This is a genomic window from Exiguobacterium sp. s102, from assembly GCF_018618635.1.
GTDB lineage: Bacteria > Bacillota > Bacilli > Exiguobacteriales > Exiguobacteriaceae > Exiguobacterium_A > Exiguobacterium_A oxidotolerans.
This window is the reverse complement of record NZ_JACSML010000006.1, coordinates 57672-115342: the sequence shown is the minus strand read 5'-3', so window position 1 is coordinate 115342 and position 57671 is coordinate 57672. Positions and strand designations below refer to the sequence as shown.

Here is a 57671-nt window from a genome sequence, read left to right as displayed (position 1 = left end):
GCATCAAGGCGGGCGATATCCGTCCCGTCCTGCGTGAAGACCGCTCCGTCAGCCCGCTTGCCGCAGACGGCCCAGCGTGTCTCGAATGTATCGCCATCTGCTGACGGGAGCCAGGCTTCATACATGTGCTTGATGTCCTGGTTGGCAGTGAAGACCAGGCGGACGAATTTTTTCCAGGCGTCGATGCCATGTTGTTCCTGTCCACTCAAGACGAACGTGATGTCGTCCGAAAAGAGGGAAGAGAGGTCACTAAAAGCCTGTTCATCGGTCCGGGAAGCGTCAAATAACTCAAAGTAGCGGTCAAGTGTAGTCATGCGTAAGTCTCCTTTTAGTTGCGAATCATTTGTTGTTCAATCAAGGCTTGCAATGTCGTTAAGTGGTCAGGGGGACAGTTCCTGTCGATTTCCTGTCGGAGCGATCCAATCGTTTCACGTTTTAAGGTCGATTGCCAAGCATCTTCCGCTTCCGTCATCAAGTTAGATAAGAGGCGGACGTTCTGTTCTTTGATGCCCATCAAGTCTTCAAAGACACCACTTGAAGCATAAAGGGATTGTTTTCCTTCGATGGCTTCGTAGACGTCAAAGATACGAATCCGATCGGAAGGTTGATTCAGTCGGAAACCGCCTTTGACCCCCGGGACAGACAGAAGGAGGTCGGCACTGACGAGTTTACGCAATAGTTTTTGAAAGTACGTCGGTGAAGCGCCGAGCTGCTGACTGATGAACTCACCGGGTAAAAGTCCTTTCTCCGGCAAAAAGGTCAGTAACAGCATCGCGTAGACGGATTGTTCGACTCCGGTTTTCATTTGCATGGTAATTCGCCCTTTCTGTATAACGTAGATAACTATTGTCTATAATAGTGGACGTTAGCAATTTTGTCGAGTAAAACGCTTCTCACAAAACCGTCACACCTTTGGAGCGGCATTCTCATGGCAACTAAACGAAGGATTCGGTATACTGAATGTACGATATGTGAAAATATTCACTAAAAGTCGTTCACAATTTGTGAAGGGGCGTTTTTATATGAATCCACTTAAAGGAATCATCTCGATTCCACGTACGATCATGTTGCAATTGATGCTGGCGGCTGTCCTGATGGGGATTGCGGTCATCGGTCAATCGTACTTGATCGTCATCATCGTCGACCGCATTTTTCTCCAAGGGGACGCCTTTGCGGCAATTGTTCCGCTACTCGGTATCTTACTGCTCATGCTGATGTTACGGGTCGCTGTCACGTACTGGAACGGGCGGCTCGGGACGGTTCTCGCGGCACGTGTCAAACAAGACATTCGCCAGGCGCTCGTCGCGAAGTATACGATGAGTTCCGTCGAAGTGATGTCGCAAGGACAGTCGGGACAAAAGGTCAGTGTGTTGCTTGACGCGGTCGATGAGATGGACAGCTATTACAGCCAATACTTGCCGAAAGTCATCCAGACGTCGATCGTTCCCTTGATGGTGCTGATCGCAGCATTCAGTTATGACTGGATTACGGGACTCGTCATGATGATCACGGCACCATTCATTCCACTGTTCTACATCGTCATCGGAATCATGACGCAAAAACGTGCCGATACGCAGCTCGAGAAGATGACGGCGTTCTCCGGAACCTTCCTCGATACGCTGCAAGGCATCACGACGTTAAAGTTGTTTGGTCGCGCGAAAGCACAGCAGGACGTCATCGAACGGAGTAGTCTCGACTTCCGCGATGCGACGCTGACCGTGCTGAAGCTCGCCTTCTTGTCGTCGTTGATGCTTGAGTTCATCTCGATGCTCAGCATGGGGATGATTGCGCTTGAGGTCAGTCTCCGGTTGATTTTATTTCAAAGCATCACCTTTGTTCCAGCCTTCTTGATGCTCGTGCTTGCACCGGAGTATTATTTGGCCTTAAAAGAGATGGGGGCAGCGTTCCATACCGGACGGGGCAGTGTTGCGGCGGCGAAACAGATTGCGTCTGAACTGACGCAAGACGACCGGGGCGTAACGTTCGGAACGGAGGCGTTAAAGTCCGCGACACCACCGCGGATTGAACTGAAAGACGTGGACTTTACGTATCAGGACGAGCGGTTTGCACTGACCGACGTCACGCTGCGCATCGAACCGTACCAAAAAGTCGCCTTGATCGGACGAAGTGGTGCCGGGAAGTCGACCGTCCTGCAGTTACTCGCGGGACTGGCCGATCCAAAGAACGGCGAAGTGCTCCTGAATGGTCAGCCACGCGCACAAATCACGGAAACGAGCTGGTTCGGACAGCTCAGCTATATCTCGCAGCATCCTTACCTGTATGCGGGGACACTCGCCGACAACATCGCCATCGGTGAATTACGGGAGGCGACGCGGACAGACATCGAGCGTGCGGCAGCTGCCGCAGGACTCGGGGAACTGATTGCGAGTTTACCGGACGGGCTCGACACCGGAATCGGTGAAGGGGGGCGCGGTCTATCGGGTGGCGAAAAACAACGGGTCGCACTCGCCCGTGCCTTCTTGAAACGGCCGAACGTCATCCTGTTCGATGAACCGACGACGGGACTCGACGTTAAGACGGAACACCTGTTACAGCAGGCAATCCAGGAACTCGGACGGACGGCGACCGTCATCACGGTCGCACACCGTCTGCATACGATCGAACAGTCGGACAACATCGTCATTTTAGAGGCCGGCCGGATCGTCGACCAAGGCACACATGAGGCGTTACTCGCACGGGATTCGGAATACGCACGGATGCGTGCCGTCCAACGAGGGGAGGAAACACGATGAAAGAATTGATGGGTATTTTTCGATTGATGCTGCACCAGAAACGGGATATCGTCCTCTCGATTCTCTTTGGTGTTCTTGCCGGCGTCACGGCGGTGGGTCTGTTTGCAGCAAGCGGCTTCCTGATTTCGAAGGCGGCACTGTTGCCACCGATTCAAACACTCGCTGTACTGATTGCCTTGCAAAAAATATCAAGCCTGACGCGTGCCGTCAGTCGGTATGCGGAGCGTTATTACTCGCACCGGGCAACGTTTACGATTTTGAGTGATTTACGGACGACGTTTTACAAACGGCTCGAACCGCTTGCGCCGGGCATCTTCGCGAAGTACCGGAGCGGTGACTTGCTCGCGCGAATCGTCGGCGATGTCGAGAGTCTGCAGAACACGTTTTTACGTGTCGTCTATCCGCCGATCATTCTCGTCCTCGTCTTTCTGTGTACAATCTTTTTTGTCAGCTTCTTCTCACTCAGTGTCGCGCTCGTCCTCGTGTTCGGACTGCTCTTGACGGGATTTATCATCCCGGGCTGGTTCGCTTACCGGGAACAGCGTTTCGCGCGGACCGTTCGCGCGCGGCGCGGGGAACTGTCGACGGAAGTGACAGAGTTGTTCCAAGGCTACCGTGACTTAAAAATCTATCAGCAACTCGCGAACAAAGAGACGGAACTGAACGAAGTCGCAGCCCGCTATGTTGCAGAAGAACGGCGAAACGGACTGCATGCCGTCTCGAACCTGGCGCTCAATACACTGGTGACGTTAGTCATCTCGTGGCTCGTCCTCGGACTGGGCGCTTACCTCGTCGCGGATGGTCAACTCGATGGTGTCTTCCTTGCGTTGCTCGTCATGACATCACTGACGGTATTCGAAAATGCGGCACCGATGGCGATTTTACCCGGCTTCTTCGAAGATAGCCGCCATGCTGCACGGCGTCTCGATGACGTCGTAACGGACGAAGTCATGCCGACATATCCTCCGTTTGAACTGGACGCTGCCCCGACGCTTACGGCAACGGACGTCACGTTTTCATTTCCGGGTGAAGTCCGGCCCGTCCTCCGTAACGTCAGCGTGACATTCCCTCGTGGCTCGAAGACGGCGATCGTCGGCGCGAGTGGCTCCGGAAAATCGACCTTGCTCCAACTGTTGCTCCGGATGTATCCGGTAGACGGAATCACGATTGCTGGTGTCCATGGAGCGGAAATCGATCCGGAAGCCTTGTGGCGACAAACGAATGTCGTTTTGCAACAGAATCATTTCTTTTACGGAACGATTCGTGAAAACTTGCAGCTCGCACATGAGGAAGCGACGGATGAAGCGATGGAATTGGCGTTGCGGCAGGTTGATTTGACGTTTAGTCTGGCTGACAAGGTGCTCGAGAAAGGGGAAAATCTATCGGGAGGCGAAAAACAACGCCTCGCGATTGCCAGGATTTTCTTACGCGAAGCACCGCTCTACTTGCTGGATGAACCGACATCGTCCGTCGATGCCTTGACGGAACAGATGATTTTACGTCAACTGTTCGCACGTGCGACAGACGCAACCGTGTTACTCGTCAGCCATCGTCTCGCGGGTCTTGAACAGATGGATCAAATCGTCGTCATGGAACAGGGACAAGTCATCGAAGTCGGAACATATGATGAGTTGATGAACCGACAAGGTGCCTTCTACGCATTAAAACAAGTCGAACAATCCGTCTTTACGCCGGATCAAATCGCACGTTAAACAAACAGGATCCACTTGTGCCACGAACGGCGCCAGCGGATCCTGTTTTTTCGTGTGGTTTAACGGGGTACGTTGAGCCACCAGTGATGGAGGAGCAGGAACGAGCTACTAACGAGAAGGATGGCACAAGTAAAAATAAAAAAAGTCGTACTATTGAAAGTCTGATCATTCATATGGATGTCGAAGACGGATGTGATGGAGCGAATGTATTCTAAATCACGTGTCGTTCCTTCGCGATGCATCAAATGATCAATCAAGTCAGCCCGGTACGTCCGGTAGTGATGGATTTGATAGATTGAACCGAACAGCGCGGAACTCCCGCTGAGCAGCAGCAAAATCGTCAGTCCGGGTGGACGGACTTGAAGACGGTGCAGGAAACGGATGACGGAACGGACGCTGGTGACGAATAAGAAGATTAACAGCATTGCCAATAAAATGGCCGGATTGCCGTTACCGGAACTGACTTCAGGTGAAACGGACATCGCATGACCGAAACCAAAAAGACCGGCTTCGACGCACAGGAGACCGACAGCAATCAACCCATCATTTCGTTTTGAATCCATTCTGCACCTCCAGAGGATATGTGATGGATTCAGTGTACAAAAGAATCGTCAGTGCCAGGTGACCGTTTTCCTACAGAATGGAAATGGAATTTTAATGGACCTTATAATGTATCGATGGTAAAGTAAGGAAAATTAAAAAGGGGGAGTTCAATGGATATCCGTCACGAAACAATCGCAGTCGGGAAGCAACTGGTTTCATATACGCATTACTACTCCGAGTCGTCACAGGTCTGTTTTTTGTTGTCAGGCGCAAGTTATGTTTACGATCATCCTTACTTTTACTATAGTCGGATGATGTTGCTGAACCATGATGTCAATATCATTGAGATTCACTATATGTCGGACGACATCTATGAGTTGCCGGACGAGGAAGCGGACGACGAAATCCTTCGCCGGATCGAGGCCGTCATCGCGAAAGTCTTACAAGAAAAAACCTATCTGACGCACCAGTTCATCGCGAAATCCCTTGGAACGGGTCCGCTCGTTACGTTGATGCAACGACCGGTTTTTTCGGAAGCGACAGTCATTTTACTGACGCCGCTTTTGACCGTGCCTTTCATCGCGGAAGGGATTGTCGCAAGTCGGCAACGGGGATTACTCGTCATCGGCGATGCGGACCGCTTTCATGAAACGTCGGCACTCGAACGGTGCCGGGCCAGTCACTTAATGGTTGAGCTGATTCCTGGAGCGAATCATTCGTTAGATATCGGTTTTCAAGTCGATCAGTCGCTTGCGACGGTTGCGCATGTGACGAAACGGATTGAAGAAACACTCTTTCCCGTGACGGTAATTCGTTGAACGGTGTTGTCTATCGTTTCTAGAAGTGAGTGACTGACAAACGTGTCTTCCTTCTCGTGCTTTCCTCGGGCGAGGCGCAAGCCGTTGCTACCTGGTTCTAACGAACCAAGTAGCAGGGTCTTGCCTGCCTCTGACAGCGCAAAAATCGTGCACTTTTCCCCGTAGGAGTCACGAAAAGTGAAACGTTTGTCCGAAAGTTACTTCATTACAGTCAAAAAAGAACGTCCTCGAAAAAACGAGAACGTTCTTTTTTCTGTTCAATACGGACGTAATAACGCACGGACCGGACTGCCGTCACCATCGACGAGCGGGAGCGGGACCGCGTTCAGGTGATAGTCCCCAGGTGCGATTTTATCGAGGACAAGTCCTTCTAAAATATGCACACCATGTGTCGCAAGGGCATGATGGGCAGCCATCTCCTTACTGTCGATCGCATCGACGGACGGAAGATCGAGACCGATCAGTTCGACGCCGAGAGTACCGAGTCGCTCGGCGAGACTGGGTGTCAGGACGGGAATCGACTCAGGAAAAACCGATTTATCGACCCAGCCGTCCGTCTTGATGATGAGACGGCGGACATCCGTCAAATCGAATCTGTCAAGGTCACTTGCGACGAGTTCCGTCCGACCGGGTAAGTAGATGACCCGTGCATGACCGATGTAAAGATCGGGGTCGAGTTCGATGACTTTTTTGCCTGCATCGTCAAAGTGGAACGGCGCATCGATATGTGTGCCCGTGTGTAAGCTCATCGTGACCTTACCGACGTTGACGGACCCGGTGTCAGCCTTACTCCAACTGATCGTATAGTCGAACTTCGTATCTCCCGGCCATGTCGTCACGGACGAAGACAGTGGTTGTGAAACATCAATCCAGCGGTTCATCAGGAATTCCCCCTCATAATTTTGTACGGACGGACCAGAGTTCCGGGAAGAAGCGGTGGTCAAGGACACGCCGGAGATAACTGACGCCGGACGAGCCGCCCGTACCCGGTTTTTGTCCGATGATCCGTTCGACCGTACTCATGTGATTGAAGCGCCACATTTGTTGTTGGCTGCCGATATCGAGTAACTTCTCACCGAGTTCGTACAGGTCCCAGTATTGTGCGACGTCACGGTAAATTTCACCCCAGGCTGCTTCGACACTGGCATCAGCTTCCCAGTCCTGTGTGACATCGCGCTCAAGGATAGCAGAATCAATCGCGAGACCGCGTCGTGCCATCGCGCGGACGGTCTCATCGTAGATGCTGGGCGTTTTTAAATCATTGTTCAGCTGAGCGAATAATTCTGTTTCATGTTCATAAACACGCAACATCTGCGCGTTTTTAAAGCCGAGTGCAAATTCGATTTGCCGGTTTTGATAGGACTGGAAACCGGACGAGTGCCCGAGCGAATCCCGGAACTCGAGGTACTCTGCCGGTGTCAACGTCGAGAGGACGGACCAGGATTGAATCAATTGTTGCTGAATCTTTGAGACACGGGCGAGCATCTTGAATGAACGTTCAAGCTGATCGTCCGCAATTGCCTTTGTCGCAGCCGTCATCTCATGCAAAATCAACTTCATCCAAAGCTCGCTTGTCTGGTGGATGATGATGAACAGCATTTCATCATGATGATCCGATAAGCGGTGTTGGCTGCTGAGTAGTGGATCAAGCTGTAAATAATCCCCGTACGACATGTCTTTCTTGAAATCCGTTTGAATCGTCGACTCGATTCCATTGTGACCGGTCTGTTCCATTCCAATCGATCCCCTTTACGTTAAAGTGATTGTGAACGTTTCTGTTGATCTGCTTGCGGTGGATGATTTCGTTTCCAAAACGCGTAGGCAATCGTCAAGAAAATCAACCATGGGATTCCGAACTTCAGGACAATTTGGAAGTCCGTGAACCATGTCGTGATGACGAGCGCGACTAACAAGATCGCGCCGAGCGCCGTCAAATACGGATACCCCATCATCCGGACAGGTAGTTTCCGCCCTCCGTCCCGTTCCCAGGCTTTGCGGAAGTAGAGGTGGGAAATAAAAATCATGAACCAGGTGAAAATCGCACCGAACATCGAAATCCCCATCATGAACGGGTAGGAGACGCTCGATTGGCTGCTGATGACGGCAGCTAAGAAGATACCGAGTGTCGAGATTCCGAGTGCGAACAGCGGAACACCTTTTGCGTTCAGACGACTGAAGATCCGCGGGGCGTAGGTCGCTTTCGAGAGCGAGTACATCATCCGCGTCGAGGCATACAGTTGACTGTTCATCGCTGACAAGGCAGCTGTCAGGATGATGAAGTTCATGATGCCGCCTGCATACGGAATCGACAGAAGCTCCATCACTTTGACGAACGGACTTTGATCAATCCCACCGGCCTGTTGCCACGGGACGATCATCAACATGACGGCGATCGTCAGAACATAAAACGTCGAGAGACGGAAGACCGTCGCTTTTAATGCTTTCGGCACGGCAACGTCCGGGTCCTTTGCTTCACCCGCCGTGACCGCGATTAATTCTGTTCCGATAAAACTAAAGAGCGAGATAAAGACGGCGACCCACAGACCGGAAATTCCGAACGGCATGAATCCGCCATCATTCGTGAAGTTTTGCGGGCCGATTTCCGGTGCCGGACTACCGATGATCAAGTACGCACCAAGAACGATGAACATGAGAATGGCACTGATTTTGATGACGGAGAACCAGTATTCAAACGTCGCAAACGTATGGACCGTCGTAGCATTGATATAAATGAGTGCACCGGCAAACAATAAAATCCATAAGTAACCGGGAACGTCCGGGAACCAGTATTTCATGTAAATTGCAATCGCACTGACCTCGACCCCGATGGCGAGAACGTTCGCGACCCAGTACGAATAGCGGACGAGAAAGCCGGCGTAGGGACTGATATAGCGTTCGGCAATTGTTCCAAACGCACCGGAAGTCGGATGGGCGACCGTCATTTCGGCGAGGCAGCCCATCAGTAATAAGACGATGAAGGCGCCGATCGCATAACTGATCAGCACGCTTGGTCCGGCGAGACTGATCGCGAGACCGCTTCCGAGAAATAGTCCCGTCCCGATGGCAGACCCCATCGCTATCATCGTCAGTTGACGTGTTTTTAAGTCACGTCGTAGTTCAGTAGGGTGTTCTTTCATGATGACCTCCTTACGCGACGACTTCGCGTTCATTTGCGAATTGCGCGTATTCCTTCTCTTCCATAATGGTCTTCAGTGTCGCAACGACGTCGTAGACATCGCTAAACGTATTGTACAATGCGACCGGTGCGAGGCGAACGATGTTCGGTGCACGGAAGTCGGGAATGATGTGATGGGCTTTTAACGCTTTACAGATCCGCGCCGCTTCCGGATGTTCGAGGCTCAAGTGTGCACCACGCTGCTTATGATCGCGAGGACTTCCGATAAAGAAGCCGTAAGGCGCAAGTTCTTCATCGACCAGGCGCATCATATAATCCGTCAAGGCGAGCGATTTTTCCCGGACGGCACCGATTCCGACTTCTGCGAACAGTTCGAGGGCACCGATTTGCGGCGCAAGACTTAAGACATGTGGTGTTCCAATCTGGAAGGCACCCGCATCTTCTGCCGGCGTCAATGTGTGATCCATGTCGAATTGTTTGTCCTTGCGCGAACCGAACCACCCGGTTAAACCGGGGAGTGTCCCGAAGTGCCGCTCATGGACGAATAGACCACCGACGGTTCCCGGTCCACCATTTAAATGTTTATAGTTGCACCAGTACGCAAAGTCGACGCCCCAGTCGTGAAACGCATGGGGGACGGCACCGACGGAGTGACAGCCGTCAAAACCGATCAGGATTCCCCGGTCATGGGCGGCCTTCGTCAAGCGCTCCATGTCGAGGACTTGCCCGCTCCGGTATAAAACGGTCGGGAGGACGATCAAGGCGATGTCATCTGTCATTGCAGCAATTAAATCCTCTTCGTCAAGGAAACGTCCGTCACGACTCTCGACTTGGACAAGGTGCTCGGCTGGGTCGAGTCCACGTAAGCGAAGCTGGCTTTGCAGGGCATAAATGTCTGACGGGAACGTCAGACTGTCTGCTAAAATTTTTGTCCGTTGTCCGCTCGGCGCAAAGAACGTCGAGACGAGTTGATGCAGGTTGACGGTCGTCGAGCCTGTCACCATGACTTCGTTTGCCCGCCCGCCGACGAGTGGGGCGTTTAAGGCAGCGAGTTTTTCCGACAATTCGAACCAAGGATGGCGTCCTTGCATCCAGCCGTCAATTCCGAGTTCGCGCCAATCGGCCAGCGACTCAAGCAATGTCTGTTCGGCACGTTTGGATAAGAGACCAAGCGAGTTGCCATCCATATAAATCGACCCTTCACGGAGATAAAATTCATTACGGTACGGTGCAAGTTGGTCTTGCTGATCCATGCGGACTGCATCTTCACGGTTTGCGGTAAGTGTCATCTCGGTTCCTCCTCGAACTGAATCCTCAATCAATTTTGACAAAAGCGTAGCAAACAAATTGACACTGTGTCAATATTATCGAATAACGAATCAAAAGGAGTGGTGTGAGGATGAAGGAACCAGGACAGGCGAAAGTCGACAAACGTCATCTACGGACGGTGCGAACACGTGAAAAGCTGCTCGTTGCAGCACGTGACGTCTTTTTATCGCAAGACTTTCAAACGGCAACCATCTCACAAATCATCAAACAAGCAGGTGTCGGTTACGGAACGGCATACGTTCATTTTGAAGGGAAGGATGAATTGTTGATCGTCCTGATGGAAGACGTCATGGACCAGTTTTACAAAATTGCCGAGCAAGTGTTTGAGCCGCGTTCGCGTGCGGACGCAAAACAGCAGATTTTGGAACAGGCGACGGCCTTTCTTCGATTAGCGGATGAGGAGCGGGCGATGCTTCGGATCGTCGAGCAAGCGATTGGCGTATCGTACGTCGTCCGGACGAAGTGGAAACAAATTCGGGAACGGTTCATTGAACAAATCAGCCAAGACATTTTATATGCCCAGCAGCAAGGGCTTGCCCGGATGGATCTTGATCCGAAACTCGTCGCACGCGGGTGGTTTTTCGCAAATGAAATGTATTTGTTTGAAGTCGTCCGGTCAGAAACGACGGCGACGATTGATGAGATTGCGCGGACGCTGACGGAAGTGTATGCACATGGATTGTATCGAGAAGATTAAGTGAAGGCATGGCGGGGAATTGTCCTGTAATTAACTAAAGGGATGTGGGAACCGTGGCATTTGATTATGAGATCGATTTCGAGACGACGGACTTTCGGAAGGAACCGGAAAAATACCGCGTCGGACGGGGGGAGCAAGGTGTCCTGCTTGTCGAACCGTATAAAGGTGAAATCCTGCCGCACTGGCGGTTCAAGACACCGGAGATTGCAAAGGAGTCCTCTGAAAAAATCTATGAAATGTACTTAGCCTATAAAGCGGCGGGTGATTTCGTCGGGATGGATATGGCACGGAAGTTCATTCAGATGGGACACACGCGTGCCCGCCGTTATGCGAATTATCCGGGAGGGCGGAAATATAAGGATAAAGAAAAAGGTGAGTTGAACGAACGGGACATCGACCCGGAAAAAGCAAAATCCGCTGAAATCTTTCAAGAGAAGTGGGATTTGATCCGGGCCGATGAAGGTTACCTGAAGTTAAAAAAAGCCCATCAAAAGGCATATGGATAAAGGAAAAGAGCGACGAAGTATCGAGAAGCATCTCATTAAAAATTCAAGTAGGCTGTCAGTCTTTTTAGATATCGTACGACAAACAAAGAGTAGGACGGTCTCCGCTATATATCCGGAGTCGTCCTACTCTTTTTTAGTGGGTGAAACTTAAGACGTACGTTCGATTTTTTCAATCAACCGGGACTGGCGGCGTTGCCATACGACAGAGCCGACTAACGTCACGGCGAGGAAGACAAGTCCCAGCATGAACGGATATAAGATATTGACGTCATACAGCAGACCGGCGAGTGTTGGTCCGAGGACGTTTCCGATGCTCATATAGGCATTGTTCATCCCCATCGCAAAGCCTTGTTCGTTCCCGGCGAGTTTTGAAATCATCGTGTTCAAGACAGGTCGTAAAATCGACGTCGCGAGGAAGATGACCAGCGTGACGGCGAAGAAGCCGCCGTAACTCGAGGCGAAGAGTGAGACGAGAAACCCGAGTGTCGCAATCAATAAAAAGATATTCAATACTTTGCCTTCACCCAGACTCCGGGTGATTTTGTCGACGATAAAGATTTGAGCAATAACGCTGATGATACCCGTCGATGTCACCATGACGGCGATATCCTTTGGTGAAGCACCGAATTGGTTATCAATGAAGAGACCAAGGACGGATTCATACGCCATCAGACCAAAACTCATGACAAGTGTAATGACGAGTGGGACGAAGTACGGTTTTTGGAACGACGCACCGATTTTACTGAGCATCGATCCTTCGTCCGGTGCCATCGCTGTTGCGTCATGGACATCACTTTCTTTGAGCAACAAGATGCTGAACAAGACGGCGAGTCCCGAGACAAGAGCTGAGACGAGTAGCGGCAACTTTAAGTCATATTCGGCGAGGAACCCACCGATTCCCGGTCCGATGACGATTCCAAGCGACATCGCGGCCGAGACATAACTGTTTCCTTTCGCCCGTTGATCCATCGTCGTGATATCGGCGACGTAAGCAAAGATTGCCGGAATCAGTAAGGCAGCACCGATACCACCGATTGCACGGGACAGATAAAGAATTGCGACCGAGTTCGAGAAGTAAAAGACGAACATCGACAGTGTCAGACCAATCAGTCCATAGATGATCATCTTGCGACGGCCGTATTGATCGGCCCATTTTCCGGCAACGGGAGACATGACGAGCTGGGCGCCGGCAAAGATGGCAATCATCAGCCCGGCAGCCGTTCCACCTTGTCCGATGGAGGCGAGATAAGCAGGCAGAATCGGAATGATGATCCCGAAGCTCCCGACGGCGATGAACATGTTGATCATCAAGACCGTTAATTTTTTACGTTGATCCGCTTGCAAGGGGACCCCTTCTTTCTGCGCGCTTATGTAAGCGATTATTGTGTCATCCTTATCATCTTAGTTTCAAGAGAAAGATTGTGTCAATTTAGAGGGCTGAAAAGACCGGATTGATTTTGAAATGGATACGGAAAAAGGGATTGCCATCTGAAAATCGATGGACAATCCCTTTTTGGATGTTTTAGATGAAGTCACCTGCTTCTACACGTATCAGGTAAAGCATCAGCTTGTTTTCTTGAATAACCAATTCACATTCGGCGATAGCAACGGTCGCAAAATCCGGACGACCGGGCGACTCGACAGGACAAAGACAAGAACTGTCGCGAGCAAGAGCCCTAAGCCGATCAACAGGAACGGTGATTCTGCGATGGCCGGTGGTAAGGAATCCCGGAAGAGACGGACGATGAACGAATGGAGTAAATAAATCGCTAACGTCTGAATCCCGATTTCGTCAAACCGTTCACCGAAAGATCGTCTTGGGACAATCAGGAGGACGGAGAAAATCATGACCGTACTGACTGCATAAAGGAACAGTTGCGTCGCCGCTCCCTTAAGGAGAGAGACCTCAAATTCACCGTATGTATCCCGGTAAAAGAGCCATGCCGTATCAAAACCGTTTTTTGTCCAGATGCCCATAAAAATCGCAATCGTCAGTGAAACGACGAGACCGACGAGTCGTCCGGCAGGCCCCGTCAACCGATCGCGGAAGCCGTCATTCGCTAACCATCCGCGTTCTTTGACGAGATAGCCCATCAAGAAGAACGGATAAAAGCTAATCACCTTTTGGAGCGACAGGAAGTTTGTGATCGCACCCGGGTCTGCATTGATTAAAAGCGCAACAGCGACACTGACCAAGAGCGGGAAGCGTAAGATGAGGAATCCCGGTGTGACGATTTGCCAAATGATAATGCCGAGCAAGTACCACAATGTCCAGCTTGGGACGAGCGGATGAAGTAATCCGTCAATCAGTCCTTCGAGCGTCTTATCGTTCGCATAAGCCAGGTAGACTTCATGAATCGACTGCCAAATAAAATAGAGAACGACAAACGAAATGATTCGTTTTGGTCGGACTTGTTTGAAGAAGTATCCGCTCATGAAGATGAAGGCCGGCATGTGCAACAAGTAGATGACATTGTAAGCGATTTGGACCGAATCATTGCCGTCAAGATTGCGGAACGTCTCGATCAAGTGACCGAAGACGACCGTGAAAATCAACAAGACTTTGTAATTCCCGAGCCAGTGATCGTAAGCCGGCACGGGAATCGGCTTTGGAGCAACCGTCATTTGTTTTCTCCAAGAATGATTTGATCGACGAACCGGGCACTTGATTTCCCGTCCTGATGCTCGAAGAAGTACTCAGCGAACGCTTTGACGTTGTCCATTTCGAAGTCTTCATTTTTAATCCGTTCAATCAATTCATCCGAATTTTTGACGATTGGTCCGGGCACGAATTCTTCAAAGTCGTAATAGAAGTCACGTTTAGAGATGTAGTCGTCTAAGTCATAAGCAAAGAACAACATTGGTCGGTTCAAGAGTGAAAATTCGAAACACGTCGAAGAATAATCCGTAATCAAAATGTCTGAGACGAACAACAACTCATTGATTTCACGGTGATCCGTCAAATCGATGAAGAAATCAGCGTACAGTTCTGGAATTTCCATCCGACGACGAACGAATGGATGCATTTTTAAGACGAAGACATACTCTTCGTGGAACGCTTCGTACAAAGCATCTAAATCAAGTTGGTCGAAGTCGTAATAAGCACTTTTCGCACCATTACCGCGGAAGGTCGGCGCGAACATGATGACTTTTTTCGTTTTGAATGTTGGATAATCTTCATAAATCCGTTCTTTCGCAGCAGCGATGTAGTCCTGGTCGAAGAACATATCCGTCCGCGGAATGCCTGTTGCGATGACTTGATCTTCGCGGAGACCGAATCCTTCAGCGTAGTGGCGCGCGACATTATGTGAACTGACGATTGCTTTCGTATAGTTCCGGTGACTGAGCGAGTTGGCGCTTGGACCACCCGGTTTACCGAGGCGGCTGTAACCGAACGTCTTGAATGCTCCGACAGCATGCCATACCTGGACGAGGTCCGTTCCTTTACGGATTTTGAGTGGATAGATCATCGGATAGAAATCATCGACGAGAATTGTTTTGGCTGTCGCCAGGTGATATGGCAATGTGAATTTATCACGCCAGTCGCGTCGGGATTGAAGATTCGGTTTGAAGAATGTCTTGACGTCGAGGTTCAAATCGCGTCGCTCGATTTCGTCGAGAATGTAGGCGAAGTTTCCGCTGACATCACTCCGTGAGTCGGAAGCGAACAAGACTTTGTCTTCCGCAATCGGCTGCGTCCATTTCGTGACGTTGTAGATGGCTTTAAACGTAAACCGACGGAATTTAAAGGCGCGTTTGCGGAAATCCTTTTTATATTTGTTGTACCGGTCAATCATCCGGATGAAACGTTTTGACTCCCCGCGTTTTAGGGAATGGAAGCTTAAGGTGTTGCTATACTCAGAATGTTGGACGACCAGTTCATATTCGAGTTTCAATAACAGATTGCTATGTTTCGTATCGACACGGTAAATGACCGGAATCAGTGCACGTGTGTCGCCGAATGGGGCTTCGTGTAAAATCGAGTTGCCCTGGACGATTGCGAAGAAGGCATCAAAATAGCCCATTGGTAAAGGACGTCCCGTCGGTGTGATGTGATTGAGGTTCAATGAGCCGGTAAAGGTCTCTTCTGTCCAGTCCCCTTCAAATGGGAAGCGGAGGATGAACGTCCGTTTATTCCGTTTATTGCGGAAGACGATGGCACGTTCAAGCGGAATGGGTGCTTCTGGTGCTTCCGATTGAATGTAGTCATCTTCTCGTTCTGTTTCCTGTCCTTCTTGTGCTGTCGGGTTTTCGAAAAGTAATTGTTCTGCTTGCAAGAATTCAGTTAATCCAAACAAGCGTGCCTCAAAGCGGAATGTCGTACCGGCAAGCTCTAAATAGTCGACTTTCGCTTGTAAAGTCGGCATCAGTGTTTCTTCTGTCAAAACAATCTCTCCTCACGTAAATGATTACAATGTATTTACACAAAAGTAATAGGTTTTTAAAATCACCAGGAACATAGTATAGTTGTATTAGAAATCACCAATCATTATATCGTGACAAAGCAAAAAAAATAGTGCTTTGTATATTTTTTTTGTTTTTTTCGTCAAGTGTGATCCGATTATCCGACTCTATTCGAAGATATACCCACATCGCTGGTAGGTGGAAACCAAAAAAGATTTTTGATAAGGGAGGGAAGCAGGTTGTTTCATGACAGCGCCGTCACGCGACGGATGAGACATCTGCGATACAAGATGATTTATGCAGCAATTTTAGCTGGGGGAAAAGGAACACGCATGGGGAACGTCGATCGTCCAAAACAATTTCTTTCAATTGGGGAACGTCCGATTCTCGTCCATACGGTCGAAAAATTCTTACTGAACGATGATTTTGACCGTGTCATCATCGTCACACCAACAGCGTGGATTAACTATACACGCGATATCTTAGAAAAATACATCGGACAAGATGAGCGCATCGTCATCACGGCTGGTGGAAATGACCGGAACGAATCCATCATGGCGGCGATCAACTGGATCGACGAAAAGAATGGCATCACAGATGAAGATATTATCGTAACGCACGATGCGGTCCGTCCATTCCTGACACACCGGATCATTAAAGAAAATATCTCGACAGCACTTGAGTATGGTGCATGTGATACTGTCATTTCAGCCATCGATACAATCGTTGCATCGACAGACGGAAAAACAATCACAGACATTCCGGTCCGTGACCAGATGTATCAAGGGCAAACACCACAAAGCTTCCAAATCACGAAGCTGAAATCACATTATGAAGCCTTGTCTGCTGAAGAGCGTGCCATCTTAACGGATGCGTGTAAGATTCTATTGCTCAAAGGTGAAGATGTCGCACTCGTCACAGGAGAACTCTTCAACATCAAAGTCACGACACCTTATGATTTACGTATTGCTAACGCAATCCTGAAGGAGCGGATTAACCAATGATTAACCAAGTCTATCAACTCGTTGCACCTCGTCAAATCGAGGTGACGTATGATGAGCGGTCGTTAAAATCTGATCGCGTCGTCGTCCGGCCGACTTACTTGTCAATCTGTCACGCGGATCAACGTTACTTCACAGGAAGCCGTAGTGCAGAAGTACTCGCGAAAAAATTACCGATGGCGATGATTCACGAAGGAATCGGAAAAGTCGTTCATGACCCGTCGGGAACATTCGCAAAAGGGACGCTCGTTGCGATGGTACCGAATACGCCGTCTGAGACGGATGACATCATCGGCGAAAACTACTTGCGGACAAGTCGTTTCCGTTCAAGCGGTTATGATGGCTACATGCAAGATTATGTTTTCATTCAAGCCGATCGTCTCGTCGAAGTACCGGCAGATCTTAACCCGGAAGTCGCAGCCTTTACAGAACTCGTCAGTGTCGCTGTACACGCCGTGACACGTTTCGACCAAATCGCACATGCGCGTCGGGAAACGTTCGGAATTTGGGGTGACGGAAACCTTGGTTTCATCACAGCACTGTTGTTACGTAAACTGTATCCGGAAGCGAAATTACTCGTCTTCGGAAAAACACAATCGAAGCTCGATTACTTCTCGTTCGCGGATGAGACGTATCATATCGACCAAATTCCAGAAGGTGTTGCCTTCAATCACGGGTTTGAGTGTGTAGGCGGCATCGGCAGTCAATATGCAATCAATCAAATGATTGACTATATCATTCCAGAAGGGACGATGGCATTGCTCGGTGTATCTGAGGAGCCTGTTTCTGTCAATACACGGATGATTCTCGAAAAAGGATTACGTGTCTATGGGTCGAGTCGCAGTACACCAACGGACTTCGCTCGGACGATGGAACTGTATCAAACGTACCCGGATATTCCAGAATACTTGTCGAACTTAGTCGCAGGTGTATTCCAAATTCGTCAAATCGAGGACATCCATCAAGCGTTCGAAAGCGATTTAACGAACCGTTTCGGAAAAACCGTCATGGAATGGTGCATGTAAAAATTAGTAGGTGCAACAGAAGGGATCACTCATGAAACAAAAAATACGTTTAATTCAGCGGCGGACGGTTCATTATTTACTGGTCATGACGTATTGGCTTGCGAGACGCTTGCCGATTGACAAGCAAAAAGTCGTGTTTGCGACATATCGTTCAGACAAGCTCGTTGATAACTTCCGTGCCGTTTATGACGAACTTGAGAGCCGCGATCTTGGATTCAGCTATGTGTTCCTGTTAAAGCGGTTCCCACAAGGTCTTTTCGGTCAGATTAAATACGTCTTCCACATGATGCGGGCGACGTATGAACTCGCGACTGCCCGCTATTTCATCATCGATGACTACTATTATCCGGTCTATGTCTCGTCACTGCGTCAAGGGACTGAGGTCATTCAACTGTGGCATGCATGTGGCGCCTTTAAAAAGTTCGGTTACAGTGTGCTCGATAAATCCTATTCACCGGACGATGATTACTTGAAGATGGTTCAAATTCACCGAAACTACTCGAAAGTCTATGTCTCGGGAACAGCCTGTATCGAACCGTATGCTGAAGCATTCGGGATGGACGCGGCCCGTGTTCATCCACTCGGTGTCCCACGAACGGATCAACTCTTGAATCCGGCGCGCCAAGCACATGTCGAACAAAAACTGTATGCTGACCATCCGGAGTGGCGTTCGAAGAAAATCATTCTTCTTGCTCCGACTTTCCGGGGCAACGGTCAGACGACGGCACATTATGATGAGGAACTCGATTTCGAACAGTTCCGCCAAGAGCTCGGGAGCGAGTATATTTTATTGTTACGGATGCATCCGTTCGTGCTTAATCGTCCTGTCGTCCCGGCTGAATTTTCGGACCAAATCATCGATATGACGGATTATCCGGATATCAATGATTTGATGCAGATTTCAGACATTTTGGTCACGGATTATTCGTCCGTCATCTTTGAGTTCGCTTTACTCAAAAAACCAATCATCTTCCTCGTGAATGATTTGACATCCTATAAGGAAGAACGTGATTTTTACTTCCCGTATGAATCGTTTGTCCCGGGGCCGATTGTTTCCTCGTTCAACGAAGTCATCGCTTGGGTGAAACAAGGGCAGTTCGAATCAGAGAAGATTGAGGAATTCGCCCGTCAATTCTTCACGTATCAAGATGGGCAAGCGACAAAACGCATCGTGGATCATCTGTTAGATCATGTGCAGTCGCCTGCAGTGTCACCTGAAAAAACGACAATCGTGTAAATACGATCATCTTGAAGGACATCACACAGTATATAGAGAAACCCGGACGATTCTGCTTTTAAAAAAAAGTGAGAATCATCCGGGTTTTTTTAATCGGTTTTCTGACAGGAATGAGGGAAGCGTGCAGAAGAAAAAGCGATTATTTGATCAACTTCGTTTGGGGAGGAAGTTGCAAAATAATCGCTTATGACTCTATAAATGGGGCTTGATTGGTGCGAGCAGGGGTAGCTCGCAGGATGCGCACTCCTTAAAAGTGCGTTAACTTTTCGCGGGCAGGTGTCCGTTTTTTTAGTGGTGGAATCATCGCAGGCCAACCGAGTTGGATGACACCGGCGACACGTTCTTCATCATGGGCACCGACGAGTGTCGCATATTCGTCTGTAAACCAATGTTTCCCGCTTTTCCAGCAGCTTCCTAAACCAAGTTCCGATGCAAGCAGTTGGATGTTTTGAATCATCGCAGCAGTCGCAAGTAAATCTTCTGTCTGTTGATCGTCTGTTCCTTGAACGTGATAAAGGACCGTCAAGAACACCGGGACTTCACTTATTTTTTCTTTAAATGATAGGCGTTGCTCATCCGTTTTTTGATCGAATTGACCACGTGCTTCAAGGAGCTCCATCAATTGTTCGACATACCGGACTTGTCCTTCACCAATCGCGAGAACAAAACGCCATGGTTCGCGTAACTTATGATTCGGTGCATAAATTGCTGCTTCTAAGATTTCTTCAATCATTTCGGATGGAACAGGTTGATCGGTGTAGGAACGAACCGAACGTCGTTCTAAAATGAGTTGTCGTGCATTCATCACTATCATCTCCTGACCTAAGTACTCTTAAAATATAAATGATAACGATTATCATTGTCAATGGTAATCCGAAAAATAAAACGAACGGTGACTAGAATTCAATGGAAGTCATCGTTCGTTTCATGTGGTTATTGTTTTTTGCTTGCTGTCGTAGCGAGTTTCTTTTTGACTTGGCGTAATCGCAGTAATGCCATTAAATAATGTGCAAAATAAATTGTGAAACCAAAGAAAATCGGGATCGCAAGTCCGAGTTCGACACCCGGAACAGCCGTCAAGTTAATGTAAAGCAAGACCGTCATGGACAACGTATAAAAAGTTGCTTCAAGCAACTGCGGCATGATGCGTTTACGCTTCAAGAAAAACGAGCGGATAAGCGGTAAGATGACGAGGCTGACGAGCCGATCAATTAGACCAATCACGAGCACGCTGATGACGATTGCGAGACCACCTTCGAACTGTAAGAGGTTCGGAAAGACATAGTACGAGACAAGCACTAACGGACCGACGAGTAAGAAAATCGAGACCGAAGCACGGAAAAAGACGAAGAGACTGTTGATACTCGTTAAAAACGCACGCGAGATTTTTTGCGACCAGGAAAGAGATGGTCGTCCGACCTGCCACGCGAAGCAACAGGCGAAAATGAACGCGTAAAATTGAAGGAAGGCAACCATAAAGCATCTCCTTTTGATATGAACTCAATGAACCTAGTGTATCGATATTAGAGAAGAAGTGCAAAGGTGAACGATTAAAAAGCCAGCTGACGATGTGCCGTCAACTGGCTGGATAAGACACGTTAATCTAAATTCGGTTCTTTTTTTCCATGAAGGAAGAATGACAATACGAGTGCAAGAGCAGACAAGACAGTCGCCACCCAAAAGGCATCTGTAATTCCACTGATCGTCGCTTGTTTCGTCAATTGCGCCAACCAGCTAACGGATGCGGCTTGTGGACTACCAAGCTGTTGTCCGAGCTCACCAAGGTGTTGCGAGAGTGTTGGGTCAAGTGTCGTAAACTGGTTGGCATCGTCCGCGAGATGAGCTGTCGTCTGACGGGTCATGACCGTGACGAGGATGGCCGTCCCGATTGATCCAGCGACTTGGCGTAATGTATTTTGTGTCGCGTTTCCGTGAGGAATCATCTTCATCGGCAGAGCGTTCATGCCAGCTGTCATAATCGGCATCATGATGAACGCCATCCCGAAGGACCGGAGCATATAGATGCCCATGATGGAATAGTAAGACGTGTTCAAATCAAGTTGCGTCAATTCCCATGTTCCGTACGTCATCAACGTCAGACCGAAGATGGCAAGCGGTCGAATGCCGAACCGGTCGAACAGTCGACCGGCGAAAGGACCGGTGATTCCCATGATCAATGAACCAGGCAGTAATAAGAGACCTGAGTCGACGGGTGAAAAACCACGGATGCTCTGCAAGTAAATCGGCAGCAGCAACATCCCGCCGAACAAGGCCATCGTGACGATGACGTTAATGAAGAGGGTGAATGAAAATTCCGGTACTTTTAGGACACGGATGTTAAGCATCGGGTCGTCCATCGCAAGCTCACGCAAAGCGAAGGCGGCAATACCAAGTAGCCCGATGACAATCGTACTGATGACGACAGGGCTGTCCCAACCGTCGTTTCCGGCTTCACTGAATCCGTATAAGAGACTACCAAACCCGATCGTACTAAAGACAACACCGAGAGCATCGAACTTTGGTTTTGATAACGGTTGGACGAGTTTGAACCAGGCAAATCCAAGTAAAAGTGTTAAGAGACCAAAGAAGGCCATTGCATAGAACATGACGTGCCAATCGTAGTTTTGAATGACATATCCTGTGATCGTTGGTCCGATCGCCGGTGCAAGAATCATCGCAATCCCGAGCATGCCCATCGCAGCTCCCCGTTTATGGGGTGGAAACAATGTCATGAAGACGTTCGTACCGAGCGGCATCAAGACACCGGCTCCGGCTGCTTGGACCACACGTCCGATCATCATGACCGGGAAGTTCATCGCCATCGAACAAATGATCGATCCGAAGAAGAACAACGTCATCGAGACAAGAAACAAGCGGCGAAACGTATAGCTTCGCATGAGGAACGCACTGATTGGAATCAAGATTCCGTTGACAAGCATGAACCCGGTCGTCAACCACTGTGCTGTCGACGTCGTGACGTTGAAGTCGTTGATCAAGACAGGAAGAGCGACGTTGATTAATGTCTGATTCAAAATCGCGATGAACATTCCAATTAACAGGACAGTGATGACTTTCGGGATACTGATGTTTTCCGTTGAAATCGTCGCTTGCGCTTGCGGAGCAGGGGCGGCTGGAATCGCGCCAACCGCTTCTGCTTCAATCAATGTTTCATCAAGCGCCGGACCTCCTGCGCCAGCTACCCGCGGTTGCCGTGCCCGGCGTGCAATCAAATTGACTGCAAGGAACGTGACAAGCATGAACACAATGTATCCAAAGAGGAAGGTCGTAGACATAAGCGTCCCTCCTTAATCCTTATGAATGCGGACGGTCACATTCATACCAGGGCGAATGTCGAGTGATTTTTCTTGTGAGAGCGATACCTTCACGGGAATCACTTGCGCGACTTTTGTATAGTTTGCGTTTCCGTTCGATGACGGCATTATCGAGAACGTGCCTGCTGTTGTCATCCCGATTTGTTCGACTTCACCCGAAAGTGTTGTATCAGGATAGCTATCGACATAGACATCGACGGCTTGACCGACTTTGACTTCATCGATTTCTGTTTCTTCGACGTTTGCTGTGACCCATAATTCATTTAAGTTAAATCCGTAAGCGAGCGGCGTACCGGCACCAACAAAGCCGTTCTCTGTCGCCATCGACTGAACGACGGTTGCTTTTGCTGGCATTTCGATTGACGCATCAACCGGTTTTTGACCAGTTTGTGCTATCATGACGTGACCAAGTGTCGCCCCGTTATCGAGTGTCTGTCCTGTTTTTGCCGTCCAGTCAGTGAGTTTTCCAGCGCCAGGACTAGCAATCGTAATCATCTTACCGTCGATTTTGGCATTTTCTGTTTTGACGTAACTTGTTGCTTGATCGTAGTAATAATAACCGATCGCACCACCACCAATTAAAACGACGAGCGTTAAAATATTGATGATTAATAATTTCTTCATGTTCATGAGTAAGTTGCATCCTTTCTGTTACTAGCTGATCGCCCCAGTGCGGTCTCATAAAAAAGACTCCTCTGGGGAGGAGTAGTTAATACAGTTAATTATATGGGTGCATAACAAACAAACAACCAACAATTTCCGACGAAATGTTGGAAAAGTCTTTGTTAACGGATACAATACGTAAAAAGGAGCTGAATTTTAAATGAATCAGTCGTGCGATCCACGTCCTAAACGTTCACGTGAACGTATTACGACAGAGCTATTTCATTTACTTGAACACCATTCCTTTTCGACGATCACCGTCAAAATGTTGACGGATGGTGCTGAGGTCAATCGTTCGACCTTCTATGCGCACTATAAAGATAAATACGATTTGCTGGATCAAATCGTTGAGGAGCACATGACGTTGCTCGCAGAAGCGATTCGGATTACAGGAAAACAATCGGCCGAGCCTCCGACAGTCGAACGCGTCAGTCGTTACTTTGCACGTTTGTTCATCCACATTGAGCAAAACGAGCGCTTTTACCGGACGATGCTGCTCCAAGGAACAGTCAAGACGTTCATCTCCCGTTTCTTGGATACGTTAAAAGAAAACTACCGTCTTGCTTTCCGGGAGACGACAAGTGTCTCTGTTCCGGTGGATCGGGATTTATTACTGAACTACGTCATTGGTGGTCAACTCGGGCTCTTGATGTCGTGGTTACGAAATGATCGTCCGTATTCCTCCGAGTATATGGCAAATCAGCTCAGTCAGATGATCGTCTTCGGAACAGTTGAAAGTATTGGTTTTCCTCAGACAGGCCTTGGGACTGTCTAAAAAATGAACTAAAAAGTGCCATTCCGATGTGAGGGAATGGCACTTTTGGTGCTAGTCGGATATAACGTTAGATTACGCTTGACGGAATTCCAGCTGTTTCGTATAAATCGTACTTTGGTTACGTCCGTGCTCTTTTGAAGCATAGAGTGCTTTATCCGCTTGTTGCAATGCTTCGAGTGATGTATGGGATCCACCCGAATGGGCAATTCCTAACGAAATCGTAATCTTCAAATCAGGTACATGTGCAGTCGGGAACAGGTTACGGGCGACTGTCGTCCGCGCTAATTCAGAGATTTTTTTCGCATCCTTCAATGATGTGTTCGGTAAAATGATCAAAAATTCTTCTCCGCCGTACCGACCGACTAAATCATCCGGACGTACAATAGAGGCAAGTGTCGTTCCGAGTTGCCGCAACACATCGTCGCCCGCATCATGACCATATGTATCGTTAACGTGTTTGAAGAAATCGATATCGATCAGGATAAGTGAATATCCATCGTCATCCGATCCGACGAGTGATAGGGAGTCGTCCAGACGTCGGCGATTAGCGAGACCCGTCAAGGCGTCGGTCATCGCAAGTTTTTGCTGGTACTGGATATTTTCAAAATGTCGTCGCAGTTCGGCTAATAAGCGATAGGTGACGAGGCCGGCTAATAAATTAAAGAAAATGTACGTAACCGATACTTTGAAAAACGTTTCCCAACTGTTTGTCAGTGCATAGATAGCTGGTAACGAATAGAGAATACCGATTCCGATCATTAATTCAAAAGTCAGCAATGTATTACGTAAAAATCTGCGTGCTATGCCAATTGTCAAAATGAATAAAATCATGATGACGGAAGCGAGAATCGCTCCTTCGATTTGATCAGCAGGTGTAATTAAAAAACGCGTTCCGATAATCATGACTCCCGTGATGAAGGCACTAGGCAATCCGCCAAATAATGTGGCAATCGCGACAGGAATGATACGTAAGTCAATCCGGGCAATATCAATTTGAATGCTGTTGAACATGAGGAGTACAGCAATTGCACCAGCTACACAACCTAAAATAAGGCGTGATTCAAGCTTTGATTTTGGTGTAATTCTTGGTTGATTTCGAAAAGGTAAAAATAAAAGCGTGATCGTCGTGAATAAGAGACAAAAATTTATGATGAAGTTATTCATAATAGACAACAAATCCTCCCAACTCCCCCTGCAGTATACTTCCAATTATATACTTTGAGTATACTCGTTCTACTAACGGTATAGGAGGTCTGAATGTTTAGAATAAAAAAAGAAAAACAGAATAAAACCTCTGTCCTTCTCTTGATTTTTAATTTATTAATTGGATGAGACGACTTCTTCATCCATTGTCGCGAGGATTTTATCAAATACATGGATCATCACGTTCAGTTCCTCTTCAGACAAAGTGCCGAATCGCTCCTGAAGATATTTGCGACGGACGACTTCGAGATTCCGAAAAGCGGCCTCTCCCTCGTCAGTCAAGGCAAGGACGATTGAACGACGATCTTCCGTCGAACGTGTCCGTGTCACAAAACCGGTCTTATAAAGTTTATCTGTCAAAGCGGTGACCTGACTTGTCGCAAGTTCGAACTGTTCCGCGAGTAATGTCGGACGCTGGGGGCCGTTTTCAGATAAGCTACGTAAGATGAAGAATTCACTTCGCGTGGCAGTACCTTCAAACAGTTGATTCAACTCACGGCGCAACGTCCGGAGAATCACGCGCATTTGTTCTTCTAATCGATATGTCAATTGGTCATGTTGTTCTTGTCCCATCTGAGCAACATCCTTTCTGTACTACCTTCTACCATTTAGTGTACTAAAAATATCGGAATTTTACTATGAGCACGGTAGGATTCAAAAATATAAATTGACAAACAAGAAACATATTATGTACTATGTCGAAGTAATGAATTAGTAAATCAACTTAATTAGTTCTCACTCAACCAGTGGGATGGAGGTTGCGATTCTTATGAGTCGGGTTACGGATGTCGTCAAGCGGCAGATGAAATAGCTCAAAAGGAAGAATTGCCGAAATCGTAGACTACTTTGAAAGTCAGCGATTGGGATTAGATCAAACAGGTCTAATACTGTCATGAACCGTTTGCGGTTTATGGGGAGCTATCTTTCACGACGGTAGAATGAGACGCATCATCGATATGTTGCGTTCTCATCTTCCTCTTGGAAGGTGAGGGCGCTTTTTTACGCCCTCTCAAAAATTATAAAAAGAGAGAAGCGACAGACATGAACAATTTACAACAGCAACAACACCCCCTTGATTCCACAGCAGAAGGGCTACAACGAGGGCTTCAAGCCCGGCATATGTCGATGATTGCAATTGGCGGAGCGATTGGGACCGGTTTATTCATCGCGTCAGGTGCCTCTGTTGCAGCGGCAGGACCGGGTGGTGCGTTACTTTCTTATACAATCGTCGGATTGATGGTCTACTTCTTGATGACGAGCCTTGGGGAGATGGCCGCCTATATGCCGGTCGCAGGATCATTCTCGACGTACGGGACGAAGTTCGTCGACCCTTCATTCGGGTTCGCCTTAGGATGGAACTACTGGTACAACTGGGCCGTCACGATTGCCGTCGAGCTCGTCGCAGCACAAATCGTCATGCATTACTGGTTCCCGAACATTCCGGGCGTCTATTTTAGCGCGCTGTTTTTACTTTTAATGATTGGATTAAATTATTTTTCGGTCAAAGGATTCGGTGAAGCCGAGTACTGGTTTGCGATGATTAAAGTCGTCACGGTCATCGTGTTTCTTGGTGTAGGAGTCGCGATGATTTTTGGTATCTTTACTTCGGAGCCACCAGCAGGGTTCAAAAACTTTGGCTTAGGTGATGCACCGTTTGTCGGAGGGATTCCAGCTGTCATCGGTATCATTCTTGTCGCAGGTTTTAGCTTTCAAGGGACGGAGCTCATCGGAATCGCAGCAGGCGAGTCGGAAGATCCTGAAAAAAATGTCCCGAAAGCAGTTAAACAGGTGTTTTGGCGCATTTTATTATTTTATGTATTTGCGATCTTCGTCATCGGAATGTTGATTCCATACACAAGTCCGAGCCTTGTCTCAAATGATATTACGGATGTTGCCGTCAGTCCGTTCACACTCGTCTTCGAAAAAGCAGGACTCGTGTTTGCAGCAGCATTGATGAATGCGGTCATCTTGACGTCCGTCTTGTCTGCCGGGAACTCCGGGATGTATGCTTCAACCCGGATGCTCTACACACTGGCACGACAAGGTGATGCACCGAAACTATTTGCGAAAGTCTCAAAAAACGGTGTGCCGCGGAATGCGTTACTCGCGACAGGGGCGATTGGTGCGCTTTGTTTCTTGACGTCGATGTTCGGTGGACAAGTTTATCTTTGGTTACTGAATGCTTCCGGAATGACAGGATTTATCGCGTGGCTCGGGATCGCGATCAGCCATTACCGTTTCCGAAAAGGTTTCGTCGCCCAAGGGCATGCGTTACGTGACTTACCGTACGTTGCACCGGCGTTCCCGTTTGGTCCGCTATTCGCATTTGGCCTGTGTTTCCTCGTTATCGTTGGGCAAAACTATGCCGCGTTCCTCGCTGATCAAATCGACTGGGTTGGGATTGCAGCAACGTATATCGGAATTCCGTTATTCTTGGTCTTCTGGCTCGGACATAAAGTCAAACACCGGACATCGGTTGTCCGGTATGATGAGATGGAGTTTCCGAAACATCCGAAAAAATAATAGTATAAGCTAAAGGACCCTCTCGCTTACGAGAGGTCAGACTATAAGCAAAGTGTTATCGGGAATCGGGAGATCAAGCGTCTTTTTTCGTTGCTTTCCTCGGGCGAGGCGCAAGCCGTTGCTCCTTGATCCTAACGGACAATGAGCAGGGTCTTGCCTGCCTCTGACAGTGCGTTGAAAACGCACTTTTCCCTTAGGAGTCAACGAAACATGACGCTTTTTAGGTAGTATCGTGACGGATTGTCTCTCGTTATCGCATGTTTACGCTTATTAATAGTTTGTCTACACACCAAAACCCTCTCACTTGCGAGAGGGTTTTTTGTGTATAAAAGAACCGAGTGGTTTTCCGAAAGATTTTTTTAGTTTCTTTCCATGATATGTCCCTGCAAGTATGTCAATCCGTAATTGGATTATTTCTTTTTAATAATTTTATTTTTATCTAAAAATATTGTTTCAATAAAGTAAGAATAAGGAATAAATTCTTTACAGTAAACCTACTAAAACGATTGAGATGGAGGAAGTGTGAAATGAGTACATATGAATTGATTTTGACACTGGGTTCGGCCGCGTTCTTCATGGCGCTCGTTGCTTATGTGTCCTATCGCATGACACGAGGAAAGGAACAGGGAGTTGACGAATATTTTTTGGCAGGACGTGGACTAAGCGGAATCTTTATTGCCGGTTCCTTGCTTCTGACCAACCTTTCGGCAGAACAACTGATTGGTTTGAACGGTCAGTCGTTCATGGGGAATATGTCGAGCATGGCGTGGGAAGTCACGGCAGGGTTTGCTGCCATCATCATGGCGATCTACCTGTTGCCTAAGTTTTTGGGGATGGGGATTTCGACGTTACCTGAATTTTTAAGTCAGCGCTATGATGAAACGGTCCGGCGGATGACGGTGCTCTTATTCTTACTTGGCTACATGTGCGTGACGATTCCATCGATGCTTTACTCCGGCGGGATTGCCGTCTTACAACTGTTTAACGTACCGGAGTTATTTGGATTGAGTTATACGCAGTCGCTGTGGCTCGTCATTTGGGTTGTCGGGATCATCGGGGCCCTCTATGCAATTTTCGGAGGACTACGGGCTGTCGCCGTCTCCGATACATTAAATGGAGTCGGCCTTGTCATCATCGGTTTCCTCGTTCCGATTCTTGGTTTTTTTGCACTCGGGGACGGAAACATGGTCGACGGGATGAAGCGTCTCGCAACGACACACCCTGAAAAATTGAATGCGATTGGGTCGTCAACCGACGCCGTTCCGTTCTTTTCGATTTTTACAGGGATTTTGTTTGCGAATCTCTTCTATTGGTCACTCAATCAATATGTGATTCAGCGCGTGCTTGGAGCAAAGGACTTAAAAGAGGGACAAAAGGGTGTCTTGATGACAGGCTTCCTGAAACTACTCGTCCCGGTGTTCATGTTGATTCCGGGTGTGATTGCGTACCATTTGTATGGAGATAATCTAGCGAGTGGAGATTTGGCCTATCCGAAATTAATCACGGAGTTGCTCCCTGTCTCATTGATGGGATTTTTCTTGGCCGTCTTGCTGGGAGCAGTCTTTAGTTCATTCAACTCACTCTTAAATAGTATCGCGACGTTGTTCGTACTCGACATTTATCGTCCGGTCTTTGCGAAAGAAGCGACCGATCGGCAGTTGATCCGTGTCAGTAAAATCTTCGGAACGATCGTTGCCTTGATTTCATTTGTCGTCGCTCCATTCTTAATGTATGCACCAGACGGTCTTTGGACGTTGATTCGTCAGTTCACAGGATTTTTCAACATTCCGATTCTCGTCATCGTCATGATGGGAATGCTCGTGCGGACGATTCCACCGATTGCTGCCAAAATCGTCATCGTTTTTCATGTCATTGCCTATTACTTCTTTGTTTTTGGACTCAGACAGTTGTTCGGAATCGATCACGGAATCAGCTTTATCCATGGCTATGGTATTTTATTGGTGATCGAAGTGCTGTTCATGTGGTTCATGGGAAAATATCGTCCTGTTATGCAGGTGAATCGTCGTCGACCGGTACGTACGACGGGGATGACGCCGTGGAAATATGCGATGCCTGTCTCGGTCTTACTCGTGTCGAGTATCATCTTGATGTATGTCCTCTTCTCGAAAATAGGACTCGCCTATCCGGATGGTATCGTTTCAGGCTGGTTCTGGCCAATCACGCTTGTCTTGCTTGTCGGGACGGTCTTCCTCTGGCGCTTTGCCTTGAAGTCGTGGCATGCGCGGTATACGACTTATCTCGAGGAAGAGTACAAACGAGCGGAATAAGTTCACAGTTGACGGCTCAAATCGATTAAGATTAAAGAAAAACGGAGGCGAGCATCGTGAACTACTGGTACCACTTTAAACGGGCATTCATCCCGATTGCGATTTTATTGATTACATTAGCGATTTATCAAATGATTTATCGTATGAACAACATTTGGTATTCGCTCGGCGGGTTGATTTTAGTTTTTGCAGCGATTTATTTTGTCATGCGACGCCTGAAGGCAAATCCAGAAGATTGAGTGAGCAAGATAGTAGGGGCATGCTTTAAAAAGCAGTAGACTAGAGAGATAGAAAGAGGAGGGGAAGATAGATGGCAAAAGCAATATTTGCAGGTGGTTGTTTCTGGTGTATGGTCAAACCGTTTCATAAGTATGATGGTGTCGACCAGGTGATTTCCGGCTACACCGGTGGTCATACAGAAAACCCGACCTATAAAGAAGTTTGTTCTGAGACGACGGGACATCTCGAAGCAGTCGAGGTGACGTATGATCCGTCTGTCATCACATATGAAGAATTACTTGAAGTATTTTGGCGTCAAATTGATCCAACGGACGGTGGCGGTCAGTTTAATGACCGAGGTCAATCGTACGAACCCGCTATTTTTTATGTTGATGAAGCGCAAAAGCAAGCGGCGGAACAATCAAAGGCAGCTCTTGATGCTTCTGGTCGTTTTTCAAAACCGGTTGCCGTCGACATCCGTCCGGCAGCACCATTTTGGCCAGCGGAAGAATACCATCAGGACTACTACAAAAAGAATCCGTTCCGCTATCAAATGTATAGTGTCGGATCGGGTCGTGCCAAGTTCGTCAAAGAAGCTTGGAAAGATCACGGTAAGGAACAGGAATTGAAACAACGCTTAACACCCATCCAGTATAAAGTGACACAGGAGAGCGGGACAGAACCGGCCTTCCGAAATGAATACTGGGATGAAGAACGTCCGGGGCTGTATGTCGATATCGTCGATGGAACGCCACTCTTCACGTCAAAAGACAAGTTCAACTCAAGTTGTGGATGGCCGAGTTTCGCGAAGCCGATCGCAGAAGACAAGATGGAAGTAAATCTTGATACGACGCACGGCATGACGCGGACAGAAGTTCGTTCAGCTGATGCCGATAGTCACCTCGGTCATATCTTTGATGATGGTCCAAAAGAGCTCGGTGGTCTGCGTTACTGCATCAATTCCGCTGCTCTTCGATTTATTCCGGTAGAAGAGCTTGACTCTGCCGGATATGGGGAATATAAAAAACACTTCGAGTAAGTCAAATCGTAAGGCAGCAAAACGAATTCGTTTTGGCTGCCTTTTTTAGAATCGAAAGGAGGTCATGTTTTGTTTACAGCAGTTTATGATGACATTCGACAGATGACGATTGCCAAAGTATTGGATTTTTATGATGATAAAGTGCGAGGACTCGATGAAACGGCTCGACGGAAAAAGTATGACAAGATGAGCCAAAGTCCGTTTCTGTTTTTCCGCGGCAGTTCCCATCTGTTTTACTATGATTTGACCCGTATTCCATTAGGGTTCGACACACCGGTTGAGACACCGACATGGATTCAAGGCGATCTCCACTTTGAGAACTTCGGTGTTCATGGAAATGCGAAGGGTGAAATCATTTATGACGTTAATGACTTTGATGAAGGGTATCTCGGATCCTATCTTTACGATGTCATCCGGATGGCCGTTTCGGTCCGTCTATTTGCAGACGAGGTCGCTTATGATGCGGAACCGGCAATTAAAGCCTACATTGAAAACTACTTACACGACCTTCATGAATACGCGAATGGTAAAAATCCGAGTGACATCTGTTTTACGGTCAAGAATACGAAAGGACCGATTCGAAAATTAATTAAAAAAGCTGAAAAGAAGAAAGCAGACTTGCTTGGTGAACGAACTACTGTGATTGATGGACACCGGAAGTTTCTTGATCTACCGGATATGAAGCGTGTCGAAAAAGAGACGTACGCAGCAATCGAAGCGATCTGGCCGGATTACATTGCATCAGTCGATGAGAACGATCGAAGAGACGACGCGTTTTATACGATCAAGGACATCGTCCACAAACTGGATAGCGGAACCGCCTCGATTGGTCTGGAACGCTATTACATTTTGATCAATGGGGAAGGGAAGGAAGAGCCGGACGTCATCCTTGAGATGAAACAAGCACAAACGGCTGTGCCGTCCTTATTCGTTCCTGTTTACCGCGAAGATGTCGAGACCGTCCATCAAGGATTACGGGTCATCGCGTCTCAAAAAGCGATGCAAGCGCATGAAGATCCTCACCTTGGATACGTGACGATGCATCAAAAGGAGTATTACATTCGAGAGCGCTCTCCGTACAAAAAGAAATTAAAAGCAAAGCATATTAAAAGCCAGGATGATCTTGAAAATGTATTAGCTCTTCAAGGTCGGATTACGGCGAAAATCCATGCGCGAGCCGATATGGATGCAGGAATTAAGGCGACGGTTCTCACTCATCATGCGGATGTCGCGATTATCGAAGCAATCGGACAGTCAGAGCAAGTTTTCCTTCAGCAAATTCAACGCTGGTCAAACGCCTATGCGGAAAGAACGAAGCTAGACTTCCTCGTGTTTTTGAACTGGATGACGAACCGATAAGAAAATGGTCTTTTGGGAATCGGAAAAAGGCAGGAAACACCGAATTGAACTTCGGCGTCTCCTGCCTTTTTTAGGCTAATTTCTTAATTTAAGAGGGAACTGAACTTTTTACACGAACAGCGTCAAACTCACGTTTGATGCTTTCATTGGCTTTTGCTTCTTCTTCAGCCGACCAACCGAGTTCGCTACGCATGAGAGCGAGTACGCCGTCCGCATATTTCTCGGCATTTGGATAATCGAAGAAGACGGCGGACGCACGGCGATTCAAGAAATCACCGGGTTGCATGACGAGCTCGGCTTCGAGTCCGTAAAGCAGTGCACCGAACCAGTGAAGTGGTAACTGGTAACGTTCCGCTTCACTGCCACGTGAACGAATGAGTTCATACACCCGTTCGACGTTCGTTCCGTAGCGTTGGATGAGCCATGTCGTCTCGTCTGGCGAGAGACCGAGGGCTTCTCCTTTCGGTTGTTGCTCTTTCAAGTAGCGGGCAAATCCTTTACTACCATCTTTATGTCCGCCGCCAAGTAAGATATGACGCGTCCGTGATTCAAGATAAATCCGGTCTTCTTCTTTTTTGAATTGTTCGGCGACCATATTGATGATGCGTTCCGCCATTTTCCGGTAACCGGTTAGTTTACCACCAGCAATCGACATCAAGCCGGATTTCGAAATAAAGATTTCATCCTTACGAGACAGTTCACTCGGATCTTTGCCATCTTCATGAATCAATGGACGGAGACCAGACCACGTCGACTCGACGTGCTCCGGACGAAGCTCGATATTGAACATATCATTTGTCGCTTTTAAGATATAGTCGCGGTCTTCTTCCGTGACACCAGGCTCGAGAATGTCACCTTTATAGTTCGTGTCGGTTGTTCCGACGTAGGTTTTCCCTTCGCGTGGAATCGCGAAGATCATCCGTCCGTCTGAGACATCAAAATAAACGGCTTGACGGAGCGGGAAATCAGCTTGATCGATGACAAGGTGAATCCCTTTTGTCAGATGGAGCGACTTACCAGATTTTGAACCATCTTGTTCCCGTAATTCATCGACCCATGGACCCGTCGCATTGATGATTTTTTTCGCCCGAATCGTATACGTCCGGTCTGTTAAGAGGTCACGGACTTCGACGCCGACAGCTTTCCCGTTATGATAGACGAGTGATTCTGCTTTCGTATAGTTGACGGGACGTCCCCCATAACTGATAGCGGATTTTAGGACCTCCATCGTCAAGCGAGCATCATCCGTTTTGTATTCCACGTAGCGCCCGCCACCGACGAGGTGTTCTGAGCGCAGGAGTGGTTCATAACCGAGTGTTTCTTCTTTTGATAACATCGTTCTGCGTTCATTGCGTCGTACACCAGCGAGTTGGTCGTAGACACGTAAACCGATAGAAGTTGAAAAACTTCCGAATGTTCCCCCTTCGACGAGCGGTAACATCATCCATTCCGGTGTCGTGACGTGGGGCGCATTCTCATAGACGATTTCCCGCTCTTTTCCGACTTCTGCGACGAGCTTGATTTCGAATTGTTTGAGGTAACGCAGTCCCCCGTGAACGAGTTTCGTTGAGCGACTTGATGTGCCTTCAGCAAAGTCTTGCATTTCGATTAAACCGGTACGCATACCGCGGCTTTGTGCGTCGAGCAAAATCCCGGCGCCCGTGATTCCGCCTCCGATGACTAATACATCGAGCAGTTCTTGTCCCATCTCTTCTAACCATGCCGTGCGTTCTGTACTTGAAAACATGAATAGTTCCCCCTGTTCGTTATGAATTGGATTGAATTACTCTACTGATATCCATGTACCCTCTTTTGCACTCTTTTGAGCATAATCAATGATTTTCATGACAAATAACGCTTGTTCTGTCGTCACGACGAGCGGAATTTCGTTTCGGATTGCCCGTGCAAGATCCGTGTAATACGTAGAAGCCGGCTTTAAGAAAGGGCGTTCTTCAGGTGGTTGTTCCGGAAGGCCGAATGTATAGGTCGCATTCTCCGTATCGACCATGTCAACGAAGTAACTTGCTTTCGTTCCGTGCACGCTCAAAGAACGTCCAGACATCGGAACGAGCGAACCGATGTGAAGAATCGCACGCCGTGTTCCGAAGGCGAGAATGAGGTGCGTATAATCGTCAACCGGACCGTCGATCCGCTGAATCGTTTGGTCACAAAAGACACGATCCGGTCGTTCTCCGAATAAAGTCAGAGCCTGATCGATTAAATGCGATCCTAAATCGTACAAGAGTCCGGCACCGGGTACGTCCTGTTCCCGCCAGCGTTCACGGACGGTCGGACGGTAGCGGTCATAATGGGCTTCGAACGTCTGAACGTCGCCGAGCTGATCGGTCCGGACGAGTTCCAGTAGCGTTTCGAAGTCTTTTTTGTAACGACGATTATGATAGACTGTCAGTAAGCGATTTTGTTGACGAGACAGTTCAGTTAATCGTTCTGCTTCAGCGAACGTCACGGTAAACGGTTTTTCGACGAGAACATGGCAGTCTGCCTCTAACGCAAGGCGCGCGAGAGGATAATGCTCAGAATTCGGTGTCGCGATAACGACGAGATCGATCGTTTCCTCGGCGAGTAATGTTTCGAGCGATGGATATACAGGCACGTTTGGGTAGCTTTTTGCAACTGCATCCGGACGACTCGACTGAACAGCAATGAGCTGATAATCGGGCGATGTAATATAGGGGGCATGCAGGTGTTCTCCAGCAAGACCAAATCCAACTAAAGCAGTACGAATCATAAGGACACTTCCTTTTCGGTTAGTCCCTTCAATTTAGCACAAGTGAGGTGAAGAAGATGATTTCAGAACAACATGTCATTGAAAAAATGCGGCAGACGATGGCAAAAATCGAGCAGACGAGCGGTACGGCGCAAGTCGAACAACTGGCGACAATGAAAGCATACTGTGAGCTGTTGCTTGAGCAACCGGGCACACCGGCAGCAAACGTCGTGCGTTCACAGACAGCTCCGGCAGCAAAACCGGACGTCGATCCGATGCTCGCACGCTTCATGGGCGTTGCACAAGAAGATGAACAAAAAGGTCCGTCATTGCTTGATTTTTGACTAGATACGTAACTTTTTGGGAATAGAAAAGACAGACAAGCCAGAGGGGGAAACAGTATGAAAACAGCAATCATCATTGGAGCAGGTCCAGGAAATGGTGTCGAAATCAGTAAAAGATTCGGGAAAGAAGGCTTCCAAATCGTTTGTGCAGCGCGAACGCAAGACACACTTGCTGCTGTCGTCACGGAATTGAAAGAGCATGGGGTCGAAGCAGTCGGTGTCGAGTGTGACGCATCACGCCGAACGGATATCGCATCCCTTGTCGAATGGACGAAGGAACAATACGGACAAGTCGACGTCCTTGTCTACAATGCATCGATTCTGTATCAGTCATCGGTTCTCGACGTCTCAGCAGAACAAATCACGAAAGAATTTGAAATCGACGTCCTCGGGGCACTCGATGCTGCGCAGCTCGTCGCACCGGATATGGTGGAACGAAAAGACGGCGCCATCTTAATCACAGGTGGCGGGGCTGGAATCCATGCGATTAAATCATTACCCGGACTATCGATTGGAAAAGCGGGTGTCCGTCAATTGACACACATGCTGCATGACACGCTAAAAGAAAATAACGTTTACGTCGGGACGGTCACGATTGCAGGAGAAGTGAAGCGGGGGACGGCGCTCGATCCGGCGAATGTCGCTGAAGCCTTCTACACACTGTATTCGAACCGGACGGATGTCGAAAAAGTCTTGTCTGCAGAATGAAACAGTTAATCGTCTACTACGATGGTCTCTGTCCACTCTGTCAAAAATCGAAACGGCTGCTTGAACGGATTGATTGTTTTCAGCAGTTGACGTTTTCCGATGCGCGACGGATGCCGGTGGAACAACAACCGCGATTGCTCGAACGGATGCATGTCGAAACCGAGCGAGGGGTCCGGTACCCGGGAATCGAAGGAATTCGTCTGTTGACGAAAACCTTGCCAGTCCTTTTACCTGCCTCTCCAGTGGTCTCGTTAGCGATTGTTTTACGAATCGGAGCACCACTCTATGACCGAGTCGCGAAAAATCGCGTCATTCCGATGAGCTGTACGACGGAGTGTTCCATCAATTAATACATGTAGCGAAGCGCCGACGCAAGCAAGGTCGGCGTTTTTTGAATGGACGGGCTCACTAACAAAAAGGAGGAGCATGATGAAGTTTTGGATGAAGGCATTGATGCTAGTCGGACTAGTATTCAGTACAGGCTGTGCCTTAGAGGCAGATCCGGAAACAGAAACGAAGTTCGGTATCGCACAACCGGATGATACAAAGGCCACACAAGTGACCGTCGAGCGGGTCGTCGACGGGGATACAATTAAAGTCCGGTTACCGGATGGGAAGATTGAAGACGTCCGTTTTTTGTTAATCGATACGCCAGAAACGGTAAACCCGGAAAAACCGGTTCAACCGTTCGGACCGGAAGCTTCAAGCTTTACGAAAGACCTCTTACCGAAAGGGAGCAAAATCGTCATCGAGCGAGATCACTCAAAGGCGGATCGTTACGGTCGTCTCCTAGCGTACGTCTGGATTGATGGCAAGATGGTTAATCAAGAGCTGTTACGTCAAGGGCTTGCGCGTGTCGCCTATGTGTACGAACCGGATACGCGGTATGTCAAAACGTTCGAAGACATTGAACAAGAAGCAAAAGCAGCGAAAAAAGGCATTTGGGAAACGGAAGGCTATGCGACGAATCGTGGATTTGACGAAACGGTCTTGACGAAGGAATCGACTTCTTCTGCAAAAGGTCAGTGTGAAGACATCAAAGGAAATATCAACCGGCAAGGGAACAAGATTTATCATGTCAGAGGCGGTCGTTCATACGAGGACGTCAAGCCAGAGGAAATGTTCTGTAGCGAACAGGAAGCGAAACAAGCGGGTTTTCGACGCGCTGCGAATTAATGATGCACGCCCCATGAGAGTTTGTCCTTTATTGTCTGAAGGGGCCGATGTTAAAGGCGCTTCAAACTCAAACTCATGACGGACGGTTCCGTCCTGTACGCACGAAACGCCGATGATCCCGTTTTTCATGGAATCATCGGCGTTTTCTAAACGGTCTGCATGTCCGCCTCGCCCTAGGGAAGCACGCGTATCTCCCGATAGCACGTTGTCTACAGTCTGAGACACCCTAACAGGTGCCCACTGTTTGTGGTTACTCCCTCTTATTCTGAAGGCGGGGAGGGTTTATAATGCGGAATTTGATCATCCTCATCAAAGGCAATCGTGACGTCGGTCACGCCTTTTAAAATCCGGATTTGCAGTTCGAGACGGTCTTTGATGTCATCGGCTTGCGCGATTGTCATGCCACGGTCGACTTCGATTTCAAGATCAACGTGGAAATGATCGCCCTCTTTGATGACTTCAAGTTTTTCGATATCACGGACATCTTTATCACGGAGTAAAATCTCTGCGATTTTTGCCGTCAAGACTTCATCAGTTTCACCGAGCGCACCGGCTGCATTTTGAATGAAGACGTTATAGACGACGTAAAACATCATCAATCCGATTAAAACAGAAGCAATCCCTTCTGCTTGATAAAACGATGTATAGTGCGAAATGAGGACGGCGATAATGGCGATGAGACCACCTAGTGTCGCAACTAAGTCTTCCATAAAGACGAGTCGCGTCGCTGGTTTTGCTTGTCCAAGCTTCGAGAAACTTTCGCGAACGAGCGTGAATCCACGCGATTTCAGACCGGTTTCATGAGCGATTTCAATCATCGCTTTATAAAAGACACCCATTTCAAGGACAACGCCGATTCCAAGCGCTGTTAAGATGATCCACAGTCCGCTTGTTTCTTCTCCTGGAGCATGTAGAATATGCAACACGCCTTCACGGATCGTCTCATACGCTAAAATGGCGACGACGATAATTGCTGCGAGCAGGACGAGATTGACGAGTCGACCGAATCCATTCGGGAATCGTTTTGTTGGTGCTTTTTTACTTAACGCAGATCCGACATAAACGAACATTTGATTGGCAGCGTCACCGATCGTATGCATCATTTCTGCGAACATGGCGATGTTACCGGTTAAGATATAAGCGATGAATTTAATAATGGCAATAATCGTATTGACGATAGCGGCAGCTAAAGCAGATTTGTTACCACGCCTCATTAGTGAGAAAAAGTTGGCCATAGTGTGATCCTCTCCTTTTAAAAAAGCAGGAAAGCGGAATTAACCGCGTCCTGCTTGGAATGATGGATAAAGTGACATGCCACCGTCTGCAAATAGTGTGATGCCGGTCACGTAACTGGATTCGTCAGAAGCAAGCCATGCAGCGACAGCGGAAATTTCTTCAGGCTTCCCGATGTTCCCCATTGGAATCATGCTTTCGACTTCTTTACGTTGTTCCGGGTCTTCAAATTTCTCTGCATTGATTGGTGTGTTGATCGCTCCCGGCCCAATCGCATTGATTCGAATGCCTTTTGGTGCGTACTCCATCGCGAGCGTCTGCGTCATCAGTTTGACGCCACCTTTACTTGCCGCATAGTGAACAAATGTTGGCCATGGAATGATTTCGTGAACGCTCGACATATTGATAATGTTCCCTTTAATGTCGTTCTCGACAAAGTATTTCAAGGCTTCACGTGCGCCGAGGAATGAACCGGTTAAGTTGACATCAATGACTTTTTGCCAGTCTTCGAGGGACATTTCGTGCGACGGTGATGGCATTTCGACACCGGCATTGTTGACGAAGATATCGAGTCGACCAAAGTGGTCAACTGTTTCTTTAACAAGACGAATCATGTCGTCCTCTTTCGATACGTCAGCTTGAATCGTAATGGCTTCTCCACCGGCTTGCTTGATGTCTTCAGCAATCTGATTCGCTTCTTCCGGGTGGCTCCGATAGTTGATGACGACCTTTGTACCTTCTTCCGCGTAACGGCGGACGACGGCTTCGCCAATTCCCATTGAACCGCCTGTGACGATAGCTACTTTTCCGTTTAGACTATTATACATGAAAATCGACTCCCTTTTAGATTATTGTTTTGTAAACCCGATCATGATACCGCCCGCTACGACGAGAGTACAGCCGATGATAACGAACGTCATTTCTTTTTTCGTTTTAGCTTCTTTCAAGAACAGAACGCCGCCGATTGTCGAGATGACGACACCGGTTTGTGATAACGAAAAGCTTGTTGCGACGCCGACACGTGCCGTTGCGAGCAATAGGGCAATATTCCCAACAGCCCACATGATACCGGCAAGGCCATTTGTGAACGTCTGTTTCGCAAACAAATTCCCTTTGCGTAATGAAAGTAAAATGGCGCTGACGACCATCCCGATTGCTTGTGGTAAAACGGCTTCCCAACCATTGATGTTGAACCAACGGGCGATGACGACATAGCCGACATAACCAATCGTCGAGATGACGAGTAGAAGCAATCCTTTTCCGATGTTTTCATCCTTCTTGCTCTTATCTTCTTTATACGATGTAAAAGCAGCACCGGCGACAATCAGTACTAAAGCGCTAATTCCAAGAATAAGTGCGGATGTATTTGACCATTCACCAAAAGCGAGGACGCCAAACAAGGATGTTCCGACGAGTTGCATCCCGGTCGAAATCGGCATCGTTTTCGAAACACCCATTTGTTTAAAAGCAGCAAATTGGTTCATTTGACCAAGTGCCCAAAAAGCACCGGAGAAAAGACCGGCAACCCAGGCCGTCATCGACAGTTCTGGACTGATAAATAAGAACGTCACGAGGGCGAATGCTAACGCACCGAGTGTTGTCCCGATAATTTGTTGTTCTGTTGAACCGCCGATTTTTGAAACGACGAGAGGCAACGTCCCCCACATCAATGCAGGAACGATGGCAATTAAAATATCAATCAAGTGATTCACCTCTTCCATTTGTTCTATCTACTTGAAGATGTACCCCGGGAATCCCGCCGAAAAACCTCTAATGGCTAACGAATATTATCTTAAAATAAAAAACGCCCCACGAATGGGACGTGAAAATTATTATTTAAAGGGTTCGTCAGCGATGCGGACGATGTGTCGTCCGATTCGTCGAGCGTTCCAGAGGGCGACGACAGCAATCGTTAAAGAAATCCCCATCAAGTCATACTGACTTAAGAAATAGCCACCGTAACTGACAGGTAAGCTGACGATTCCGACGAGTGAACTGGTCCACTGACGAATTTTAAGAGATTCCATATTCGCGACGCGTGAAAATTTTTGCTGTTCGAACAACCGCCAGCGTGTTGGTTCACTGAGGGCATCATTGACTAGGCGAGGAAAGGCGAGAAGACGTGCGCCGTAAGACCCTGCAATCTGTAAGTAACGATTCTGGTTTTTCCCTTCTTCGTCCAGCCAACGGCGGACCATCGGTTTAGCAAGTTCAAGCAAGTTAATTTTTGGTGAGAGGATTTGCAGGATACCTAGGATCGTCGAAGCGGCACGACCGAAAAAGGCAAACTCGGCCGGTAATTGAATCGGTTCATTCCGAACGAGTAATTCAATATCAGACAGTACTTTTTCAATTAATTTCGTATCGACGTTCTCCATGTCGCTTTCAAGGTAAAAGTTGACGGCTTTTTCAATCGCTTGACGGATATTTTGTTTGTTGGCGTTCGGTAATAAGAAACGTAAGTCTTCCAGACCGTCGACGATTGCATCGTAATCGAGTGTGACGAACGACTGTAAGATTCCTTGAATCGCCCGCATGTCGTCCGGGGTCGTCGCACCGATCATCCCGAAGTCGAGCAGAACGATTTTTCCGTCTGCCTGGACGAGGACGTTGCCCGGGTGGGGATCGGCATGAAATTTCCCGCCGAACAGCAACTGTTCACCCGCATTCAGGAAGAGGTTACGCGCGAGTTCGTCACGATCGATTTGATGTTCTGCTAAAAACTCGAGGTCCGTGATCCGTGTACCGTCAATCCACTCCATCATCAAGACGCGATTCGTACAGTGTTCTTCATAATAGTCTGGAATGTAGATGACAGGGTTCGTTTCATACATCTTTTTAAAGTAGAGACCATTTTTTAATTCGGTCCGATAATTCAGTTCATCTCCGATGACGAAGACCATTTGGCGATAAAGACTTTGGAGATCGGTCGATTTATTGAGTGACGTCCGTCGAAGCATCGCGATGACGAGACGCATCGCGCGGAAATCCGTTTTAATGATTCGTTCGATGTTAGGACGCTGGACTTTGATTGCGACTTTTCGCCCGTTCGATTTGAGTGTCGCACTATATACTTCTCCGATTGAAGCAGATGCGATGGGGCGAGGACTGATATTATCGACGACGTCTTCGATCGGCATGCCCCAGTCTTCCTCGATGATTTTTCGAGATTCCCCGAGTTTGCTCGATGGGACCTTATCGACGAGTTCAGTTAACTCCATTAAAACGGTTGGTGGGAATAAGTCGGCACGAATCGATAAAAACTGCCCGAGTTTAATCAGGAGTCCTTCGAGACGCAGTGCTTTCTTCTTATAATCACGCGCAATCGTGATCATGATGCGCTCGAATTCTTCAGTATTCGTACCTGGTCGGTTTTTCCGGGTGAATCGATAGATAGTCCAAATATAACGAGCGAACATCGTCACGATGACGAAAATCCGGTAGAGCGCCCAACGTTTCATACGGTCACCTAGCTTCCTGTACAGTTTGTTTCAGTATAGGTTACTTTACCTAAAAACGTCACTTACAAACGGCTGAAAAAAGAATCGTAAAAATAAGGTGGACGCGACGCAAAAAGAGAGTATAGTAAGTAATGGAATTTCAATGTGGAAAGGTGAAATGTGTGCATGTCCTGGGACTTATTAAATATCATCGGAACGGTCGCATTTGCGATGAGTGGCGCGATCGTCGCGATGGAAGAAAAATATGATTTGTTTGGGGTTTGGTTATTGGCATTGATTACGGCGTTCGGAGGCGGTGCAATCCGGAACTTGTTGATTGGTGTACCCGTCTCGGCACTTTGGTCGCAAGGCGGATTGTTCTTGATCGCGATTTTAGTCGCATTATTAATCTTTGTTTTACCACAATTATTTTTACCACATTGGTCACGGTGGGGCGTGCTCGCCGATGCACTCGGTTTATCCGCATTTGCGATCCAGGGTGCACTCATGGCATCTGCAAAAGGCTTACCTCTTTCAGCAACGATTTCAGCAGCTGTTTTAACGGGTGTCGGCGGTGGTGTCATCCGGGATTTACTCGCCGGACGCAAACCGCTTGTCCTGCATAAGGAAATCTATGCGATGTGGGCCGTCATGGCCGCGCTCGTCATCGATCGGTTCCAACTGACGAATCCTCTGCATTTGTTCACATTACTGGGACTCATTACGATTTTACGTATGCTATCTTATTATTATGAATGGAATTTACCGGCACGACGTTTAGGGGGAGAATGAAAATGAAAGTATTAATCATGATTGGTTCTTTGTCGATGATGGTAGCGGTCGCACTCGGTGCGTTCGGAGCGCATGCGCTAAAAGATATGTTATCTGAGCGGATGCTTGCGAACTGGCAGACGGGTGTCCTCTATCAGATGGTGCACTCACTTGGGATTTTGGCACTCGGTGGCATGTTACTGAAAGTTTCGATTTCACAATTTTCGCTTGCAGGTTGGTTGATGCTCGCCGGAATCGTCTTCTTCTCCGGCAGCTTATATGTCATGGCGCTGACAGGGATTACAAAACTCGGTGCAATCACACCGATTGGCGGCGTTCTGTTCATCGCAGCATGGATTTTTGTTGCGATTGGTGCGTATAAGGGATTATGATCCATCGACTGACTTGAAAAGTTGGTCGTTAAACGAAAGTAAGGGAGTGGATTTTATAGCCACTCTCTTAGGATGTAGACAACGTGCTAGCGGGAGTTGAAAGCGTCTTTTTTCGTTGCTTTCCTCGGGCGAGGCGCAAGCCGTTGCTCCTTGATCCTCACGGAAAACGAGCAGGGTTTTGCCTCCCGATATCGCATGTTCAAAGTTTGTCTACACACTGGGAGTGGATGTATATCCACTCTCTTTTTTTTGTCTTTTTACGACGATTACGCCATCGAAATAAAAAAAACGGTCAAGAGACATCACTGCCTCTTGACCGATTACGATTGAAGCAACTGCCTCAATGCTTTATTGGTTGTGTTTTATTTAACTTCGATAATGCTTGCTCATAGCGATCCAGTACACGTTGTGCGACTGGCTTTAGCTCTTTTGAAAGCACAGCGAATTGCAACTCACGCGATCGCGTTGACCGGTTCATAGCATTCCCCATATCATTCCTCCTTAACGTATAAAACGTACATCTTTTATGGCCGCAAAGAGTATATTCCCATAGGGTTTTTCTATGAAACGTCTTTTAGCATATTAAAGCGCGAAATGTGTTTCGAGCTCGCTTGACTCAAGACGGTTGCCGATGAAGAACTCACCGAATTCACCGTATTTTGCACTCACTTCGTCAAAACGCATTTCATAGACGATTTTTTTGAACTGGAGGATATCATTCGCGAACAAGGTGACGCCCCATTCCCAATCGTCAAAGCCAGTTGATCCACCGATAATCTGTTGAATCTTCCCAGCGTAGCTCCGTCCGATCATACCATGACGGTACATGAGCTCTTTCCGTTTCTCCATCGAAAGCGTGTACCAGTTATCGCCATCGCGACGAGATTTACTCATCGGATAGAAACAGATGTGCTTCGATTTTGGCAAGATTGGATAGAGACGGTCGCGTACATACGGGTTCTCATACGGGTTCCCTTCGCCAGATCCACGGTATGTGCCGAGTTCGACGACGGAGACATATGAATATGTCGGGATGAGATAGTCATATAAGTCGAGTTTTTGCATCTTCACTTCGACGGCTTGGATGTCTTCCATTGTCGGACGAAGGACCATCAAAACGAGATCTGCTTTTTGACCGATGATCGTATAGAGGGCATGACTGCCTTCTTTTTGTTCTTCGACTTGTCCGAGCTCAGCTAAGAACGTTTGGAACTCGTTGATCATTTCCGTCCGGACAGTTGTTTCGACTTGTTTTAAGCGCGACCAGTCAATCCGGCGGAAATCATGTAATGTATACCAACCGTCGAGTGTTTCGGCGGCTTGCTGTGTAGCAGTTGGTTCTGATGTTTGATGTTCCATGAAAAAACCTCCTGAAATCTATAATGAAAAGTACATTCTCCATTGCTAATCTTATCATAGATCGGACGGTTCATCGCAACAAAACAACCGTCTCTCATTAGGGATAGAGACATGAAGTAACACGAATCGGGGTATGAAGTAAAAGGGTGTGCTAAAACGCGTTAAGCGCCTTCTGTACTATTCCTAGAAATAACTGTAATAGTGATAAAAAATCGCTCCGTGTAATGGGTAAAAGAAGTTTTTTGCAAATTGTTTTAATAACGAAACAGAACTGTGTATAATGAACGATGGAATGTATAAGGAATAGAAACCGACACTTGATTGACATAAAAGGAGAGAAAATCATGCAATTATTCGAAATGCTTGAGACAAAAGTAAAAGCACACCAACCATCAATCGTTTTCCCAGAAGGAATCGACGCACGTGTTCTTGGTGCTGCTGTCCGCCTGAAAAAAGATGGTCTCGTCACACCAGTCGTTATCGGACCACGCGTGAAGATTGAAGAGACGGCGTCGGCGAACGGAATCGACGTAACGGATCTTGAAACAATCGACCCGACTTCGTACGATGCGATGGAAGAACTTGTTGCTTCATTCGTCGAGCGCCGTAAAGGAAAAGCGACAGAAGAACAAGCACGTGAAGTCATCTTAAAGGACGTCAACACATTCGGAACGATGCTCGTGCATACAGGTAAAGCAGCAGGTCTCGTCTCGGGTGCGATGCACGCGACTGGCGATACAGTCCGCCCGGCACTTCAAATCATCAAAATGCAAGAAGGCTATAAGAAAACATCGGGTGTCTTCATCATGGTTCGCGATGATGAGCAGTATGTCTTCGCTGACTGCGCAATCAATATCGCACCTGACGCAAACGACTTAGCAGAAAATGCAATCGCATCAGCAAAAACAGCAAAAACATTCGGCATCGAGCCGAAAGTGGCATTGCTCAGCTTCTCGACAAAAGGTTCAGCAAAATCACCTGAAACAGAACGCGTCGTCGAAGCAACACGTCTCGCAAAAGAACGTGCGCCTGAACTTGCAATCGATGGAGAATTACAATTTGATGCAGCGTTCGTCCCGAGCGTCGCAAAATCAAAAGCACCAGAATCAGATGTTGCCGGTCAAGCCAACGTCTTCATCTTCCCAAGCCTTGAGTCAGGAAACATCGGCTACAAAATCGCACAACGTCTTGGTGGATTCGAAGCGATCGGACCGATTCTCCAAGGTCTCAACAAACCGGTCAACGATCTTTCACGTGGATGTAACGAAGAAGATGTCTACAAACTTGCGATCATCACGGCAGCTCAAGCAGTTGAAGCAAACGCATAAAACGGAAAAGTCTTTACTTTTTCAGAGAACATCGTAAAATGAAACACATCATGCACGAATCATAAACGTATAGCAACGCTCGTATAATAGTGGGAATTGGCCCACGAGTCTCTACCGGATCGCCGTAACGATCCGACTACGGGTGGTGAGTTACTGCTCTCTTTTTTGGCGTACAGTGGCTGCCCCCGGGGGTAGCGCTGTACGTTTTTTTTCGTCAATAAAGGAGAACTCAGCTATGAAACGTTTAGAAGAAATGATTAACAAAGAAGGAATCGTCCTGTCCGATCAAGTCTTGAAAGTCGATGCATTCCTTAACCATCAAGTCGATCCGACATTGATGTGGGAAATTGCTTATGAATTCATGAATCGGTTTCAAGACGCAGGCATTACGCGGATTTTAACGATTGAAGCAGGTGGAATCGCACCGGCGATGATGACGGCGCTTCGTCTCGGTGTACCGATGGTCTATGCACGAAAAACGAAGTCGCTGACGTTAAACGAAGGAACGATTTCAGCAGAAGTCTACTCGTTTACGAAACAGCAGACGAGTACGATCACAGTCGCTGAAAAGTACTTACAGCAAGGTGAACGTGTGCTGATCATCGATGACTTTTTAGCGAACGGGGAAGCGGCGTTCGGTCTTGCTAAATTAGTCGAGCAGGCAGGAGCAGAAGTCGTCGGTATCGGAATCGTGATCGAAAAATCATTCCAACCGGGGCGAGAGAAGTTACTTGATGCAGGATTCCGTGTTGAATCGCTCGCGCGAATTGAAAAATTAGAGAACGGGAAAGCGACGTTCGTCCGCTCGGTGAACGTATGAAATCCTTATCGAATTTTAAAGCGGCAGGACTCGGACTCCAACATGTCCTCGCCATGTATACAGGAGCAGCCATCGTTCCGTTGATCGTCGGCAGTGCAATCGGACTATCCGGAGAAGGCCTCGCGTATCTTGTCGCGATTGACCTATTCATGTGTGGAATCGCGACGTTACTCCAAGTGTTCGTCACGAAGTATACCGGTGTCGGACTGCCGGTCGTGCTCGGATGTACGTTCACGGCAGTCGGACCGATGATTGCGATCGGTAGCCTGCAGGGCATCACGGCGATTTACGGCGCATTAATCGCAAGCGGCATCATCATTTTATTGATTTCCGGACTCTTTAGCCGGATTGCGATTTTATTTCCACCGGTCGTGCTCGGATCCGTCGTGACGATCATCGGAATATCACTCATTCCGGCAGCCATCAATGATATCGGTGGCGGACAAGGCGTTAAAGATTTTGGTGACTTCCGATACCTCGGTCTCGCCGGATTAACGATTGCTTTAATCTTGATTTTAAATCGGTACGGCACCGTTTTTTCGAAGGCAGCCGCTGTCTTGATTGCGGTACTCATCGGAACACTTGTCGCATTCGGCATGGGGATGATTGATTTTAGTCCAGTCGCTGACGCCTCGTGGTTCCAAATGATTACACCGTTTTACTTTGGTGCACCGACGTTTAATATCACGGCGATTTTGACGATGACGCTCGTTGGTCTCGTCTCAATGGTTGAATCGACAGGCGTCTTCTTGACGCTTGGTGAAATCACGGATAAAAAACTCTCGAAGCAAGACTTAGCACGCGGTTACCGGGCAGAGGGTGCTGCGACAATCATCGGCGGGATTTTCAACAGTTTTCCATACACGACCTACAGTCAAAATGTCGGGCTTGTTCAACTGACGGGCGTCAAAACACGAAAGGTCATCATCTTTGCCGGGTTGTTTTTAGTCATCCTCGGTTTCTTGCCGAAAGTCGCCACCTTTACGACACTGATTCCGAAACCAGTACTTGGTGGGGCAATGCTCATCATGTTTGGGACGGTTGCAGCAAGCGGAATTCGGATTCTGTCTCGCGTCGACTTCGCAAAAAACGACCACGTCTTGACAGTCGCCTTATCGCTTGGCGTCGGACTCGGCATCAGTATGAACCCGGCGATCGTGTCCGGTTTACCGGAACAAATCCGCGTTTTGACGGATAGTCCGATTGTCGCCGGTTCGTTGACGGCATTGCTTCTCAATGGTTTGTTCCGTTTGGCTGATCGCAAGCAGCGTACAGAAGACGAACAATTCGCAAAAGCTGAGTAAATAGTAGAACGATTGTGTTACGAGCAGACCTGCATCTTCGGATGGAGGTCTCTTTTTTGTGATGAGAGAACGTTACACAAATCAGAATATTTCGAGTATGGGAAGAAAGTGGTAAATCTCACTTGAAAACGTTTACAAATCAGACACCTCTTCTTTATACTGACAACGTAGCGGTTTGGGGAACTGCTAAGAACGATAGAGAGACAGGAAGGACGTCGTACAAATGAAGCAACAGACAGAGCTAAATCGGGGACTGGAAGAGCGTCATATTACGTTGATGTCGCTGGGGGCGGCAATCGGCGTTGGACTTTTCCTAGGCTCGGCAAAAGCCATTCAGTTGGCAGGACCAGGGATTCTGATTGGTTATTTAATCGGCGGTATCATCATCTTCATCATCATGCGGGCACTTGGGGAGCTCGCGGTACGTGAACCGGTGGCGGGAAGCTTTGCTGAATACGCCCGGAAATATGTCAGTCCACTCGCTGGATTTTTGACCGGGTGGAATTATTGGCTTCTGTGGATTTTTACATGTATGGCAGAAATCACAGCAGTCGGAATTTATATGCAGGAATGGTTCCCGCAGTCGGAACGCTGGATTTGGGCGCTTGCAGCATTACTACTTATGACGAGCATTAATTTCATTGCCGTCAAATTTTATGGCGAATTCGAATTTTGGTTCGCCTTGATTAAGATTGTCGCGATTGTTGCGATGATTATTCTTGGGACATTGACGATTGTCGTCGGACTTGGCAACGGGGGTACACCGGTCGGGATTTCTAATCTTTGGTCGCATGGTGGATTTTTGCCAAACGGATTCGGGGGAGTCCTGCTGGCGATGCAAATGGTCATGTTTGCGTTCTTAGGCATTGAAGTGATTGGGGTCACAGCTGGGGAAGCTAAAAATCCGAAGAAAACGATTCGTAAGGCAGTCAACAACGTCTTTTTACGGATCTTGATTTTCTACATCGGTGCGCTATTCGTCATCTTGTCGATTTATCCATGGGATCAAGTCGGACAAAATAACAGTAGCCCATTTGTCTTACTATTTGATCAACTGGGCATTCCGGCAGCTGCCGGCATTATCAACTTCGTTGTCCTGACAGCGGCATTGTCGTCATGTAACTCGGGTATTTTCTCGACGGCACGGATGATGATGAACCTGGCACAAAATGAAGAAGCACCAAAACGGTTCGCGAAGATTTCGAAGAACGGAGTCCCAGCAATCGCAACGATTCTTTCAGGAATCGCGCTGCTCGTCGGCGTCGCCTTAAACTACTTCTTACCGGAAAACGTTTTTGCGATCGTGACGAGTATCGCGACGTTCGGAGCCGTCTGGACATGGGCGATGATTTTGATTTCGCAAATGCGGGCTCGGAAAGTCTATGGTACGGCAGAATTCGGCGTTCCATTTTTCCCGGTCGCGAACTACATCGCCTTGCTCGCACTGGCTGGCGTCATCGTCTTGATGGCGTTTGATGCCAGTACGCGCATTGCGCTCATCGTCGGACCACTTTGGTATGTGATTTTGATTGCGGTCTACTATGCGCGGGGGATGCATAAGCAGACACGACGCTCGTTCGACCGGGCATCAGGGGAATGAATCAGGGAGACCGGCTTCGGCCGGTCTCTTTTGTTCTGTTTCGGCATCAATTTTGCTACACTGAACAAAGATGAAACAAGAGGAGGAACTTACGATGAAAACAATCCATGTCGATGAGTTACAAGAAAAGCTTGAAGCCGGTGAAGCACTTCACGTCGTGGACGTGCGCGAGCAGGATGAATACGACGCGGGTCATATCCCGAACGTCCGTTTTTTACCGATGTCTGAAATCGGTGAACGCTATACAGAGCTGCAAGAAGGTGAAACATACTACCTGATTTGCAAAGCAGGTGGACGCAGCGAGAACGTCGGACGTTTCCTCGAACAGTATGGCTACGACATCGTCAACGTCGAAGGCGGGATGATGAACTGGAAGGGCGATCAAGAAGCGTAAAGCGATAGTGTTCTTTTCTCAAACGTTCTGTTCGCGAAGTTATTCCGCATCACTTTATAGGTAGTCCAAGAAGGTAATTCATGAAAATGGATTACCTTCTTTTTCATTTAGTTGTGAAAAATGACACGTTCTGACCGATATATAGATTAGAACAATGAGTTTACATATCGGGAAGAGGAGTCATGTATGGAACAGACAAAAAAACGAACGATTAGCATCAAGCAGAAACTAATTATTACATCTTTACTCTTATTATTGATTCCATCGTTATTGATTGGTTTTGTTGCATACAATCAAGCGAAACAGAAAATCACAGATCAAATCCTGCAATCTGCGCATGCCGGTGTTGACCGGATGAACGATGAAATCACCAATATCATTGATCCAGTACGACGAGATGTCGCGTTCTTTGCGGACCGGATTGATGGAATGCTCTATCAAAAAGGGAAACAAAATTTAGCATTGAAAGAAAAGATGACAGAATATCTCGATACACATCCGCAAGCAGCAAATATTTATTACGCGACGACGGAAGGTGATATGACTATCTATCCGGAGCAGTCATTTGAAGATGACTATGATCCACGAGAACGTCCGTGGTATCAGGCGGCAGAGGACGCCGGTGGGAAAGTCGTCATTACTGATCCATACGTCGACGCAGCTTCAGGGAAGATGATGGTCACCCTTTCACAAACGGGTGGGAATGGACGTGGCGTCATCGCTGTCGACGTGGATGTCGATCGAATTTCTGAAATTGCTAAAAAAGTTAAAATCGGTCAAGAAGGTTATGTCACGATTCTCGATTCCAATAAGAATTTCGTCACACATCCGACGAAGAAGGCTGGAGAAAAGGCATCTGGAGACTGGGTCACGTCCCTTTATGCCGGAAAAAATGGTCAGTTTTCTTATGAGTTTGAGAATCAAGGAAAGAAAATGGACTATATGACGAACAGTCTGACGGGATGGAAAGTCGCCGGAACACTGTACGATAAAGAAATTGCAAATGAAACATCGGGCATTCTTTGGACGACGCTTGCCGTTATCGCTGGAACGTTCTTGTTAGCAGCTGTCTTACTCTACTTTATTCTCCGTTCGATCCTCCGTCCGTTAAGTCGTTTGACGGAAAGTGCCGATCGGATTAAAGAAGGTGATTTGACGGAGCAAGTCATCGTCGAATCCAATGACGAAATCGGTCAGGTGGCCCAAAGTTTTAATGTCATGGTCACATCACTCCGGTCGATCGTGACGAACCTCGATCAATCGATTGGGCAAGTTGCGGCGTCTTCAGAAGAATTGATGGCGAACGCAGCGCAAACGACAGCAGCTTCCGAGCAAATCGCAGGTTCCGTCCAACAGATGGCAGCAGGTGCTGACCACTCGAAACGTCAACTCGAAGGAAATGCTGTATCACTCCAAGCGATTACGTCAGGTGTCATGCGAATCGCAGAGAGTTCGACGAACGTCTCCGAGCTATCACGGGCAACAGCACTCGAAGCAGAAGACGGAACGATTGCGGTCGGGAAAAATGTGACACAGATGAAAGCGATTGATGCATCGGTCGAAAACTTCGGTGAAGTCATTCAATCCTTGGCTCATCGCTCAAACGAAATCGGAAAGATTGTCGATGTCATCAACGGGATTGCAGCCCAAACGAACTTGCTTGCCTTGAATGCAGCGATCGAAGCAGCACGGGCCGGCGAAAATGGCAAAGGATTTGCGGTCGTCGCGAGTGAAGTTCGGAAGCTAGCCGAACAGTCACAAGAGTCGACAAAACAAATTTCGGGCCTGATTACAAACATCAAGCAGGAAACAGAACGGTCGGTTTCCTTGATGAAAGAAGTATCGCATCATACGAAAGCCGGACTTGAGACGACAGAAGATTCAGCGGAACGTTTCAAGAAAATTATGTTACGGACACAAGAGATGACGCCACGAATCGAAGATGTCACAGCGACGGTCGAAGAAATCGCGGCGAACGTCCAAGAAGTGTCGGCTTCGGCAACGGAAATCGCTCATATTGCGGATGAAAATTCGACAGCATCCGAACGTGTTGCGACGACGACGGAAGAACAGCTCGGTTCGATGGAAGAAATTTCGCAATCCGCGAAAGCATTGTCGGATATGGCAGAAGAACTACAAGAAATGGTGACGCAATTCCGCGTTTAAACCAGATGAAGGCGACTACGTCAGCGAAACTGAGCTGGACGTAGTCGCTTTTTTTATTGTGAATTTGCTTGAAGCGATAGGAAAACGGGAAAAATATAAGTGTAGTGTTGAGTCCTAGGAGGTGGAAAGATGGCGCGATTGACAAAGTTGAAAGAATGGCAGGAAGCAGGATTGCTTGATGCAGAAACCGTCGATCGGATTGAAGCGTACGAACACAAACACCAAGTCAAAAAGCGGACGCCCTTACTGTTGATTGTCGGCTTGACGTTTGTCGGCTTGGCCTTACTCAGTTTTTTAGCGGCCAATTGGCAAGTCATTCCGGCATTGGTCAAAATCGGACTCGTTCTTGTCATCATGATCAGTTGTTATGTGCTAGCTGATATTTCCGAACGCCGGACGATTTGGAATCCGGTGGCGTTCCGGATACTCGGGATTCTCGCGTTGCTCGGTGCATTGATTGTCACGGTCCAAAGTTTTCATATGTCGCTTGAAAGCTCATTCATTGCCTGGGTAATCTTTCTTATGGCACTCGGTCATTTTTTCGTTTGGCGTCACGCTGCCTACGCTGTCGTCGCTTTTTTGGCGGGATTGAATATTTTTACGGGAATCGGCAGCTTCGGGAGCGAGTACGCTACGTTTCTAGACTGGACATCATTTGTTTGTTTGATTCTGATATCCGTAGCCTGGTTCTATTTCAGTCAAACGTTTCCATCACTGATTTTTAGCTGGTTGCTCCTCTACTTCGCAGGGTTGGAATTGTTTTTCCTCGTTTCCTACGAAGGTATTCTTTGGCCGATTTGGACTTTATTTTTCCTCGTTCCATTACTGTTACTTGTTCGGGAGGAGCAAAAGCGCCTGCTCCTCTACGCGCTCTATTTAGTCACGGCAGCCATTAACTCACTGGTCTATCTATCTGTCCGCGCAGAAACGACAACTGCTCCGATTTCGCTCGTCGAAGCGATTTTACTTGTACTTGCCGCAGCGGCGGTCGGAAGTTTGATTTATGTACGTTACCGTCCGCTCCTTTTCATCGTCCCGCTCGGTTTGGTCGGACTCTTATGGTTCGAGGAACAAGCGATCTTGATGGCGATTTTAGTTGAAGTGATGGCATTCGTTTATTTGATTGAGCGAGAACGAACCGGTCATCGCTTACTGATTCCGTTCGTTTATTTCATTACCGTTCAACTGACGGTTTACTTCATTTATGCTTGGAATCGTCTGAATATGTCACTCTTTTTCCTAGGCGGGGCCTTACTCGTGTTCTTGATTGCCGGTGTGCTCTGGTGGATGCAACGACGTCGTGAAGGAGGTCAGTCGGCATGAAAAAGTACGGGTTTGCGTTTATTCAGACACTGATTGTTTTGCTTGTCGTACTCAGTTTTTATGCGATTTCGTGGTTCGGAGAGAGTTATCGCTTCCGGGCAGAGCCGTTTGATCCATTTGATCCGATTTACGGGGAGTACGTCGTGTTGCAGTATCCAGATTTAAAACCGGATGCTTCTGTCAAACAAGGACTTGTCTACGTTACGTTTATAACGGAGGAAGATGGATATGCAAGAATTGATAAAATCTCGAATGACCGCTTTTTCGGTTCGGTTGCTGGTGAGTATTACGATGAATACGTGACGATTTCTCAGCTGACTCAATATTATGTCGAACAAGGTACAGGAAAAGGGTATGAGGATGCGGAAAAATTAGAAGTCAAAGCTGATGTTTCGCCATGGGGAACCGTTCGGGCGACGGACTTATTGCTCCGAAACGAGTAAAAAAAACAAAATGAGAGGATGGACCGTTACTAGGTCCTTCCTCTCATTTTTAATATTGTTTCAAGTCATGCCGATTTCTTCATTGCTTCCAGGCGTTTCAAAAAAGTGCATCCGGTTAATGAAAAAACGCCCTAGACAACGAAGAGGTCATCTAGGGCGAGGGTGGTATAAGACTTATTGTGCGTCTTTATCGAACGTGATTCGAGCGATGGCATCGTGTTGGTGAATGGTTTCTTCGTTTCGGCATTCGACGAAGAACGTTGCGATCGCATCCATTTCGTAGAGATCAGCCGCGATTAAGCGGACCATATCTTCGACGAAGCGTGGGTTTTCGTAAGCCATCTCCGTAACACGTTTTTCATCCGGACGTTTGAGGACCGGGTGAAGTGGTGCTGATGCATTTGATTCAGCCGCATCCAGTAATTCTTGTTTCCAGTCAAAGTCATCTGCCTCGTCACGAAGCGATGCTTCCATCGTGACGTAACCACGTTGATTATGGGCACTGTACTCACTGATTTCTTTTGAACATGGGCAGAGTGTCGTGACATTGATCGTTAACCCGACCGTCAACGTTGCTTCATTCGTTTCCGTATCGACACTGACCGTTTGCCAGACTTCGGCATTCATCAGACCGCTGAGTCCAGTTGCCGGTGCTTTACGCGTGAAGAACCATGGGTAGCGAATCGTTAATTGACCTTCAGACTGCTCCATCCGCTCGGCTAAATCGCGCGCGAACTGAATCAGTGATTCGTTCGTGACGACCCATCCTTCTTGATGGTACTGATCGAGTTGCTCCGTTAAGCGACTCATGTTGATGCCTTTACGGTCTTGAACGAGTGATGTCGAAAGCTCGAACGTCGCGACAGTGGCCTGCGTTTTGTCACCATCTTGGATGACGACAGGATGTTTGACGTTTGAAATACCGACTGCATCAAGTGCAAACAAGAAATTCTTTGGTGTATTTTGAAGATCAACCATTTTATCTTTTTCAGTAGGTTTTGTTCCTTTAACAGGGGGAACAGAACCGAAAAGCTTATGACGCTCTTCTTTTGTTGGTAGTGTAATCGGGTAGGTAGACATTTCAATTGGCCCCTTTGTCCTTTTGTATTTTATCAATAGTAATAACATGACAGGAATGCTAGAGACGAGCAACTCTGATGATTCCGCAAATGTGTTTGCACTATGTTGAACTGTTGATATGAATTTTATCATGAACTGCTAGCAAAACGAAACTAGCAAGGCTCAGAATCAACAGTTTGCTAAACTCATCATAAGGGACACTTGCAAGTCTGTACTGAATCGGATAGTATATGTTCATATGAACGCGTAAATCTTTTTTTAGTTAATGCCTTTGTGAAACTTATAAGATAGGAAGGAATGAAGTAGATGGATTGGCAGTTAGTACTACAATATGCCTGGGTAGTCGTCGTTTTAATCGCACTCGAAGGACTACTTTCAGCAGATAATGCACTCGTCCTCGCCGTCATGGTAAAACACTTACCAGGCGAACAACAGAAAAAGGCTTTATTTTATGGTTTGGCAGGAGCGTTCGTCCTCCGCTTCGCGGCATTGTTCGCGATTTCGTTCCTCGTTGATATTTGGCAGATTCAAGCACTTGGTGCAGCATACCTGCTTATCATGGGGTTACGGCATATTTATAAAACGGTCAAGGCACGACGGCTCGGTGAAAACCATGGGGCAGACAGTGAGCTCGATCAAGAACCGAAATCGGATGAGCCCGTCTCAAAAGCGGAGTTTTGGAAAACAGTCGCTAAAATTGAATTCGCCGATCTTGCATTCGCCGTCGATTCGATTCTTGCAGCGGTCGCACTCGCCGTCGCATTACCTGACTGGGGGACAAATGAAATTGGTGGATTGAATGCCGGACATTTCGTCGTCATCCTGACAGGTGGTTTGATGGGTGTCGTCTTGATGCGTTTCGCAGCGCGCGTCTTCGTCAGACTACTCGCAGAACGTCCTGGACTTGAAACAGCGGCATTCGCAATCGTCGCTTGGGTCGGAGTCAAGCTCGCCGTTCTTGCCCTTGAGCATCCGAAATATCACGCATCGATTGAAGGAACAATCTTTGAAGCGATGAAGTTACCGGAAGGCTTTGCTCACAGTACGCCATGGCAAGCGTTCTTCTGGACGGTCATGGTCGGTCTCGCAGTTTGGGGTTGGTTCTCTTCACCGAAAACAAAACCAAATCCAGATGCTGAGAAAAAAGTGGATCAACATCTTTAAGCGAAAGGCTCTCCGACTGGAGGGTCTTTTTTAGTGTGAACTCCGAAAAAAGGGGGAAGATAGAAACACAAGGTTCAAGCTTCCGTCTTTTTCTTTTACAGGTACAAAGATTATAATGAACCTAGTGAACAAAAAGGGGATTCGTTTTTATGGATATTGGATTAATTACGCAGTATGCGACGGTCGGGCTCGTCCTGATCATCTTACAAGGATTGCTGTCGGCTGATAATGCGATGGTCATGGCGGTACTCGTTCGTCCTTTACCGGACGATCAACGAAAAAAAGCGTTGTTTTACGGACTAATCGGGGCACTCGTCCTTCGTTTCATCGCGATTTTCTTTGCGTCGTACTTAGCGACTGTTTGGGAGTTACAGGCACTTGGTGCAGCGTACCTCTTTTATGTCGCCTTTAAAGGAATCGTCGAGGCACGATCAAACAAACATCAAATACCGGATGCGATGGCATCCAAAAAAGAATCGCCGAATTTTTGGTGGACGGTCGTCAAGGTCGAATTATCTGATTTAGCGTTTGCCGTCGATTCGACACTCGCGGCCGTTGCCATGGCGACGACATTACCGATGGTCGGCGGGATGATTGGTGGACTGAACACGGGACAATTTTGGGTCGTCTTCTTCAGTGGGATCATCGGACTTGTCATCATGCGATATTTCGCAAGCTGGTTCGTTGTTTTACTCCAAAAACGACCAGGGATTGAAGAAGCAGCATTTTGGCTCGTCGCTTGGGTCGGGGTTAAGCTCGTCATCATGACGCTTGCACACCCGACCATTCATGTCTTACCGCACGAGTTTCCGGAAAGCACGCTCTGGCAGACGATTTTCTGGGTCGTTCTCGGACTGATTCTTGTCATCGGCTGGTTCAGAAGTGGTGTCAAAGAAGAAAAATAATACAAAAATTGGACAGGGTCACAACTCCTCTGTCCTTTTTGATTTTGGGGGAGATTTCATGCAAAACGGTAACTTTATTCGAATGCTGACACGGATGCAGAACGTACCACGTTGGGATGAGTATGCTCCGCGTTTTCAAGACAACGCCGCAAGTCATAGTTTTCGCGTCGCTCTATTTAGTTTAATGGCGAGCTATATCGAACAAGAGCAGCAACCCGTTGAAATCGATCGCCTGCGCTTATTAGGAAAGGCACTGTTTCACGATATGAACGAAGTGATCACCGGTCCAATCAAACACCGGACGAAAAAAGAGCCGACACTTCATGATCACATTCAGGCGATGGAGCAACAGGCGAGTGAGAAACTCGTCGCCTTATTGTCAAAATCGCTTCAAACAGAATTTACAGACTATCTCGTCCATGCCGAAGATG

Annotated in this window: 56 protein-coding genes and 2 riboswitches (2 of these 58 cut by a window edge); of the genes, 31 read left to right on the top strand and 25 right to left on the bottom strand. The window is 47.8% G+C overall.

The features are described from left to right. Both KNQ02_RS13425 and KNQ02_RS13420 read right to left on the bottom strand, forming a co-directional pair. Positions 1–314, bottom strand: the 5' portion of a protein-coding gene (locus KNQ02_RS13425; RefSeq protein WP_088836042.1) for a nuclear transport factor 2 family protein. It extends 70 nt beyond the left edge of the window; 314 of the gene's 384 nt are visible here — the first part of the coding sequence; its start codon is at positions 312–314; its stop codon lies off the left edge, out of view. A gap of 14 nt (positions 315–328) precedes the next feature. Continuing rightward, complete coding sequence (locus KNQ02_RS13420; protein WP_088836043.1) at positions 329–811, bottom strand: Rrf2 family transcriptional regulator; 483 nt, start codon at positions 809–811, stop codon at positions 329–331. A 211-nt stretch (positions 812–1022) separates the two neighbouring features. On the opposite strand from KNQ02_RS13420, the gene cydD reads away from it, so the two are divergent. Together cydD and cydC are read left to right on the top strand one after the other, a co-directional pair. Continuing rightward, positions 1023–2753, top strand: coding sequence for a thiol reductant ABC exporter subunit CydD (gene cydD, locus KNQ02_RS13415; protein ID WP_214808851.1), 1731 nt, complete (start codon positions 1023–1025; stop codon positions 2751–2753). Beyond that, entirely contained in the window at positions 2750–4465 is a 1716-nt protein-coding gene (cydC, locus tag KNQ02_RS13410) for a thiol reductant ABC exporter subunit CydC (protein ID WP_214808848.1), read from the top strand. The genes cydD and cydC overlap by 4 nt, the downstream gene beginning before the upstream one ends. 59 nt (positions 4466–4524) lie before the next feature. Here cydC and KNQ02_RS13405 read toward each other — a convergent pair whose 3' ends face one another. After that, positions 4525–5028, bottom strand: coding sequence for a hypothetical protein (locus KNQ02_RS13405; RefSeq protein ID WP_214802765.1), 504 nt, complete (start codon positions 5026–5028; stop codon positions 4525–4527). Positions 5029–5178: 150 nt separating this feature from the next. Here KNQ02_RS13405 and KNQ02_RS13400 point away from each other — a divergent pair, with 150 nt between their 5' ends. Continuing rightward, on the top strand, positions 5179–5826 hold the full coding sequence (locus KNQ02_RS13400) for a cyclase (RefSeq protein ID WP_214770561.1): 648 nt from the start codon (positions 5179–5181) through the stop codon (positions 5824–5826). A gap of 257 nt (positions 5827–6083) precedes the next feature. On the opposite strand, the gene kynB is transcribed toward KNQ02_RS13400, so the two are convergent. The 4 genes from kynB to kynU are packed head-to-tail and all read right to left on the bottom strand — an operon-like array spanning position 6084 to position 10251. After that, a complete protein-coding gene (gene kynB, locus KNQ02_RS13395) occupies positions 6084–6707 on the bottom strand; it encodes an arylformamidase (RefSeq protein ID WP_214802768.1) in 624 nt (207 codons plus the stop codon). A 13-nt stretch (positions 6708–6720) separates the two neighbouring features. Next, positions 6721–7560 carry a tryptophan 2,3-dioxygenase gene (gene kynA / locus KNQ02_RS13390; protein WP_088836049.1) on the bottom strand — a complete coding sequence of 280 codons (840 nt, stop codon included), beginning with the start codon at positions 7558–7560 and terminating at the stop codon, positions 6721–6723. A 20-nt stretch (positions 7561–7580) separates the two neighbouring features. Continuing rightward, positions 7581–8963: an amino acid permease gene (locus tag KNQ02_RS13385; RefSeq protein ID WP_214770570.1), complete on the bottom strand. Its 1383-nt coding sequence runs from the start codon at positions 8961–8963 to the stop codon at positions 7581–7583. 10 nt (positions 8964–8973) lie between these two features. Then, entirely contained in the window at positions 8974–10251 is a 1278-nt protein-coding gene (gene kynU / locus KNQ02_RS13380; RefSeq protein ID WP_214767651.1) for a kynureninase, read from the bottom strand. Between the two features lie 110 nt (positions 10252–10361). Between kynU and KNQ02_RS13375 the strand changes: the two genes are divergently transcribed. Continuing rightward, the gene (locus KNQ02_RS13375; RefSeq protein ID WP_214808845.1) at positions 10362–10988 is read left to right on the top strand and encodes a TetR/AcrR family transcriptional regulator; all 627 of its coding nucleotides are present in this window, start codon (positions 10362–10364) and stop codon (positions 10986–10988) included. Between the two features lie 53 nt (positions 10989–11041). Further along, positions 11042–11494, top strand: a complete 453-nt coding sequence (locus KNQ02_RS13370) for a DUF4385 domain-containing protein (protein WP_214808842.1) — start codon at positions 11042–11044, stop codon at positions 11492–11494. Positions 11495–11641: 147 nt separating this feature from the next. Here KNQ02_RS13370 and KNQ02_RS13365 read toward each other — a convergent pair whose 3' ends face one another. From KNQ02_RS13365 to KNQ02_RS13355, 3 genes are all read right to left on the bottom strand, one after another. Then, positions 11642–12838: an MFS transporter gene (locus tag KNQ02_RS13365; RefSeq protein WP_029332333.1), complete on the bottom strand. Its 1197-nt coding sequence runs from the start codon at positions 12836–12838 to the stop codon at positions 11642–11644. Positions 12839–13057: 219 nt separating this feature from the next. After that, the gene (locus tag KNQ02_RS13360) at positions 13058–14119 is read right to left on the bottom strand and encodes an acyltransferase family protein (protein ID WP_088836055.1); all 1062 of its coding nucleotides are present in this window, start codon (positions 14117–14119) and stop codon (positions 13058–13060) included. Further along, a complete protein-coding gene (locus KNQ02_RS13355) occupies positions 14116–15879 on the bottom strand; it encodes a CDP-glycerol glycerophosphotransferase family protein (RefSeq protein WP_239456790.1) in 1764 nt (587 codons plus the stop codon). The genes KNQ02_RS13360 and KNQ02_RS13355 overlap by 4 nt, the downstream gene beginning before the upstream one ends. A gap of 309 nt (positions 15880–16188) precedes the next feature. Between KNQ02_RS13355 and KNQ02_RS13350 the strand changes: the two genes are divergently transcribed. Genes KNQ02_RS13350 through KNQ02_RS13340 form a run of 3 tightly spaced genes read left to right on the top strand, consistent with a single transcriptional unit; the run spans position 16189 to position 19161 of the window. Beyond that, positions 16189–16902 carry an IspD/TarI family cytidylyltransferase gene (locus KNQ02_RS13350; protein WP_029332336.1) on the top strand — a complete coding sequence of 238 codons (714 nt, stop codon included), beginning with the start codon at positions 16189–16191 and terminating at the stop codon, positions 16900–16902. After that, positions 16899–17924 carry a ribitol-5-phosphate dehydrogenase gene (locus tag KNQ02_RS13345; protein ID WP_029332337.1) on the top strand — a complete coding sequence of 342 codons (1026 nt, stop codon included), beginning with the start codon at positions 16899–16901 and terminating at the stop codon, positions 17922–17924. The genes KNQ02_RS13350 and KNQ02_RS13345 overlap by 4 nt, the downstream gene beginning before the upstream one ends. A gap of 31 nt (positions 17925–17955) precedes the next feature. Beyond that, entirely contained in the window at positions 17956–19161 is a 1206-nt protein-coding gene (locus KNQ02_RS13340; RefSeq protein ID WP_214805681.1) for a CDP-glycerol glycerophosphotransferase family protein, read from the top strand. Positions 19162–19408: 247 nt separating this feature from the next. On the opposite strand, the gene KNQ02_RS13335 is transcribed toward KNQ02_RS13340, so the two are convergent. The 4 genes from KNQ02_RS13335 to KNQ02_RS13320 all read right to left on the bottom strand — a co-directional run bounded on the left by KNQ02_RS13335 (position 19409) and on the right by KNQ02_RS13320 (position 23123). Next, the gene (locus tag KNQ02_RS13335) at positions 19409–19966 is read right to left on the bottom strand and encodes a nitroreductase family protein (protein ID WP_088836057.1); all 558 of its coding nucleotides are present in this window, start codon (positions 19964–19966) and stop codon (positions 19409–19411) included. 128 nt (positions 19967–20094) lie between these two features. Next, a complete protein-coding gene (locus tag KNQ02_RS13330; RefSeq protein WP_159174009.1) occupies positions 20095–20637 on the bottom strand; it encodes a hypothetical protein in 543 nt (180 codons plus the stop codon). 122 nt (positions 20638–20759) lie between these two features. Next, positions 20760–22454: a DHA2 family efflux MFS transporter permease subunit gene (locus KNQ02_RS13325; protein ID WP_214808839.1), complete on the bottom strand. Its 1695-nt coding sequence runs from the start codon at positions 22452–22454 to the stop codon at positions 20760–20762. Positions 22455–22466: 12 nt separating this feature from the next. After that, the gene (locus tag KNQ02_RS13320; RefSeq protein ID WP_088836060.1) at positions 22467–23123 is read right to left on the bottom strand and encodes an HlyD family secretion protein; all 657 of its coding nucleotides are present in this window, start codon (positions 23121–23123) and stop codon (positions 22467–22469) included. A gap of 193 nt (positions 23124–23316) precedes the next feature. On the opposite strand from KNQ02_RS13320, the gene KNQ02_RS13315 reads away from it, so the two are divergent. After that, on the top strand, positions 23317–23931 hold the full coding sequence (locus tag KNQ02_RS13315; protein WP_088836061.1) for a TetR/AcrR family transcriptional regulator: 615 nt from the start codon (positions 23317–23319) through the stop codon (positions 23929–23931). Positions 23932–24003: 72 nt separating this feature from the next. Here KNQ02_RS13315 and KNQ02_RS13310 read toward each other — a convergent pair whose 3' ends face one another. After that, complete coding sequence (locus tag KNQ02_RS13310; protein WP_251132085.1) at positions 24004–25095, bottom strand: GGDEF domain-containing protein; 1092 nt, start codon at positions 25093–25095, stop codon at positions 24004–24006. Between the two features lie 156 nt (positions 25096–25251). Beyond that, positions 25252–25707, bottom strand: a complete 456-nt coding sequence (locus KNQ02_RS13305) for a MarR family winged helix-turn-helix transcriptional regulator (protein WP_088836062.1) — start codon at positions 25705–25707, stop codon at positions 25252–25254. 171 nt (positions 25708–25878) lie between these two features. Next, positions 25879–26063: riboswitch (Lysine riboswitch) on the top strand. A 112-nt stretch (positions 26064–26175) separates the two neighbouring features. Between KNQ02_RS13305 and KNQ02_RS13300 the strand changes: the two genes are divergently transcribed. From KNQ02_RS13300 to KNQ02_RS13280, 5 genes are all read left to right on the top strand, one after another. Beyond that, a complete protein-coding gene (locus KNQ02_RS13300; protein ID WP_214808835.1) occupies positions 26176–27657 on the top strand; it encodes an amino acid permease in 1482 nt (493 codons plus the stop codon). A 527-nt stretch (positions 27658–28184) separates the two neighbouring features. Further along, positions 28185–29945 (top strand): solute:sodium symporter family transporter, encoded by a 1761-nt coding sequence (locus KNQ02_RS13295; protein ID WP_088836064.1) that lies wholly within the window; start codon positions 28185–28187, stop codon positions 29943–29945. 56 nt (positions 29946–30001) lie between these two features. Next, the gene (locus tag KNQ02_RS13290; protein ID WP_029332347.1) at positions 30002–30184 is read left to right on the top strand and encodes a hypothetical protein; all 183 of its coding nucleotides are present in this window, start codon (positions 30002–30004) and stop codon (positions 30182–30184) included. 71 nt (positions 30185–30255) lie between these two features. Then, positions 30256–31203, top strand: a complete 948-nt coding sequence (msrA, locus tag KNQ02_RS13285; RefSeq protein WP_029332348.1) for a peptide-methionine (S)-S-oxide reductase MsrA — start codon at positions 30256–30258, stop codon at positions 31201–31203. Positions 31204–31272: 69 nt separating this feature from the next. Beyond that, positions 31273–32562: a DUF2252 domain-containing protein gene (locus KNQ02_RS13280; RefSeq protein WP_214808832.1), complete on the top strand. Its 1290-nt coding sequence runs from the start codon at positions 31273–31275 to the stop codon at positions 32560–32562. 88 nt (positions 32563–32650) lie between these two features. Here the strand turns inward: KNQ02_RS13280 and KNQ02_RS13275 are convergent, their stop codons facing one another. Next, positions 32651–34309, bottom strand: coding sequence for a glycerol-3-phosphate dehydrogenase/oxidase (locus tag KNQ02_RS13275; protein ID WP_088836066.1), 1659 nt, complete (start codon positions 34307–34309; stop codon positions 32651–32653). Between the two features lie 36 nt (positions 34310–34345). Further along, positions 34346–35311: a Gfo/Idh/MocA family oxidoreductase gene (locus tag KNQ02_RS13270; RefSeq protein ID WP_214767670.1), complete on the bottom strand. Its 966-nt coding sequence runs from the start codon at positions 35309–35311 to the stop codon at positions 34346–34348. Between the two features lie 56 nt (positions 35312–35367). Here KNQ02_RS13270 and KNQ02_RS13265 point away from each other — a divergent pair, with 56 nt between their 5' ends. The 4 genes from KNQ02_RS13265 to KNQ02_RS13250 all read left to right on the top strand — a co-directional run bounded on the left by KNQ02_RS13265 (position 35368) and on the right by KNQ02_RS13250 (position 37518). Next, a complete protein-coding gene (locus KNQ02_RS13265; protein ID WP_088836068.1) occupies positions 35368–35634 on the top strand; it encodes a DUF5327 family protein in 267 nt (88 codons plus the stop codon). Between the two features lie 57 nt (positions 35635–35691). Then, the gene (locus tag KNQ02_RS13260; RefSeq protein ID WP_214808829.1) at positions 35692–36342 is read left to right on the top strand and encodes an SDR family NAD(P)-dependent oxidoreductase; all 651 of its coding nucleotides are present in this window, start codon (positions 35692–35694) and stop codon (positions 36340–36342) included. After that, a complete protein-coding gene (locus KNQ02_RS13255; protein ID WP_214770594.1) occupies positions 36339–36692 on the top strand; it encodes a thiol-disulfide oxidoreductase DCC family protein in 354 nt (117 codons plus the stop codon). The genes KNQ02_RS13260 and KNQ02_RS13255 overlap by 4 nt, the downstream gene beginning before the upstream one ends. A gap of 79 nt (positions 36693–36771) precedes the next feature. Further along, positions 36772–37518 (top strand): thermonuclease family protein, encoded by a 747-nt coding sequence (locus tag KNQ02_RS13250; protein WP_239456793.1) that lies wholly within the window; start codon positions 36772–36774, stop codon positions 37516–37518. 260 nt (positions 37519–37778) lie between these two features. Here KNQ02_RS13250 and KNQ02_RS13245 read toward each other — a convergent pair whose 3' ends face one another. The 4 genes from KNQ02_RS13245 to KNQ02_RS13230 all read right to left on the bottom strand — a co-directional run bounded on the left by KNQ02_RS13245 (position 37779) and on the right by KNQ02_RS13230 (position 42212). Next, complete coding sequence (locus KNQ02_RS13245) at positions 37779–38753, bottom strand: cation diffusion facilitator family transporter (protein WP_214767678.1); 975 nt, start codon at positions 38751–38753, stop codon at positions 37779–37781. Between the two features lie 39 nt (positions 38754–38792). Further along, on the bottom strand, positions 38793–39578 hold the full coding sequence (locus tag KNQ02_RS13240) for a glucose 1-dehydrogenase (RefSeq protein ID WP_214808826.1): 786 nt from the start codon (positions 39576–39578) through the stop codon (positions 38793–38795). A gap of 21 nt (positions 39579–39599) precedes the next feature. Beyond that, on the bottom strand, positions 39600–40451 hold the full coding sequence (locus tag KNQ02_RS13235; protein ID WP_214808871.1) for a GRP family sugar transporter: 852 nt from the start codon (positions 40449–40451) through the stop codon (positions 39600–39602). Between the two features lie 132 nt (positions 40452–40583). Further along, complete coding sequence (locus KNQ02_RS13230) at positions 40584–42212, bottom strand: ABC1 kinase family protein (RefSeq protein WP_214767680.1); 1629 nt, start codon at positions 42210–42212, stop codon at positions 40584–40586. Positions 42213–42377: 165 nt separating this feature from the next. Here KNQ02_RS13230 and KNQ02_RS13225 point away from each other — a divergent pair, with 165 nt between their 5' ends. Further along, positions 42378–42983 (top strand): trimeric intracellular cation channel family protein, encoded by a 606-nt coding sequence (locus KNQ02_RS13225; RefSeq protein WP_029332360.1) that lies wholly within the window; start codon positions 42378–42380, stop codon positions 42981–42983. 2 nt (positions 42984–42985) lie between these two features. Then, positions 42986–43354 carry a DUF423 domain-containing protein gene (locus KNQ02_RS13220; protein ID WP_029332361.1) on the top strand — a complete coding sequence of 123 codons (369 nt, stop codon included), beginning with the start codon at positions 42986–42988 and terminating at the stop codon, positions 43352–43354. A gap of 340 nt (positions 43355–43694) precedes the next feature. Here the strand turns inward: KNQ02_RS13220 and KNQ02_RS13215 are convergent, their stop codons facing one another. Next, a complete protein-coding gene (locus KNQ02_RS13215) occupies positions 43695–43844 on the bottom strand; it encodes a hypothetical protein (protein WP_204251414.1) in 150 nt (49 codons plus the stop codon). A gap of 92 nt (positions 43845–43936) precedes the next feature. Then, on the bottom strand, positions 43937–44713 hold the full coding sequence (gene hemQ / locus KNQ02_RS13210) for a hydrogen peroxide-dependent heme synthase (RefSeq protein WP_214808823.1): 777 nt from the start codon (positions 44711–44713) through the stop codon (positions 43937–43939). A 344-nt stretch (positions 44714–45057) separates the two neighbouring features. On the opposite strand from hemQ, the gene pta reads away from it, so the two are divergent. The 8 genes from pta to KNQ02_RS13170 all read left to right on the top strand — a co-directional run bounded on the left by pta (position 45058) and on the right by KNQ02_RS13170 (position 54091). After that, positions 45058–46041, top strand: coding sequence for a phosphate acetyltransferase (gene pta / locus KNQ02_RS13205; protein ID WP_251135087.1), 984 nt, complete (start codon positions 45058–45060; stop codon positions 46039–46041). 59 nt (positions 46042–46100) lie between these two features. Then, positions 46101–46200: riboswitch (purine riboswitch) on the top strand. Between the two features lie 76 nt (positions 46201–46276). After that, positions 46277–46861 (top strand): xanthine phosphoribosyltransferase, encoded by a 585-nt coding sequence (locus tag KNQ02_RS13200; protein ID WP_214808820.1) that lies wholly within the window; start codon positions 46277–46279, stop codon positions 46859–46861. Beyond that, positions 46858–48165 carry a nucleobase:cation symporter-2 family protein gene (locus KNQ02_RS13195; protein WP_088836079.1) on the top strand — a complete coding sequence of 436 codons (1308 nt, stop codon included), beginning with the start codon at positions 46858–46860 and terminating at the stop codon, positions 48163–48165. The genes KNQ02_RS13200 and KNQ02_RS13195 overlap by 4 nt, the downstream gene beginning before the upstream one ends. Positions 48166–48388: 223 nt before the next feature. After that, entirely contained in the window at positions 48389–49765 is a 1377-nt protein-coding gene (locus tag KNQ02_RS13190) for an amino acid permease (RefSeq protein WP_214808816.1), read from the top strand. Between the two features lie 94 nt (positions 49766–49859). Next, positions 49860–50159, top strand: a complete 300-nt coding sequence (locus KNQ02_RS13185; protein WP_114597167.1) for a rhodanese-like domain-containing protein — start codon at positions 49860–49862, stop codon at positions 50157–50159. Between the two features lie 186 nt (positions 50160–50345). Beyond that, the gene (locus tag KNQ02_RS13180; protein ID WP_214808813.1) at positions 50346–52325 is read left to right on the top strand and encodes a methyl-accepting chemotaxis protein; all 1980 of its coding nucleotides are present in this window, start codon (positions 50346–50348) and stop codon (positions 52323–52325) included. Between the two features lie 129 nt (positions 52326–52454). Continuing rightward, positions 52455–53648, top strand: coding sequence for a DUF2157 domain-containing protein (locus KNQ02_RS13175; RefSeq protein WP_088836083.1), 1194 nt, complete (start codon positions 52455–52457; stop codon positions 53646–53648). Further along, complete coding sequence (locus KNQ02_RS13170) at positions 53645–54091, top strand: GDYXXLXY domain-containing protein (protein ID WP_088836084.1); 447 nt, start codon at positions 53645–53647, stop codon at positions 54089–54091. The genes KNQ02_RS13175 and KNQ02_RS13170 overlap by 4 nt, the downstream gene beginning before the upstream one ends. Positions 54092–54265: 174 nt before the next feature. On the opposite strand, the gene folE2 is transcribed toward KNQ02_RS13170, so the two are convergent. Continuing rightward, positions 54266–55171 (bottom strand): GTP cyclohydrolase FolE2, encoded by a 906-nt coding sequence (gene folE2, locus KNQ02_RS13165; protein WP_029332371.1) that lies wholly within the window; start codon positions 55169–55171, stop codon positions 54266–54268. Between the two features lie 306 nt (positions 55172–55477). Here folE2 and KNQ02_RS13160 point away from each other — a divergent pair, with 306 nt between their 5' ends. The 3 genes from KNQ02_RS13160 to KNQ02_RS13150 all read left to right on the top strand — a co-directional run. Continuing rightward, the gene (locus KNQ02_RS13160) at positions 55478–56335 is read left to right on the top strand and encodes a TerC family protein (RefSeq protein WP_088836085.1); all 858 of its coding nucleotides are present in this window, start codon (positions 55478–55480) and stop codon (positions 56333–56335) included. Between the two features lie 149 nt (positions 56336–56484). Then, entirely contained in the window at positions 56485–57240 is a 756-nt protein-coding gene (locus tag KNQ02_RS13155) for a TerC family protein (RefSeq protein ID WP_088836086.1), read from the top strand. Between the two features lie 58 nt (positions 57241–57298). Further along, positions 57299–57671: the start of a YfbR-like 5'-deoxynucleotidase gene (locus KNQ02_RS13150; protein WP_214808810.1), read on the top strand. The gene runs 761 nt beyond the window's last position; the window shows 373 of its 1134 coding nt (coding positions 1–373); the start codon lies at positions 57299–57301; the stop codon falls past the right edge of the window.

What these genes read in the sequence shown, in the direction of transcription:
- KNQ02_RS13420 (WP_088836043.1), bottom strand. Translation starts at nt 811, where the DNA reads ATGCAAATGAAAACCGGAGTCGAACAATCCGTCTACGCGATGCTGTTA.
- cydD (WP_214808851.1), top strand. Translation starts at nt 1,023, where the DNA reads ATGAATCCACTTAAAGGAATCATCTCGATTCCACGTACGATCATGTTG.
- cydC (WP_214808848.1), top strand. Translation starts at nt 2,750, where the DNA reads ATGAAAGAATTGATGGGTATTTTTCGATTGATGCTGCACCAGAAACGG.
- KNQ02_RS13405 (WP_214802765.1), bottom strand. Translation starts at nt 5,028, where the DNA reads ATGGATTCAAAACGAAATGATGGGTTGATTGCTGTCGGTCTCCTGTGC.
- KNQ02_RS13400 (WP_214770561.1), top strand. Translation starts at nt 5,179, where the DNA reads ATGGATATCCGTCACGAAACAATCGCAGTCGGGAAGCAACTGGTTTCA.
- kynB (WP_214802768.1), bottom strand. Translation starts at nt 6,707, where the DNA reads ATGAACCGCTGGATTGATGTTTCACAACCACTGTCTTCGTCCGTGACG.
- kynA (WP_088836049.1), bottom strand. Translation starts at nt 7,560, where the DNA reads ATGGAACAGACCGGTCACAATGGAATCGAGTCGACGATTCAAACGGAT.
- KNQ02_RS13385 (WP_214770570.1), bottom strand. Translation starts at nt 8,963, where the DNA reads ATGAAAGAACACCCTACTGAACTACGACGTGACTTAAAAACACGTCAA.
- kynU (WP_214767651.1), bottom strand. Translation starts at nt 10,251, where the DNA reads ATGACACTTACCGCAAACCGTGAAGATGCAGTCCGCATGGATCAGCAA.
- KNQ02_RS13375 (WP_214808845.1), top strand. Translation starts at nt 10,362, where the DNA reads ATGAAGGAACCAGGACAGGCGAAAGTCGACAAACGTCATCTACGGACG.
- KNQ02_RS13360 (WP_088836055.1), bottom strand. Translation starts at nt 14,119, where the DNA reads ATGACGGTTGCTCCAAAGCCGATTCCCGTGCCGGCTTACGATCACTGG.
- KNQ02_RS13350 (WP_029332336.1), top strand. Translation starts at nt 16,189, where the DNA reads ATGATTTATGCAGCAATTTTAGCTGGGGGAAAAGGAACACGCATGGGG.
- KNQ02_RS13345 (WP_029332337.1), top strand. Translation starts at nt 16,899, where the DNA reads ATGATTAACCAAGTCTATCAACTCGTTGCACCTCGTCAAATCGAGGTG.
- KNQ02_RS13340 (WP_214805681.1), top strand. Translation starts at nt 17,956, where the DNA reads ATGAAACAAAAAATACGTTTAATTCAGCGGCGGACGGTTCATTATTTA.
- KNQ02_RS13335 (WP_088836057.1), bottom strand. Translation starts at nt 19,966, where the DNA reads ATGAATGCACGACAACTCATTTTAGAACGACGTTCGGTTCGTTCCTAC.
- KNQ02_RS13330 (WP_159174009.1), bottom strand. Translation starts at nt 20,637, where the DNA reads ATGGTTGCCTTCCTTCAATTTTACGCGTTCATTTTCGCCTGTTGCTTC.
- KNQ02_RS13325 (WP_214808839.1), bottom strand. Translation starts at nt 22,454, where the DNA reads ATGTCTACGACCTTCCTCTTTGGATACATTGTGTTCATGCTTGTCACG.
- KNQ02_RS13320 (WP_088836060.1), bottom strand. Translation starts at nt 23,123, where the DNA reads ATGAACATGAAGAAATTATTAATCATCAATATTTTAACGCTCGTCGTT.
- KNQ02_RS13315 (WP_088836061.1), top strand. Translation starts at nt 23,317, where the DNA reads ATGAATCAGTCGTGCGATCCACGTCCTAAACGTTCACGTGAACGTATT.
- KNQ02_RS13310 (WP_251132085.1), bottom strand. Translation starts at nt 25,095, where the DNA reads ATGAATAACTTCATCATAAATTTTTGTCTCTTATTCACGACGATCACG.
- KNQ02_RS13305 (WP_088836062.1), bottom strand. Translation starts at nt 25,707, where the DNA reads ATGGGACAAGAACAACATGACCAATTGACATATCGATTAGAAGAACAA.
- KNQ02_RS13300 (WP_214808835.1), top strand. Translation starts at nt 26,176, where the DNA reads ATGAACAATTTACAACAGCAACAACACCCCCTTGATTCCACAGCAGAA.
- KNQ02_RS13295 (WP_088836064.1), top strand. Translation starts at nt 28,185, where the DNA reads ATGAGTACATATGAATTGATTTTGACACTGGGTTCGGCCGCGTTCTTC.
- msrA (WP_029332348.1), top strand. Translation starts at nt 30,256, where the DNA reads ATGGCAAAAGCAATATTTGCAGGTGGTTGTTTCTGGTGTATGGTCAAA.
- KNQ02_RS13275 (WP_088836066.1), bottom strand. Translation starts at nt 34,309, where the DNA reads ATGTTTTCAAGTACAGAACGCACGGCATGGTTAGAAGAGATGGGACAA.
- KNQ02_RS13270 (WP_214767670.1), bottom strand. Translation starts at nt 35,311, where the DNA reads ATGATTCGTACTGCTTTAGTTGGATTTGGTCTTGCTGGAGAACACCTG.
- KNQ02_RS13265 (WP_088836068.1), top strand. Translation starts at nt 35,368, where the DNA reads ATGATTTCAGAACAACATGTCATTGAAAAAATGCGGCAGACGATGGCA.
- KNQ02_RS13260 (WP_214808829.1), top strand. Translation starts at nt 35,692, where the DNA reads ATGAAAACAGCAATCATCATTGGAGCAGGTCCAGGAAATGGTGTCGAA.
- KNQ02_RS13255 (WP_214770594.1), top strand. Translation starts at nt 36,339, where the DNA reads ATGAAACAGTTAATCGTCTACTACGATGGTCTCTGTCCACTCTGTCAA.
- KNQ02_RS13250 (WP_239456793.1), top strand. Translation starts at nt 36,772, where the DNA reads ATGAAGTTTTGGATGAAGGCATTGATGCTAGTCGGACTAGTATTCAGT.
- KNQ02_RS13245 (WP_214767678.1), bottom strand. Translation starts at nt 38,753, where the DNA reads ATGGCCAACTTTTTCTCACTAATGAGGCGTGGTAACAAATCTGCTTTA.
- KNQ02_RS13240 (WP_214808826.1), bottom strand. Translation starts at nt 39,578, where the DNA reads ATGTATAATAGTCTAAACGGAAAAGTAGCTATCGTCACAGGCGGTTCA.
- KNQ02_RS13230 (WP_214767680.1), bottom strand. Translation starts at nt 42,212, where the DNA reads ATGAAACGTTGGGCGCTCTACCGGATTTTCGTCATCGTGACGATGTTC.
- KNQ02_RS13225 (WP_029332360.1), top strand. Translation starts at nt 42,378, where the DNA reads ATGTCCTGGGACTTATTAAATATCATCGGAACGGTCGCATTTGCGATG.
- KNQ02_RS13220 (WP_029332361.1), top strand. Translation starts at nt 42,986, where the DNA reads ATGAAAGTATTAATCATGATTGGTTCTTTGTCGATGATGGTAGCGGTC.
- KNQ02_RS13215 (WP_204251414.1), bottom strand. Translation starts at nt 43,844, where the DNA reads ATGGGGAATGCTATGAACCGGTCAACGCGATCGCGTGAGTTGCAATTC.
- hemQ (WP_214808823.1), bottom strand. Translation starts at nt 44,713, where the DNA reads ATGGAACATCAAACATCAGAACCAACTGCTACACAGCAAGCCGCCGAA.
- pta (WP_251135087.1), top strand. Translation starts at nt 45,058, where the DNA reads ATGCAATTATTCGAAATGCTTGAGACAAAAGTAAAAGCACACCAACCA.
- KNQ02_RS13200 (WP_214808820.1), top strand. Translation starts at nt 46,277, where the DNA reads ATGAAACGTTTAGAAGAAATGATTAACAAAGAAGGAATCGTCCTGTCC.
- KNQ02_RS13195 (WP_088836079.1), top strand. Translation starts at nt 46,858, where the DNA reads ATGAAATCCTTATCGAATTTTAAAGCGGCAGGACTCGGACTCCAACAT.
- KNQ02_RS13190 (WP_214808816.1), top strand. Translation starts at nt 48,389, where the DNA reads ATGAAGCAACAGACAGAGCTAAATCGGGGACTGGAAGAGCGTCATATT.
- KNQ02_RS13185 (WP_114597167.1), top strand. Translation starts at nt 49,860, where the DNA reads ATGAAAACAATCCATGTCGATGAGTTACAAGAAAAGCTTGAAGCCGGT.
- KNQ02_RS13180 (WP_214808813.1), top strand. Translation starts at nt 50,346, where the DNA reads ATGGAACAGACAAAAAAACGAACGATTAGCATCAAGCAGAAACTAATT.
- KNQ02_RS13175 (WP_088836083.1), top strand. Translation starts at nt 52,455, where the DNA reads ATGGCGCGATTGACAAAGTTGAAAGAATGGCAGGAAGCAGGATTGCTT.
- KNQ02_RS13170 (WP_088836084.1), top strand. Translation starts at nt 53,645, where the DNA reads ATGAAAAAGTACGGGTTTGCGTTTATTCAGACACTGATTGTTTTGCTT.
- folE2 (WP_029332371.1), bottom strand. Translation starts at nt 55,171, where the DNA reads ATGTCTACCTACCCGATTACACTACCAACAAAAGAAGAGCGTCATAAG.
- KNQ02_RS13160 (WP_088836085.1), top strand. Translation starts at nt 55,478, where the DNA reads ATGGATTGGCAGTTAGTACTACAATATGCCTGGGTAGTCGTCGTTTTA.
- KNQ02_RS13155 (WP_088836086.1), top strand. Translation starts at nt 56,485, where the DNA reads ATGGATATTGGATTAATTACGCAGTATGCGACGGTCGGGCTCGTCCTG.